At 72.7% G+C, this 56,920-nt stretch carries 48 protein-coding genes, 2 tRNA genes and 1 pseudogene (1 of these 51 cut by a window edge); 34 read left to right on the top strand and 17 right to left on the bottom strand.

The features are described 5' to 3' along the window. The 4 genes from ACZ58N_RS13335 to ACZ58N_RS13320 form a co-directional block, all read left to right on the top strand. Positions 1–515, top strand: the 3' portion of a protein-coding gene (locus ACZ58N_RS13335) for a MogA/MoaB family molybdenum cofactor biosynthesis protein (protein WP_471158509.1). It extends 85 nt beyond the left edge of the window; only the last 515 of its 600 coding nucleotides appear in the window; the start codon falls outside the window, past its left edge; the stop codon is at positions 513–515. Between the two features lie 17 nt (positions 516–532). Beyond that, positions 533–1,153 (top strand): GNAT family N-acetyltransferase, encoded by a 621-nt coding sequence (locus tag ACZ58N_RS13330; protein WP_471158507.1) that lies wholly within the window; start codon positions 533–535, stop codon positions 1,151–1,153. A gap of 155 nt (positions 1,154–1,308) precedes the next feature. Then, positions 1,309–2,406 (top strand): divisome protein SepX/GlpR, encoded by a 1,098-nt coding sequence (gene sepX / locus ACZ58N_RS13325; RefSeq protein ID WP_471158505.1) that lies wholly within the window; start codon positions 1,309–1,311, stop codon positions 2,404–2,406. An 85-nt stretch (positions 2,407–2,491) separates the two neighbouring features. Further along, positions 2,492–2,565 (top strand) — tRNA-Ala (locus ACZ58N_RS13320). 394 nt (positions 2,566–2,959) lie between these two features. Here ACZ58N_RS13320 and ACZ58N_RS13315 read toward each other — a convergent pair. Beyond that, positions 2,960–3,454: a GNAT family N-acetyltransferase gene (locus tag ACZ58N_RS13315; protein ID WP_471158503.1), complete on the bottom strand. Its 495-nt coding sequence runs from the start codon at positions 3,452–3,454 to the stop codon at positions 2,960–2,962. A gap of 38 nt (positions 3,455–3,492) precedes the next feature. Between ACZ58N_RS13315 and ACZ58N_RS13310 the strand changes: the two genes are divergently transcribed. Then, a complete protein-coding gene (locus tag ACZ58N_RS13310; RefSeq protein WP_471158501.1) occupies positions 3,493–4,296 on the top strand; it encodes an exodeoxyribonuclease III in 804 nt (267 codons plus the stop codon). Here ACZ58N_RS13310 and ACZ58N_RS13305 read toward each other — a convergent pair. Further along, positions 4,278–4,982: a MerR family transcriptional regulator gene (locus ACZ58N_RS13305; RefSeq protein WP_471159211.1), complete on the bottom strand. Its 705-nt coding sequence runs from the start codon at positions 4,980–4,982 to the stop codon at positions 4,278–4,280. The two genes, ACZ58N_RS13310 and ACZ58N_RS13305, sit on opposite strands and share 19 nt — an antisense overlap. Before the next feature lie 367 nt (positions 4,983–5,349). Between ACZ58N_RS13305 and ACZ58N_RS13300 the strand changes: the two genes are divergently transcribed. The 4 genes from ACZ58N_RS13300 to ACZ58N_RS13285 all read left to right on the top strand — a co-directional run bounded on the left by ACZ58N_RS13300 (position 5,350) and on the right by ACZ58N_RS13285 (position 9,078). Beyond that, positions 5,350–6,984 (top strand): flavin-containing monooxygenase, encoded by a 1,635-nt coding sequence (locus ACZ58N_RS13300; RefSeq protein WP_471158499.1) that lies wholly within the window; start codon positions 5,350–5,352, stop codon positions 6,982–6,984. Beyond that, complete coding sequence (locus ACZ58N_RS13295) at positions 6,981–7,949, top strand: alpha/beta fold hydrolase (RefSeq protein ID WP_471158497.1); 969 nt, start codon at positions 6,981–6,983, stop codon at positions 7,947–7,949. Before ACZ58N_RS13300 ends, ACZ58N_RS13295 begins: the two co-directional genes overlap by 4 nt. Then, positions 7,946–8,827, top strand: coding sequence for an SDR family oxidoreductase (locus ACZ58N_RS13290; protein WP_471158495.1), 882 nt, complete (start codon positions 7,946–7,948; stop codon positions 8,825–8,827). The genes ACZ58N_RS13295 and ACZ58N_RS13290 overlap by 4 nt, the downstream gene beginning before the upstream one ends. Before the next feature lie 74 nt (positions 8,828–8,901). After that, positions 8,902–9,078, top strand: a complete 177-nt coding sequence (locus ACZ58N_RS13285) for a hypothetical protein (protein WP_471158493.1) — start codon at positions 8,902–8,904, stop codon at positions 9,076–9,078. 73 nt (positions 9,079–9,151) lie between these two features. Here the strand turns inward: ACZ58N_RS13285 and ACZ58N_RS13280 are convergent, their stop codons facing one another. Next, positions 9,152–12,433 carry a S41 family peptidase gene (locus ACZ58N_RS13280; protein ID WP_471158491.1) on the bottom strand — a complete coding sequence of 1,094 codons (3,282 nt, stop codon included), beginning with the start codon at positions 12,431–12,433 and terminating at the stop codon, positions 9,152–9,154. 190 nt (positions 12,434–12,623) lie between these two features. Here ACZ58N_RS13280 and ACZ58N_RS13275 point away from each other — a divergent pair, with 190 nt between their 5' ends. Then, positions 12,624–13,223: a TetR/AcrR family transcriptional regulator gene (locus ACZ58N_RS13275; RefSeq protein WP_471158489.1), complete on the top strand. Its 600-nt coding sequence runs from the start codon at positions 12,624–12,626 to the stop codon at positions 13,221–13,223. Positions 13,224–13,347: 124 nt separating this feature from the next. Next, positions 13,348–15,561: an MMPL family transporter gene (locus tag ACZ58N_RS13270; RefSeq protein WP_471158487.1), complete on the top strand. Its 2,214-nt coding sequence runs from the start codon at positions 13,348–13,350 to the stop codon at positions 15,559–15,561. Between the two features lie 81 nt (positions 15,562–15,642). On the opposite strand, the gene ACZ58N_RS13265 is transcribed toward ACZ58N_RS13270, so the two are convergent. After that, positions 15,643–16,041: an SsgA family sporulation/cell division regulator gene (locus ACZ58N_RS13265; RefSeq protein WP_471158485.1), complete on the bottom strand. Its 399-nt coding sequence runs from the start codon at positions 16,039–16,041 to the stop codon at positions 15,643–15,645. A gap of 178 nt (positions 16,042–16,219) precedes the next feature. Between ACZ58N_RS13265 and ACZ58N_RS13260 the strand changes: the two genes are divergently transcribed. From ACZ58N_RS13260 to ACZ58N_RS13245, 4 genes are all read left to right on the top strand, one after another. Next, positions 16,220–17,278, top strand: coding sequence for an energy-coupling factor ABC transporter permease (locus tag ACZ58N_RS13260; protein WP_471158483.1), 1,059 nt, complete (start codon positions 16,220–16,222; stop codon positions 17,276–17,278). Between the two features lies 1 nt (position 17,279). After that, positions 17,280–18,041, top strand: a complete 762-nt coding sequence (cbiQ, locus tag ACZ58N_RS13255; protein WP_471158481.1) for a cobalt ECF transporter T component CbiQ — start codon at positions 17,280–17,282, stop codon at positions 18,039–18,041. Positions 18,042–18,107: 66 nt separating this feature from the next. After that, positions 18,108–18,920 (top strand): energy-coupling factor ABC transporter ATP-binding protein, encoded by an 813-nt coding sequence (locus ACZ58N_RS13250; RefSeq protein WP_471158479.1) that lies wholly within the window; start codon positions 18,108–18,110, stop codon positions 18,918–18,920. 120 nt (positions 18,921–19,040) lie between these two features. Then, positions 19,041–20,231: a serine hydrolase domain-containing protein gene (locus tag ACZ58N_RS13245; RefSeq protein WP_471158477.1), complete on the top strand. Its 1,191-nt coding sequence runs from the start codon at positions 19,041–19,043 to the stop codon at positions 20,229–20,231. 72 nt (positions 20,232–20,303) lie between these two features. On the opposite strand, the gene ACZ58N_RS13240 is transcribed toward ACZ58N_RS13245, so the two are convergent. The 3 genes from ACZ58N_RS13240 to ACZ58N_RS13230 form a co-directional block, all read right to left on the bottom strand. Beyond that, complete coding sequence (locus ACZ58N_RS13240) at positions 20,304–20,783, bottom strand: YbaK/EbsC family protein (RefSeq protein ID WP_471158475.1); 480 nt, start codon at positions 20,781–20,783, stop codon at positions 20,304–20,306. Between the two features lie 152 nt (positions 20,784–20,935). After that, positions 20,936–22,576 (bottom strand): penicillin-binding transpeptidase domain-containing protein, encoded by a 1,641-nt coding sequence (locus tag ACZ58N_RS13235; protein WP_471158473.1) that lies wholly within the window; start codon positions 22,574–22,576, stop codon positions 20,936–20,938. A 211-nt stretch (positions 22,577–22,787) separates the two neighbouring features. After that, positions 22,788–24,566, bottom strand: a complete 1,779-nt coding sequence (locus ACZ58N_RS13230) for a dolichyl-phosphate-mannose--protein mannosyltransferase (protein WP_471158471.1) — start codon at positions 24,564–24,566, stop codon at positions 22,788–22,790. Positions 24,567–24,734: 168 nt separating this feature from the next. On the opposite strand from ACZ58N_RS13230, the gene rsmI reads away from it, so the two are divergent. From rsmI to ACZ58N_RS13165, 13 genes are all read left to right on the top strand, one after another. Then, on the top strand, positions 24,735–25,628 hold the full coding sequence (gene rsmI / locus ACZ58N_RS13225) for a 16S rRNA (cytidine(1402)-2'-O)-methyltransferase (protein WP_471158469.1): 894 nt from the start codon (positions 24,735–24,737) through the stop codon (positions 25,626–25,628). A gap of 161 nt (positions 25,629–25,789) precedes the next feature. Continuing rightward, positions 25,790–26,296 (top strand): hypothetical protein, encoded by a 507-nt coding sequence (locus ACZ58N_RS13220; RefSeq protein ID WP_471158467.1) that lies wholly within the window; start codon positions 25,790–25,792, stop codon positions 26,294–26,296. 10 nt (positions 26,297–26,306) lie between these two features. Next, positions 26,307–27,206, top strand: a complete 900-nt coding sequence (locus ACZ58N_RS13215) for a TatD family hydrolase (RefSeq protein WP_471158465.1) — start codon at positions 26,307–26,309, stop codon at positions 27,204–27,206. A gap of 785 nt (positions 27,207–27,991) precedes the next feature. Beyond that, positions 27,992–29,224: a ubiquitin-like domain-containing protein gene (locus ACZ58N_RS13210; RefSeq protein WP_471159209.1), complete on the top strand. Its 1,233-nt coding sequence runs from the start codon at positions 27,992–27,994 to the stop codon at positions 29,222–29,224. Further along, positions 29,221–30,123 (top strand): 16S rRNA (adenine(1518)-N(6)/adenine(1519)-N(6))-dimethyltransferase RsmA, encoded by a 903-nt coding sequence (gene rsmA / locus ACZ58N_RS13205; RefSeq protein ID WP_471158463.1) that lies wholly within the window; start codon positions 29,221–29,223, stop codon positions 30,121–30,123. The genes ACZ58N_RS13210 and rsmA overlap by 4 nt, the downstream gene beginning before the upstream one ends. Beyond that, positions 30,120–31,016, top strand: coding sequence for a 4-(cytidine 5'-diphospho)-2-C-methyl-D-erythritol kinase (locus tag ACZ58N_RS13200; RefSeq protein ID WP_471158462.1), 897 nt, complete (start codon positions 30,120–30,122; stop codon positions 31,014–31,016). The genes rsmA and ACZ58N_RS13200 overlap by 4 nt, the downstream gene beginning before the upstream one ends. Positions 31,017–31,108: 92 nt before the next feature. Beyond that, a complete protein-coding gene (locus tag ACZ58N_RS13195) occupies positions 31,109–32,428 on the top strand; it encodes an acyltransferase family protein (protein ID WP_471158460.1) in 1,320 nt (439 codons plus the stop codon). 28 nt (positions 32,429–32,456) lie between these two features. Then, positions 32,457–34,253, top strand: a complete 1,797-nt coding sequence (locus tag ACZ58N_RS13190) for an ABC-F family ATP-binding cassette domain-containing protein (RefSeq protein ID WP_471158458.1) — start codon at positions 32,457–32,459, stop codon at positions 34,251–34,253. Between the two features lie 163 nt (positions 34,254–34,416). Continuing rightward, the gene (locus tag ACZ58N_RS13185) at positions 34,417–36,039 is read left to right on the top strand and encodes an outer membrane protein assembly factor BamB family protein (protein WP_471158456.1); all 1,623 of its coding nucleotides are present in this window, start codon (positions 34,417–34,419) and stop codon (positions 36,037–36,039) included. A gap of 41 nt (positions 36,040–36,080) precedes the next feature. Then, positions 36,081–37,760, top strand: coding sequence for an outer membrane protein assembly factor BamB family protein (locus ACZ58N_RS13180; RefSeq protein WP_471158454.1), 1,680 nt, complete (start codon positions 36,081–36,083; stop codon positions 37,758–37,760). A gap of 160 nt (positions 37,761–37,920) precedes the next feature. Further along, the gene (locus ACZ58N_RS13175; RefSeq protein ID WP_471159207.1) at positions 37,921–38,613 is read left to right on the top strand and encodes a response regulator transcription factor; all 693 of its coding nucleotides are present in this window, start codon (positions 37,921–37,923) and stop codon (positions 38,611–38,613) included. A 99-nt stretch (positions 38,614–38,712) separates the two neighbouring features. Next, positions 38,713–39,672: a UDP-glucose 4-epimerase GalE gene (gene galE, locus ACZ58N_RS13170; RefSeq protein WP_471158452.1), complete on the top strand. Its 960-nt coding sequence runs from the start codon at positions 38,713–38,715 to the stop codon at positions 39,670–39,672. A 477-nt stretch (positions 39,673–40,149) separates the two neighbouring features. Then, positions 40,150–40,923: a LuxR C-terminal-related transcriptional regulator gene (locus ACZ58N_RS13165; protein WP_471158450.1), complete on the top strand. Its 774-nt coding sequence runs from the start codon at positions 40,150–40,152 to the stop codon at positions 40,921–40,923. Here the strand turns inward: ACZ58N_RS13165 and ACZ58N_RS13160 are convergent. After that, positions 40,882–41,379 carry a MarR family winged helix-turn-helix transcriptional regulator gene (locus ACZ58N_RS13160; RefSeq protein WP_281208799.1) on the bottom strand — a complete coding sequence of 166 codons (498 nt, stop codon included), beginning with the start codon at positions 41,377–41,379 and terminating at the stop codon, positions 40,882–40,884. The genes ACZ58N_RS13165 and ACZ58N_RS13160 overlap by 42 nt on opposite strands. Positions 41,380–41,526: 147 nt before the next feature. Here ACZ58N_RS13160 and ACZ58N_RS13155 point away from each other — a divergent pair, with 147 nt between their 5' ends. Together ACZ58N_RS13155 and ACZ58N_RS13150 are read left to right on the top strand one after the other, a co-directional pair. Beyond that, positions 41,527–42,417, top strand: a complete 891-nt coding sequence (locus ACZ58N_RS13155; protein WP_471158447.1) for a trans-aconitate 2-methyltransferase — start codon at positions 41,527–41,529, stop codon at positions 42,415–42,417. A gap of 2 nt (positions 42,418–42,419) precedes the next feature. After that, entirely contained in the window at positions 42,420–42,815 is a 396-nt protein-coding gene (locus ACZ58N_RS13150; RefSeq protein ID WP_471158445.1) for a VOC family protein, read from the top strand. A gap of 68 nt (positions 42,816–42,883) precedes the next feature. Here the strand turns inward: ACZ58N_RS13150 and ACZ58N_RS13145 are convergent, their stop codons facing one another. Further along, a complete protein-coding gene (locus ACZ58N_RS13145; protein ID WP_385580919.1) occupies positions 42,884–43,558 on the bottom strand; it encodes a TetR family transcriptional regulator in 675 nt (224 codons plus the stop codon). Further along, positions 43,555–44,550, bottom strand: coding sequence for an acyl-CoA desaturase (locus ACZ58N_RS13140; RefSeq protein ID WP_471158443.1), 996 nt, complete (start codon positions 44,548–44,550; stop codon positions 43,555–43,557). Before ACZ58N_RS13140 ends, ACZ58N_RS13145 begins: the two co-directional genes overlap by 4 nt. 327 nt (positions 44,551–44,877) lie before the next feature. Here ACZ58N_RS13140 and ppc point away from each other — a divergent pair, with 327 nt between their 5' ends. Then, on the top strand, positions 44,878–47,640 hold the full coding sequence (gene ppc / locus ACZ58N_RS13135) for a phosphoenolpyruvate carboxylase (protein WP_471158441.1): 2,763 nt from the start codon (positions 44,878–44,880) through the stop codon (positions 47,638–47,640). 70 nt (positions 47,641–47,710) lie between these two features. On the opposite strand, the gene pth is transcribed toward ppc, so the two are convergent. The 5 genes from pth to ACZ58N_RS13110 form a co-directional block, all read right to left on the bottom strand. Next, complete coding sequence (gene pth / locus ACZ58N_RS13130; RefSeq protein ID WP_471158439.1) at positions 47,711–48,301, bottom strand: aminoacyl-tRNA hydrolase; 591 nt, start codon at positions 48,299–48,301, stop codon at positions 47,711–47,713. Positions 48,302–48,407: 106 nt separating this feature from the next. Further along, positions 48,408–48,989, bottom strand: a complete 582-nt coding sequence (locus ACZ58N_RS13125; protein WP_471158437.1) for a 50S ribosomal protein L25/general stress protein Ctc — start codon at positions 48,987–48,989, stop codon at positions 48,408–48,410. 182 nt (positions 48,990–49,171) lie between these two features. Next, the gene (locus ACZ58N_RS13120; RefSeq protein ID WP_031138975.1) at positions 49,172–50,149 is read right to left on the bottom strand and encodes a ribose-phosphate diphosphokinase; all 978 of its coding nucleotides are present in this window, start codon (positions 50,147–50,149) and stop codon (positions 49,172–49,174) included. 133 nt (positions 50,150–50,282) lie between these two features. Further along, a complete protein-coding gene (gene glmU / locus ACZ58N_RS13115; protein WP_471158435.1) occupies positions 50,283–51,731 on the bottom strand; it encodes a bifunctional UDP-N-acetylglucosamine diphosphorylase/glucosamine-1-phosphate N-acetyltransferase GlmU in 1,449 nt (482 codons plus the stop codon). A 110-nt stretch (positions 51,732–51,841) separates the two neighbouring features. Continuing rightward, positions 51,842–51,913: transfer RNA gene (locus tag ACZ58N_RS13110), tRNA-Gln, on the bottom strand. Between the two features lie 177 nt (positions 51,914–52,090). On the opposite strand from ACZ58N_RS13110, the gene ACZ58N_RS13105 reads away from it, so the two are divergent. Then, positions 52,091–53,359 (top strand): sensor histidine kinase, encoded by a 1,269-nt coding sequence (locus ACZ58N_RS13105; protein ID WP_471158433.1) that lies wholly within the window; start codon positions 52,091–52,093, stop codon positions 53,357–53,359. 81 nt (positions 53,360–53,440) lie between these two features. Here ACZ58N_RS13105 and ACZ58N_RS13100 read toward each other — a convergent pair whose 3' ends face one another. Together ACZ58N_RS13100 and ACZ58N_RS13095 are read right to left on the bottom strand one after the other, a co-directional pair. Further along, positions 53,441–53,953, bottom strand: coding sequence for an SUKH-3 domain-containing protein (locus ACZ58N_RS13100; RefSeq protein WP_471158431.1), 513 nt, complete (start codon positions 53,951–53,953; stop codon positions 53,441–53,443). Between the two features lie 5 nt (positions 53,954–53,958). Then, positions 53,959–54,504, bottom strand: coding sequence for a YwqJ-related putative deaminase (locus tag ACZ58N_RS13095; RefSeq protein WP_471159205.1), 546 nt, complete (start codon positions 54,502–54,504; stop codon positions 53,959–53,961). Positions 54,505–54,734: 230 nt separating this feature from the next. Between ACZ58N_RS13095 and ACZ58N_RS13090 the strand changes: the two genes are divergently transcribed. Both ACZ58N_RS13090 and ACZ58N_RS13085 read left to right on the top strand, forming a co-directional pair. After that, complete coding sequence (locus ACZ58N_RS13090; protein WP_471158429.1) at positions 54,735–55,727, top strand: SMI1/KNR4 family protein; 993 nt, start codon at positions 54,735–54,737, stop codon at positions 55,725–55,727. 7 nt (positions 55,728–55,734) lie between these two features. Beyond that, a pseudogene (locus ACZ58N_RS13085) lies at positions 55,735–56,920 on the top strand (SUKH-4 family immunity protein); the annotation flags it as partial.

Genomic DNA, 56,920 nt, shown 5'->3' with positions numbered 1-56,920 from the left:
CCGCGGCCCCCGCGCCGCGGGCCCTGGTGGTCACCGCCTCCAACCGCGCGTCGCGCGGCGTCTACGCAGACAAGGGCGGCCCCCTGCTCGCCGAGGCGCTGGTGGAGCTCGGCTTCGAGGTGGACGGCCCGCGCGTGGTCCCCGACGGCGACCCCGTCGAGGCGGCGCTGCGCGAGGCCGTGGCCGCCGGGTACGACGTCGTCCTCACCACCGGGGGCACCGGCATCTCGCCGACCGACCGGACCCCGGACGCGACCGCCCGGGTACTGGACTACGAGATTCCCGGCATCCCGCAGGCCATCCGCGCCGAGGGCCTCGCCAAGGTGCCGACGGCGGCCCTGTCCCGGGGCCTGGCGGGCGTCGCGGGGCACACCCTCATCGTGAACCTGCCCGGCTCGACGGGCGGGGTGAGGGACGGCCTCGCCGTTCTGGCCCGGATCCTGCCGCACGCCGTCGACCAGATCCGGGGCGGCGACCACCCCAGACCCCCGGCGGACCCCGGGAGCCAGAGCTGAACGGCCCGTCATGGCCGGTGGCGTTGACGGACGGCGACGTCACGCTCCGGCCGATAAAGGTGCGGGACCAGCGTGCCTGGCGCGAGGTGAACCGGCGCAACCGCGAATGGCTGCGACCGTGGGAGGCGACCATTCCGCCGCCCGCGCCCTGGGGCCCCGTCATCCAACGGCCGACGTACCGGCAGATGGTCCGCCACCTGCGGGCGGAGGCGAACGCGGGCCGCATGCTGCCCTTCGTCATCGAGTACCAGGGGCGTCTCGTCGGCCAGTTGACGGTCGCCGGGATCACCTGGGGCTCGATGTGCGCCGCCCACGTGGGCTATTGGGTGGACCGGGACGTCGCGGGCCGCGGTGTGATGCCGACGGCCGTCGCGCTCGCCGTGGACCACTGCTTCGCCAAGGTCGGGCTGCACCGCATCGAGGTGTGCATCCGCCCGGAGAACGGTCCCAGCCGTCGGGTCGTGGAGAAGCTCGGATTCCGCTCGGAGGGGGTCCGTCCGAGGTACCTGCACATCGACGGCGCCTGGCGGGACCACCTCGTCTTCGCGCTGACGGTGGAGGAGGTCCCGGAGGGACTGCTGCGCCGGTGGCACCGCACCCGACCGCAGCCGCAGGAAAGGCCGCCGACGACGGCCTGAAAGCCGGTTATCGCAAATGCGTTCGAATTCTTGACCGGGTCGCCCATAACCTGATCCGAAGAATCACAAAAAAAGTCCGTGATATCAGCCTGATCGTGCGACACACCGACTCAATTGGCTGATCCCCCCGCCCGCGCCCCTTTACGGTGTGGGGTGTGAGCAGCAGCGGCCTCATCTACGCAGTCATCGTCGGGGCCTGGGCCGCCTACTTGGTGCCCATGTGGCTCCGGAGGCAGGACGAGCTGAACGAAGCGCGTCCGACGGAACGCTTCTCCACCGCCATCAGGCTGCTTTCCGGCCGAGCGGGAATGGAGCGCCGTTACGCCAAGGGGCTGCGTGAGCGCGGTGACGAACAGGCGGAGCCCCAGCCCCACGGGGACCCGGACGCCGCGACGGAGACGGTTGATTCCGTCGACGCCGACGCCCGGGCCTTCGACGTGCCCCCGACCAGGGCCGAGCCCAGGTTCGTCGAGGCCGAGCGGGCCCGGCGCCAGCAGCGCCTCCAGGTGCTCGCGCGCCGCCGGCGCACCACCGCGCTCCTCTTCCTGGTCTTCAGCGCCGGAGCGGTCGTCGCCGCGGTCGGCGGGCTCCACTACCTGTGGGCGCCGGCCGTCCCCGCCCTGCTGCTGAGCGCGTACATCGTGCACCTGCGGGTCCACGAGCGGAGGCGCTACGAGTTCACCATGGACCGCCGGCGCGCCGAGGCGGCCGCCCGCAACCTGCGGGAGAACCGGCCCCGCCGGCGGGCCGCCGAGGACCCCGCCGCCACGGGCGCCGAACCGGACCCCGCGCCACCGGTCTCCCCCCAGGAAGCCGGGCGCCGCGCCCTCGTCGAGCAGACCGACCACGCCGAGTGGGTGGACCAGCAGCGCGAGCGCGAGCGCGGTCCGGCGCGCGGCGACAGCTGGGAGCCGGTCCCGGTCCCGCTGCCGACGTACGTGACGGCCCCCGTCGCCCCCCGCGCCACCGGTCCGACCGCCCCCGACGCCTGGAGCGCGACCCGCTCCAGCACCGCCGAGCCGACCGAACCCCGACTGCGGGCGCAGCCCGGGGTGCCGAAGCCGGCGGCGGAGCCGAGGCCGGAGGCGCGGGCCGCGTCCGGTGCGGAGGCCGGTCCGGCCTCCAGGTCCGAGTCCCGGCCGGAGCCGGCGGCCCAGGCGACCACGCCGCGCCCCCGCGGCCGCGACCGGGGGCGCACCCCGCTCTTCGACCAGTACGAGGGCGAGGACCGGCCGCGCGCCGCGAACGAGTGACCGGCTGTCGGTGACCTGCGCGGACGCTCCGGGGAATCGGTTTTGGAGCACCCGCGAGGGGATGCTAATGTTTCACACGTCGCAAGGGCCTGTGGCGCAGTCTGGTAGCGCACCTCGTTCGCATCGAGGGGGTCTGGGGTTCAAATCCCCACAGGTCCACAAACGACAGTTCGCGGGTTGCTCCCGAGAACGTCATGAGATCCCGTCCGGTCGAAAGACCGGGCGGGATCTCGGCGTTTACGGGGTGGCGCCCGATCGGATCCCGAAAGGCCGGCCCGACGGGCCCTGGTCGGCGGGCGGTTCCGTGCCCTGCCCGTGCGTCCAGTCCCCGGGAACGGCCGTGCAGGCCGCGGTGAGGTGGGCCGGGGTCCGTCCCCGGGACGTGCAACCAGCTGCCGGCTCCCGTCCCGTCCTGCCGCAGCAGGAGCCCGGGAGCGGAGAACCGGACCGTGGCCGGCCGGCCACAACGCGGGGGAAGGGGCGGACCGGTGGGGGCGGGTCGGTAGGGTCCGCGCCCCGGCCGTGCGTTCCGACGGAGCCGCTGTCGGACGGGTCAGCGCGTCAGCTGCTTCGTCATGCAGCGGCTGGACTCGTGGAAGCGGTAGTAGCCGAACTTCTCCGACAGGGCGTAGCCCGAGGAGAGGTAGAGGGCGATGGCCTCCGGCTGCTGGTCGCCGGTTTCGAGGACCATGCGGCGGCGGCCCGCAGCGAGGGCGTCGGCCTCCAGCTCGGCCAGGATGCGGCGGGCCAGGCCCAGGCCGCGGGCCTCGGGGACCACGTACATGCGCTTCACCTCGGCGTCGCCGTCGGAGTAGCCCTCGTCGTTGCGGTCCTGGCAGCGCCAGGCCCCGCTGGCCACGGGGGCGTCCGAGGTGTCGTAGGCCAGCAGGTACAGGCCGTTCGGCGGGAGGAACATGCGGGGGTCGAGGAAGGTGGCGTCGCCCTCGCCCTGGTAGCGCCGCTGGTACTCCAGCTGGACCTGGGCGTCGAGCGTGACGGCGTCGGGGTGGTCGTAGGCGGCGGTGCGCAGGCGTATCCCGTGAGACATCAGGACATCGTACGGAAGGCTCCGGCTATGGTGCTGGGATGCTCACTGTGACCTCCGTGAATGTGAATGGGATCCGCGCCGCCGCCAAGAAGGGCTTCGGGGAGTGGCTCGCGGGATCCGACGCCGACGTCGTGTGCCTCCAGGAGGTACGGGCCGAGGAAGGGCAGATTCCGGAGGAGGTGCGCAAGCCCGAGGGGTGGCACACGGTGTTCGCGCCCGCCGCCGCCAAGGGGCGGGCCGGGGTCGCGCTGTACACGCGCCGGGAGCCGGAGCGGGTTCGGGTCGGCTTCGGGAGCGACGAGTTCGACGCCGCCGGCCGGTACCTGGAGATCGACCTGCCGGGCGTGACCGTCGCCAGCCTCTACCTGCCCTCCGGTGAGGCGGGGACCGAGAAGCAGGACGAGAAGTACCGGTTCATGGACGAGTTCCTCACCTACCTGACGGCGCTCCGGGCGCGGGCCGCCGCCGACGGCCGGGAGGTCGTGGTGTGCGGGGACTGGAACATCTGCCACCGGGAGGCCGACCTCAAGAACTGGAAGACCAACCGCAAGAACGCCGGCTTCCTACCGGAGGAGCGGGAGTGGCTGGGGAAGGTGTACGCGGAGGCCGGGTACGTCGACGTCGTGCGCGAGCTGCACCCCGACGCCGAGGGGCCGTACTCCTGGTGGTCCTACCGGGGCCGTGCCTTCGACAACGACGCCGGCTGGCGGATCGACCTCCAGGTGGCGACCCCGGGGCTGGCCGCGAAGGCCGTGAAGGCCTGGGTGGAGCGCGCCGAGACGCACCCGGAGCGCTGGTCGGACCACGCGCCGGTGTCGGTGGCCTACGCGCTCGGTTCCTGACCCGGGTCCGGGTCGACTTCCCGACCGGGGCCCCGGCCGGGCTCCTGGTGCGTGGCCAGCAGTCGGTCCATCGCCATGGTGAGCTCCGCCTCGACCACGCTCTTCGCGAGGGGGCGTAGGCGGGGCAGGGACTCCTCGGACAGGTGCGTGGAGATCAGCTCGGTGAACAGGGCCGCCATCGCGTCCGCGTGCGCGCGGACCCGGCGGCCGGTCTCCAGGACGGCGGCGAGCGGCACGCCCTCGCGGACCAGTGCCGAGGAGACGTCCAGCAGGCGGCGGCTGACGTGCACGATGACCTCGCCGTCGACGGCGAGGTAGCCGAGGTCGAGGGAGGCCGCGAGGTTCTCCGGGGTGACCTCGCCCTCGAAGTGGTCGGCGAGGGCCTCCGGGGTCAGTCGGACCGGGGTCTCCTCGGACCAGCCCATGCCGAGGAGCTCGCCGAGCTGCCCGACGTCGCGGCCGTGCTCGAACGCGGCGGTCAGTTCGGCGATGCCGCCCAGGGTGTGGCCGCGTTCCAGGAGCGCGGCGATGGTGCGCAGGCGGGCGAGGTGGTGGTCGTCGTACCAGGCGATGCGGCCTTCGCGGCGGGGCGGCGGGAGCAGCTTGCGCTCGCGGTAGAAGCGCAGGGTGCGCACCGGTATGCCGGCCGCGTCGGCCAGTTCCGCGGTCCGGTATTCGCGTGCCATCGCGGGCCCGTCCTCCGTCGTCGCTGCTGTCTCTTCGTGCGCCACACGCGCAGCCTAAGGGCTGTCCCGTGATCCCCGGCGGGCGCACGACGCCGGCCACGGCACCTCGCCGCGTTGTCGGAACGCCCGGATACGCCCGGTATGGGGACGCTCCTCCGCCTTGCGGGGCACCGCGTCCGACGCCGTGCGCCGATGCGCGGGGGATCACGGGACAGTCCTTGGGTCGTACCCGCAGTAACTTTCCGGGCGTGACCCCTACCCATGGGTACGGGGCTGCTCTACTCTCCCGATTGTGCCAGTGATTGCTGGCAGTGTTGCGGTGTGGTGGCTGGGACTGCGGAAGCGGAAGGCGGCGGGCATGGGCGGCATGGCAGAACGTGGGCGCGAGCACGTACGAGTGGCGGTGATCGGATCCGGATTCGGTGGGCTGGGGGCGGCCGTACGGCTGCGGCGCGAGGGGATCACCGACTTCGTCGTCCTGGAGCGGGCCGACTCCGTCGGCGGCACCTGGCGCGACAACAGCTATCCCGGATGCGCGTGCGACGTCCCCTCGCACCTGTACTCCTTCTCCTTCGCGCCCAATCCCGACTGGCCGCGGACCTTCTCCGGGCAGCCCGCCATCCGGGAGTACCTGGAACACGTCGCCGACGTCTTCGGACTGCGCCGCCACATCCGACTGAACCACGAGGTCGAGATGATGCGCTGGGACACCGAGGAGCTGCGCTGGGAGATCGAGACCTCCGGGGGAGCGCTCACCGCCGACGTGGTCGTGTCCGCGACCGGGCCGCTCTCGGAACCCAAGCTGCCGGAGATCCCCGGGCTCGCCGGGTTCCCGGGCAAGGTCTTCCACTCCGCCCGCTGGGACCACGACTACGACCTGCGCGGCAAGCGCGTCGCCATGATCGGGACCGGGGCCTCCGCGATCCAGATCGTCCCGGCGATCGCCCCCGAGGTGGAGCGCCTGACGCTCTTCCAGCGCACCCCACCGTGGGTCATGCCGCGCACCGACCGGGCCATCGGTCCGGTCGAGCGCTGGCTGCACCGCCAGCTGCCCTTCACCCGCGCCGCGCGCCGCGGCCTGCTGTGGGGGATCCGCGAGCTCCAGGTCAGTGCCTTCACCAAGCGGCCGAACCAGCTCGGGCTGGTCGAGTCGCTGGCGAAGGCCAACATGGCGCGTTCGATCAAGGACCCGGAGCTGCGGGCCAAGCTGACGCCCTCGTACCGGATCGGCTGCAAGCGGATCCTGCTGTCCAACGAGTACTACCCGGCGCTGGCCCGGCCCGACGTGGACGTCGTGGCCTCCGGGCTGACGGAGGTCCGCGGTTCGGTCCTGGTGGCGGCGGACGGGACCGAGACCGAGGTCGACGCGATCATCTTCGGCACCGGCTTCCACGTCACGGACATGCCGATCGCCGACCGGGTCGTGGGCGTGGAAGGGCGGACCCTCGCCGATACCTGGAAGGACGGGATGCAGTCGCTGCGCGGGGCGACCGCGGCCGGCTTCCCCAACTGGATGACGATCATCGGCCCGAACACGGGCCTCGGGAACAGTTCGATGATCCTGATGATCGAGTCGCAGCTGAACTACATGGCCGACTACATGCGTCAGCTCGGCGTCCTGGGCGGGCGCACCGCGCTGGCCGCCCGCCCCTCCGCGGTCAACCGGTGGAACCGGAACGTGCAGGCGCGGATGGAGCGGACCGTCTGGAACACCGGCGGCTGCACCAGCTGGTACCTGGACGCCCAGGGCCGCAACACGACCGTCTGGCCGGGCACGACCGGCGAGTTCCGCAAGGAGACGCGGACGGTCGACCTCTCCGAGTACGAGGTCATCCGCGTCCGGGACCGCGAGCGGGCCCCGGCCGTCGCCGTGGCCGTCACCGCGCCCGAGCCGGGCCGGGGCGGCGGGGCACCCGCGAAACCCGCCGCCGCGGGCCGCGCGGCGGCATCGGCCCCGACGACGGGACCCGCGCCGGCCGCGGCCGAGGAGGGGGCGGCGTGAACCGGCCCGCGCACGTCACCACCGGGCGCTGGGCGCCCCCCACCCCGGCCCGGGTGCCGGCCGTCACCTCCGCCGACGGGGCCCGCCTGCACGTGGAGGTGCACGGGCGGGAGGGCGCCCCGGCCGTGGTCCTGGCCCACGGCTGGACCTGCTCCACCGCCTTCTGGGCGGCGCAGGTGCGGGACCTGGCGAAGGACCACCGCGTCATCGTCTACGACCAGCGCGGCCACGGCCGCAGCCCCGCGTCCCGCGCCTACGGCACCGACCGCCTCGCCGACGATCTCGTCGCGGTACTGAAGGCCACCCTCGCCCCCGGCGAGCGGGCCGTCGTCGCCGGGCACTCCATGGGCGGCATGACCGTCATGGCCGCCGCCGGCCGGCCCGAGTTCGTGGAGCACGCCGCGGCCGCCCTGCTGTGCAGCACGGGCAGTTCCGGGCTGGTGGCGGGCTCGACCGTCCTGCCGCTGCGCCCCGGACCGCTGCGGACCCGCGTCACCCGGGCGGTGCTCGGCGCGCGGGCCCCCCTCGGGCCCGTCACGCCCGTCGCCCGCGCCCTGCTCAAGTACGCGACCATGAGCCCCGGATCGGCGCCGGACCGGGTGGAAGCCTGCGCCCGCATCGTGCACGGCTGCCCCGCCGGGGTCCGACACGCCTGGTCGCAGGTGCTGGCCGCCCTCGACCTCGACGCCGAACTGGCCCGGCTGACCGTGCCCACCGCGGTGATCGGCGGCACGGCCGACCGGCTCACCCCGATCGGGCACGCCCGGGCGCTGGCCGCGGCGCTGCCGAACTGCGTCGGCCTGACCGAACTCACCGGAGCGGGCCACATGACGCCCGTCGAGGCGCCGGAGGCCGTTTCGGCCGCCCTGCGCGATCTCACCGCCCGCCACCTGCCCGCACGACAGGCCGACCCGGCCGCGGGTGCCGCCCCGGCCGCAGAGGCCGAGAAGGAGAAGACGCCGTGAGCCGCAGCAGTCTGGAAGGACAGGTCGCCGTCGTCACCGGAGCCGCCCGCGGGGTGGGCGAACTGCTCGCCCGCAAGCTGTCCGCGCGCGGCGCCAAGGTGGCCCTGGTGGGGTTGGAACCCGAGGCGCTCAAGGAGGTCTCCGAGCGTCTGCACACCGACAGCGCCCACTGGCACGCCGACGTCACCGACCACGAGGCGATGGCGCGGGTCGCCCGGGAGGTCAAGGAACGCTTCGGCAAGGTGGACCTCGTCGTCGCCAACGCGGGGGTCGCCGCCGGCGGGCCGTTCGTCGACTCCGACCCGGTGGCCTGGCGGCGCGTGATCGAGGTCAACCTCATCGGCGGCGCCGTCACCGCCCGCGCCTTCCTGCCCGTCCTCACCGAGAGCCGCGGCTACTTCCTCCAGATCGCCTCGCTCGCCGCGATCACCCCGGCCCCGATGATGACGGCCTACTGCGCCTCCAAGTCGGGCGTCGAGGCCTTCGCGCACTGCCTGCGTGCAGAGGTCGGCCACAAGGGCGTCAAGGTCGGCGTCGGTTACCTGTCCTGGACCGACACCGACATGGTGCGCGGGGCCGACCAGGACGAGGTCATGCGCGACCTGCGGCGCAGCCTGCCGTGGCCCGCGAACCGCACCTACCCGCTCGGCCCGGCCGTCGACCGGATCGTGGCGGGCATCGAACGGCGCTCGGCGCACGTCTACGCGCAGTGGTGGCTGCGCGGCATGCAGGGCACGCGCGGCTACCTGCCGGGGATCATCGCGACGGTCGGGCAGCGGGAGATGCGACGGTTCGAGCCGCGCCTGTCCGGCGTCTCCACGGGGCTCGTCGGGGCCGGCGGTGCGGCCGACGAGAAGGAACGCACCCACCACGCATAGACCGTAATGCGAGGAACGTCCCTCCGTGCCAGGCTGGTCGGCATCACGCCCCACCCTTTCCAGGAGGGAACAGCATGGGTCTGAGGGACCAGTTCCAGGACAAGGCGAGACGGCTCGCGGAGCAGGCCGAGGCCAGGGCCGCGGCCCAGGGCACCGAGGCGGAGGCCGGCCGCGCCCCGGCCCCGGTGCAGGAGGTGGGCCCACGGACCGCCCAGGTCCGTGACGCCCTGGACGACGCGCTCGACAAGTAGCGCGTCACGACGCCGAGGGGCGCGGCCCGCACCACGCGGGCCGCGCCCCTTCCGCATGCGGGCTCCCGCGCGCCTACTCCCGCGGCGGCAGCTTCGGACGGCGCCGGTCCGGGACGTCCGTGTAGCCGGGCGGCACGGCCGCCGGGTCCTGCTCCAGCAGCTCCAGCGCCAGGTGCACGGCGTCGTCGAGCTGGGCGTGCCGGCCCTCCGCCCAGTCCAGCGGGGTGCGCAGGATCGAGAGGTCGGGCTCGACGCCGTGGTTCTCCACCGACCAGCCGTACTCCGGGAACCAGGCGGCGTTCATCGGCACCGTGATCACCGTCCCGTCGCCCAGGGTGTGCCGACCGGTCATGCCGACGACCCCGCCCCAGGTGCGCTGGCCCACCACCGGTCCCAGGCCGAGCAGTTTGAACGCGGCGGTGATCATGTCCCCGTCGGAGGAGGTCGCCTCGTCGGCCAGGGCGACGATCGGGCCGCGCGGCGCGTTCGAGGCGTACGAGACCGGTTGGGCGTCCCGGGTCAGGTCCCAGCCGAGGATCGAGCGGGTCAGCTTCTCCACGACCAGCTCGCTGATGTGGCCGCCCGCGTTGCCGCGCACGTCGACGATCAGGGCGGGCCTGGACATCTCCATCCGCAGGTCGCGGTTGAACTGCGCCCAGCCCGAGCCGCCCATGTCGGGGATGTGCAGGTAGCCGCAGCGGCCGCCGCTGACCTCGCGGACCACGGCCCGCCGCTTGGACACCCAGTCCTGGTAGCGCAGCGGCCGGTCGTCGACGAGCGGGACGACCGCCACCCGCCGGGCCCGACCGGACCCCTCGGCGGGCTCGAAGGTGAGCTCGACGGTGGTGCCGCCGGCCGCCGCGAGCAGCGGGTAGGGGCCGGTCACCGGGTCGACGGCGCGGCCGTCGACGTGGGTGAGCACGGCGCCCTCGCGGATTCCGGTGCCCGCGAGGGGGGAACGGGCCTTGGAGTCGGAGGACTCGCCGGGCAGGATCCGGGAGAGCATCCAGGCGCCGTCGCGGGGGACGAAGTTGGCGCCGAGCAGCCCGATGGCCCGCTGGTAGTGCGGCGGGCCCTCGTTGCGGCGGGCGGGGGAGACGTAGGCGTGCGAGGTGCCGAGTTCGCCGAGCACCTCGCGCATCAGGTCGGCGAACTCGTCGGGGGAGGCGACCCGTTCGACCAGCGGGCGGTACTGGCGCAGCACCGCGTCCCAGTCGATCCCGCACATGCCGGGATCCCAGAAGTAGGCGCGGATCAGCCGGCCCGCCTCCTCGAAGGCCTGACGCCACTCGGCCGCCGGGTCCACCTCGTGCAGGATGCGCCGCAGGTCCAGGTAGACCGTCGAGTCCCCGTCGCCCGGTTCGGTCGAGGGCACCGCGCGCAGGTCCCCGTCGTCGTTGACGACGAGCCGGGTGCCGTCGCCGCTGACCGCGAACCAGTCCAGTCCCGTGGCCAGTTCGGCCTTGCGGGCCTTGGTCATGTCGAAGTGTTCCAGCGTCGGCTTGCCGCTGGTGTCGGCCGGGTTCGCGAAGGTCTCGCCGAGCGCGCCCGAGATCGGCCAGCGCAGCCACACCAGTCCGCCGCCGCTCACCGGGTACAGGGCCGAGTACTTCGAGGCGGACACCGGGAAGGGGGTGACCCGGCTCTCCAGCCCCTCGACCTCCACGGTCACCGCGCCGTCGCCGGATTCGGAGTCCCCCTCGGCCGGATCGAACCCGCCCGCCGCCGGGCGTCCGTCGGGGGAGAACGCGAAGGGGGAGTTCGTCGCCGAGGACAGCGGCACCAGGTACGGGCGGCAGCCCAGCGGGAAGGACAGGTCGCCGGTGTGCACGTCGTAGACGGGGTCGAAGCCGCGCCAGGACAGGAAGGCGAGGTAGCGGCCGTCGCGGGTGAAGACCGGGTTCTCGTCCTCGAAGCGGCCGTTGGTGACGTCGACGACGGTGTGCGGGCCGGGTCCGGAGATCTTCGCCATCCGGATCTGTCGCAACGACCGCCCGATGCCGGGGTGGGACCAGGTCAGCCAGCAGCCGTCGGGGGAGAAGGCCAGGTCGGTGACGGGCCCGTTGATCGACCGGACCAGCTCGGTGACCTCGCCGTTGGACTCCTCCGTCGCGTCGAGGAGCAGGAGCCGTCCGTCGTTGGAGGCGATGGCGAGGCGTTCCCCGTCGGGATCGGACAGCAGCTCCAGTACGCGGCCCAGCGCGCCCGAGGCCAGCCGCCGGGGCTCGCGTTCCCCGGAGGCGCGGGGGAGGTAGGCGATCTCGATCGCGTCCTCGCCCTCGGCGTCGGTGACGTAGGCGACCTGCCCGCCGCTGCCGAGCATCTCGGGCAGCCGGACCCGGACGCCCGGGGTGTCGGCGATGGTGCGGGCGGGTCCGTCGCGGTGGGTCAGCCAGTAGAGGCTGCCCCGCACCACGACGGCGCTGGCCCGTCCGGTGGTGTCGACGGAGAGGGAGTCGACGTGGCTGGCGGCCGGCACCTGGTAGGTGCGGCGCCCCGCGCGCGGCCCGCCCAGGCGTACGTGGAGCTTGCGCGGGGAGGCGTCGGGGTCGAGGGAATCGACGAGCCAGATGTCGCCGCCGCACTGGTAGACGACCCGTGAGCCGTCGCTGGAGGCGTGGCGGGCGTAGAACTCGTCGTGGTCGGTGTGCCGGCGCAGGTCGGTGCCGTCGGGCAGGCAGGAGTAGAGGTTGCCGATGCCCTCGTGGTCGGAGAGGAAGGCGATCCGGCCGCCGACGAACACGGGGGAGTCGAGGTGCCCTTCGATGTCCTCCAGCAGCCGCTTCCCGTGCAGCCACAGTCGGCCGGTGGCCCCGCCCCGGTAGCGCTTCCAGGCGGCGGGCTCGTGCGGCGGCTTGCCGGTCAGCAGCAGGCTGCGCCGCTCACCGTCCGGCCCCTCCTGGACCTGGAGGTCGGAGACGGGTCCCCAGGGGAGGCGGCCGCCGGGGCTGCCGTCGGTGGGCAGGCTGTAGGCCCAGGCGAAGTACGAGAAGGGCTGGCCGTGCGAGGACACGGCCAGGATGTCGCTGCGTCCGTCCTCGTCGGGCGGTGTCCAGCCGCAGACGCGGGTGTCGGTGGCGCCCCAGTGGCTGAGTTGGCGGGCGGGACCGCCGTCCACGGGGACGAGGTGGATCTCGGGGTCGAGACTGCGCCAGGTGGTGAAGGCGATCTGTCGGCCGTCGGGGGAGAAGCGGGGGTGGCTGACCCGGGTCCGGTCGACGGTGATCCGCCAGGCCCGGCCGGGCCTGGCTCCTTCGGGGACGAGTGGGGCGACCCAGAGGTCGTCCTCGGAGGCGAAGCACAGCAGGTCGTCGTGCAGGTGCGGGAACCGGAGGTACGCGACGTCGTGACTCACCCCCCAATGCTTTCCGCGCCGGAGGGCCGCGGCAACTCGTACAAGTGATCCCCTTCGAGGGATTCGGGGCGTGCGGCGACCGGGTGACCGACGCCACTCCCTCAGCGAAACGGAACGGTTTCGTTCCCTTCGGGGGCGGGGTATCGTATTAACGGTACGGAACAGTTTCGCTCGGGCAGGGGGCACGGAGATGACCGAAGAGGCGTCGGAGACGTCGGCGCGGCGCAGCCGGATCACCCCCGAGCGACAGGCCGAACTCCATGAGGCGGTCCTCGACCTCCTCCGCGAGGTCGGCTACGAGGCGCTGACCATGGACGCGGTCGCCGCCCGTACGAAGTCCAGCAAGGCCACCCTCTACCGCCAGTGGGGGAGCAAGCCGGAGCTGGTCGCCAAGGCCCTGCGATGTACCCAGCCGGTCTCCCTGGGGGAGATCGACACGGGGACGCTGCGGGGGGACTTCGCGCTGATGGTGGCGCACTCCGATGACGCGCAGATGGCCAAGGACACCGCGCTGATGCGGGGTCTGGCCCATGCGGTCCACACGAGCCCGGAGCTCCACAAGGCGCTGCGGGACCTGCTGGTCGACCCGGAGATCAACGGCCTGCAGCGGATGTTGCAGCGCTCCGTCGACCGGGGCGAGATCCGTCGGGACTGTCCGGCCCTGGATTTCGTGCCGCACATGCTCATCGGAGCGTTCATCGCGCTCCCGCTGATCGAGGACCGGTCCGTCGACCAGGTCTTCCTCGGCGAATTCATCGACGCCGTGGTCTTCCCCGCCCTCGGCGTCTGACCCTCCCCACCAGCGTTCCGCACCGCCCGCTGCTCCTGACACGCCGCTCTCGTCGTCGGGCCGGCCTTCCACGCCCTGATCCGTCCCGGATCCATCCCACGACCTGAACGGGAGAACCACCCTCGTGGCCACCTTCCTCTACCGGCTCGGCCGCGGTGCCTTCCGGCACCGCCGGTTCGTCGCGCTCGCCTGGGTGGCGCTGCTGTTCGTCGCCGTCTTCGGCGCCGCGACGGCCTCCGCGCCCACCTCCGGCTCGTTCTCGATACCCGGCACCGAGGCCCAGCGGGCCTTCGACCTGCTGGACAAGAAGTTCCCGGGCATGTCCGCCGACGGCGCCACCGCCCGCATCGTCATCAAGGCCCCGGAGGGCGCCAAGGTCACCGACCCGGGCGTCAGGACCGAGGTCGAGAAGGTCATCTCCGGCCTGAAGACCGGCCCCGGCGCCGCCGAGGTCGCCACCGTCGACGACCCGTACAAGACGCAGGCAGTGAGCCAGGACGGCTCCACCACCTACATCAGCGTCAAGTACAAGGTCAGCGGCATGGAGCTGAAGGACGCCACCCGCGACGCGCTCAAGGAGTCCGGCAAGGACGCCCAGGCGCAGGGGCTCGGCGTCGAGATCGGCGGCGACGCCCTGATGGTGGCGCCCGAGACGGGCTCCGGCGAGATCATCGGCATCCTGGTCGCCGCGATCGTCCTCGTCATCACCTTCGGCTCGCTGATCGCGGCCGGCCTGCCGCTGCTGACCGCCCTGATCGGCGTGGGCATCGGCGTCTCCTCCATCACCGCGCTCGCGAACGTGCTGGACCTCGGCTCCACCACCTCCACCCTCGCGATGATGATCGGCCTCGCGGTCGGCATCGACTACGCCCTCTTCATCGTCTCCCGCTACCGCGCGGAGCTCGCCGACGGCCGTGCGCGGGACGAGGCTGCGGGCCGGGCCGCCGGAACGGCCGGCTCCGCCGTCGTCTTCGCCGGTCTGACCGTGGTCATCGCCCTGGTGGGCCTGGCCGTCGTCAACATCCCGATGCTGACCAAGATGGGCGTCGCGGCCGCGGGCACGGTGGTCATCGCGGTGCTCGTCGCCCTGACGCTGGTTCCGGCGATCCTCGGCTTCGCGGGCAAGAAGGTCCTGCCCGCCGGCGAGAAGAGCAAGCTGTTCGGCAAGGGCAAGGGGAAGAGCCCCGACGCGGACGCCAAGCCCAAGCCCAACGGCGGCACCCGCTGGGCCCGCTTCGTGCTCCGTCGCCCCGTGATGGTGCTGCTCGCCGGAGTCATCGGCCTCGGCATCATCGCCATCCCGGCGAGCAAGCTGGAGATGGGCCTGCCGGACGACGGCGCCCAGCCGGTGTCCACCACGCAGCGCAAGGCGTACGACCTGCTGTCCGACGGATTCGGCCCCGGCTTCAACGGCCCCCTGATGGTCGTCGTCGACGGCGACAAGGCGCTCGCCGACAGCACCGCCGAGCGGATCAAGGGCCTGCCCGGCGTGGCCATGGTGGCCCCGCCGATGCAGAACGAGGCCAAGGACGCGGCGATCGTCAGCGTCATCCCCAAGGACCGGCCCTCCTCGCACGCCACCGAGGAACTGGTCCGCGAGATCCGCGACGGCAGCGGGGACGACGTGCTCGTCAGCGGCCAGACCGCGATGAACATCGACTTCTCGCAGAAGATGAACGACGCGCTGCTGCCCTACCTGGCGCTCGTCGTCGGTCTCGCCTTCCTGCTGCTGATGCTCGTCTTCCGCTCGATCCTGGTTCCGCTGAAGGCCGCCCTCGGCTTCCTGCTGTCGGTCGTCGCGGCCCTCGGCGCGGTCGTCGCGGTGTTCCAGTGGGGCTGGCTCGGCTCGGTCTTCGGGGTGGAGCAGACCGGTCCGATCATGTCGATGATGCCGATCTTCATGGTGGGCGTCGTCTTCGGCCTGGCCATGGACTACGAGGTCTTCCTGGTCACCCGCATGCGGGAGGCGTACGTCCACGGCGAGCGCCCGGGCCAGGCCGTCGTCACCGGATTCCAGTACAGCGCCCGGGTGGTCGTGGCCGCCGCCGTCATCATGATCGCGGTGTTCGCCGGCTTCCTCGGAGCCAGCGACCAGATGGTCAAGATGATCGGCTTCGGCCTCGCCATCGCCGTCCTCTTCGACGCCTTCGTGGTCCGCATGGCCATCGTCCCGGCGGTGCTCGCGCTCCTCGGGCACAAGGCCTGGTGGCTGCCGAAGTGGCTCGACCGGATCCTGCCGAACGTCGATGTCGAGGGCGAGAGCCTGCGCAAGCACCTCGGCGAGGACTCCGGCCCCGCGGAGGGTCCGGACAAGGACCGCGAGCTGGTCAACGCCTGACCGGCGCACACGCGACGGCCCCGGCCCCGCACCCCTCCGGGGGTGCGGGGCCGGGGCCGTTCCGGTGCCCGGCCGCTGCGCCTAACGGGTGGCGGGGGCGGCCGGCGCGTACGTCCGACGCAGGAAGCGGCGCAGTGCGGCGATGTCGAACTGGACGACCGCGACCCCGTCGGGGGAGTGGAACTCGACGACCGCCTGCACGCGGCCGCACGGCCAGACGCGCACGTCCCCGGTTCCCGTCGGCGACGACAGGCCCGCCTCCAACAGGGCGCGGGGGAAGACCCACTCGTTGTCCGTGCCCTCGGGGGACAGCTCGGCGGGGAAGACGATCCGTACGGCCAGCGGTTCGTCGGGGGCGAAGCGCAGGGCCACCGGGATCGTCCGGTAGAGGGGGTCGTCGGTGATCACGCGGGCGCGCACCCGCTCCTCGACGGCGGTCGTGTCTGCGGTCGCTGCTGGATTGTCCGCGGTGGCTGACATCGACAGGGCTCCTCGAAATCGGAACATTTGCGTCCGTTTGTCCGTCCAGACTCGCACATTCCGACGAAAACGCGCGCCACTATTTGTGATGCGACCGCTCTTGCCAATGGTTTGCAACTGGGCACTATTCTTGAACGGTTAAAGATTTTGTGAGGTAAACAGGAAGCGGAGCCACTCCATGCATGTGCCCGACGGATTCATCAACGCACCCGTCTCGGTGGCCGCCGGAGTGGTGGCCGCGGCCGCCGTCGCCGTCAGCCTCCGCGGTGCCCGCCGCGAGCTCGACGAACGCACCGCGCCCCTCGCGGGCCTCGTCGCCGCCTTCATCTTCGCCGTGCAGATGCTGAACTTCCCGGTCGCCGCCGGCACCAGCGGCCACCTCCTCGGCGGCGCGCTCGCCGCCATACTCGTCGGCCCCTACACCGGCGTGCTGTGCGTGTCCGTCGTCCTGCTGATGCAGGGCATCCTCTTCGCCGACGGCGGCCTGACGGCCCTCGGCGTCAACATCACCGTCATGGGCGGCGTCACCGTCGTCGTCGCGTACGCCGTCTTCCGCGGCCTCCTCAAGGTGCTGCCCGCCACCCGCCGGTCCGTCACCGTCGCCGCCTTCACCGGCGCCCTGCTCTCCGTACCCGCCTCGGCGGCCGTCTTCACCGCCATCTACGCCATCGGCGGGACCACCGACGTCCCGATCGGCAAGGTGCTCACCGCGATGGTCGGCGTGCACGTCCTCATCGGCATCGGCGAGGCCCTGATCACCGCCGCGACCGTCGGCGCCGTCCTCGCCGTCCGGCCCGACCTCGTCCACGCCGCCGCCGGCCTGAGCACCCCGCTGAAGCTGCGCGTCGACGGCGAACTCGTCGACGCCCCGACGCCCGCGCCGGCCGCCCCCGCCGCCGGCCGCTCCACCCGCGCGGTGTGGCTGACCGGCCTCGCCACCGCCCTCGTCCTCGCCGGTGTCGTCTCCTTCTACGCCTCGGCCAACCCCGACGGACTGGAGAAGGTCGCCGCCGACAAGGGCATCGACGCCAAGGTGGAGGACCACGCCGCCGCGGACTCGCCGCTCGCCGACTACGGCGTCAAGGACGTCGAGAACGCCCGCCTCTCCGGCGGCCTCGCCGGTGTCATCGGCGTCGGCGTCACCGTCCTCGTCGGCACCGGCATCTTCTGGAGCGTGCGCCGCCGCCGCTCCGAGGACCTGACCGCCACCTCCACGGCCGCCCCCTCGGCCCACTGACATGGGAGCCGGGCACGCGCACAAGCTCTACCGGCACGGGCACTCGCCCGTGCACGCGCTGCCACCGCACTGCAAGATCGCCGCGGTCTTCGCCTTCGTGGTCGTCGTCGTCTCGACGCCGCGCGAGGCCATGTGGGCCTTCGGCGCGTACGCCGTCCTGGTCGCCGCCGTCGCGGCGGCGGCCCGGATCCCGGTCGGATTCCTGCTGCGGCGGCTGCTGATCGAGGTGCCGTTCGTGGCCTTCGCCGTCCTCATGCCGTTCGTGGCCGAGGGCGAGCGCGTGGAGGTGCTCGGCATGTCGCTGAGCGTCTCCGGACTCTGGGGCGCCTGGAACGTCCTGGCCAAGGGCACCCTCGGCGTGGCCGCCTCCGTGGTCCTCGCCTCGACCACCGAACTGCGGTCGCTGCTGCTGGGGCTCCAGCGGTTGAAGCTGCCGCCGCTGCTCGTCCAGATCGCCTCCTTCATGATCCGCTACGGCGACGTCATCAGCGGCGAGCTGCGGCGCATGTCCATCGCCCGCCGCTCCCGAGGCTTCGAGGCCCGCGGCGTCCGGCACTGGGGCGTCCTCGCGAAAACGGCCGGAGCCCTCTTCATCCGTTCCTACGAACGCGGCGAACGGGTCTACCTCGCGATGGTCAGCCGCGGCTACACCGGCTCCATGCCGGTGATCGACGAGGTGTCGGCCACCCGCGCCCAATGGGCGTACGCGGCCGTGCTGCCGGCGGCGGCCCTCGCCGTCTGCCTCATGGGATGGACGCTGTGACCCCGTCCGGCGGGACGGGCACCGCGACCCCGTCCGGTGCGCCGGGCACCCGACCGGTCTGATGGGATGGACACCGTGACCGCTGCCCCCGCTTCCCCCGCCCCGTCCTCCCCCGCGGCCGTGCCCTCCCTGGAGGTGTCCGGCGTCGCCTACGCCTACCCCGACGGCCACCAGGCCCTCTTCGGGGTCGACCTCACCGTCGGACACGGCGAACGGGTCGCGCTGCTCGGGCCCAACGGCGCGGGCAAGACCACCCTGGTCCTGCACCTCAACGGCATCCTGGGCGGTGGCGTCGGCACCGTCACCGTCGCCGGCCTGCCCGTCGAGAAGCGGCACCTCGCGGAGATCCGCCGCCGCGTCGGGATCGTCTTCCAGGACCCCGACGACCAGCTGTTCATGCCGACCGTGCGCGAGGACGTCGCCTTCGGGCCGGCCGCCGCCGGCATGCGCGGCGCCGAACTGGAGGCCCGGGTCCACGAGGCCCTCGACCAGGTCGGCATGACGGCCTTCGCCGACCGGCCGCCCCACCACCTGTCCTTCGGCCAGCGTCGCCGGGTGGCCGTGGCGACCGTCCTGGCGATGCGCCCGGAGATCCTCGTCCTCGACGAACCCTCCTCCAACCTCGACCCGGCCTCCCGCCGCGAGCTCGCCGACATCCTGCGTTCGCTGGACGTCACCGTCCTGATGGTCACCCACGACCTGCCCTACGCGCTGGAACTGTGCCCCCGCGCGGTGATCCTCAGCGAGGGCGTCATCGCGGCCGACGGCCCCACCCGCGACCTGCTCTGCGACGAGGAACTCATGGGCGCGCACCGCCTGGAACTCCCCTTCGGCTTCGACCCGCGCGCCACCGCCGCCCCCGGCCGTCGGACCCGCTGAACCCCGGCGCCCCGAGCCCCGGCGGGCGGGAAGCAGGACCGGCCGGGCGGCGTTGCATCCTGGTGGGCGGCCCCGCACGGGGGTCGTCGGAGCGGGCGAGCAGCACACGAGGAGTCGACGGTGGAGGTCCAGGGGACCGTGGCGGAGGGTTTCGAGGCCGTCCGGGAGGCGTTCGTACGCAACTTCGAGGTCCTCGGGGACCGTGGCGCCGCCGTCGCCGTCTACCGGGACGGCCGCCGGGTCGTCGACCTGTGGGGCGGCACGAAGGACGCCGACATCGACGCCGCGGACACAGGTGGAGCGGAGGCGTGGCTGGCCGGTACCGCCCAGGTGGTCCGCTCCGCGACCAAGGGGGTGGCGGCGGCCGTTCCGCTGCTGCTCCACCAGCGGGGCCTACTGGACCTGGACGCGCCGGTCGGGGCGTACTGGCCGGAGTTCAAGGCGGGCGGCAAGGAACACGTACGCGTACGCGACCTGCTCTCCCACCGGGCGGGCGTACCGGCGCTGGACCGGGGCCTGACCCCGGCGGAAGCGATCGACGGGGTGTCCGGGCCGCGTGCCGTCGCCGCGCAGGCCGCCCTGTGGGAGCCGGGCACCGCGCACGGCTACCACGCCCAGACCTACAGCTGGCTCCTCTCGGAGCTGGTCCTGCGGGTCACCGGCGCCTCCCTCGGGAACTGGCTCGCGGAGCAGGTCACCGGGCCGCTGGGGCTGGACTTCTGGATCGGCCTGCCGGAAGGCGCCGCGGACCGGGTGGGTCGCGTCGCCCCCGTCGACCCGCCCGAGCGTGCGGGCGGGCTGAAGGTCCGCCCCCGCAGAAACGTTTCCGAGGCCTACGCCGACCCGCACTCGCTCACCCGCCGCGCCTTCGCCGCGATCGACCCCCTGCCCGATGAGAACGCCCCCGCCTACCGGGCGGCCGAACTCCCGGCCTCCGCCGGCATCGGGACCGCCCGCGCCCTCGCCGGGTTCTACGCGGCGCTGATCGGCGACACCGAGGACGGCGCCCGCCTCTTCACCCCCGAAACGACCGCGCTCGCCGGTACCGAACTCTCCTCGGGCCCGGACCGGGTCCTCGTCGTCAACACCCGCTTCGGCCCCGGGCACATGCTGCACGGCCCGGCGTCACCGCTGCTGTCCCCGGCGTCCTTCGGCCACCCGGGGCGCGGCGGCTCGCTGGCGTTCGCGGACCCGGAGGCGGGCATCGGCTTCGGCTACGTCACCAACGGCCTCGCCAAGTCCGTCACCGCCGACCCGCGCGCGCAGGCCCTCGTACGGGCGGTGGGGGCGAGCCTGCCGGGCCGCCGGTGACGGAGCGCGGGTGACGGAGGGCGGGTGACGGACGGCGGGTGACGGTGGACCGGCGTGCGCCGGGGGTTCTCGTCAGTCGCGCGCGCGTTCGCGTACGTCGGCCACGGTGGCCCCCGCGTGCTCGATGAGCTCCTTCGGGGGCATCGGGAACACCGAGTGCGGGGTGCCGGCGGCCGCCCACACCACGTCGTGGGCCAGCAGCCCGGGGTCCGCCAGCACCCGGGTCCGGGTGCGGTGGCCGAAGGGCGGGACGCCGCCGATGGCGTAGCCGGTGGTCTCCCGGACCAGGGCCGCGTCCGCCCGCGTCACCTTCCCCGCGCCCAGCTCCCTCCGTACCGCCTCCATGTCGACCCGCGAGGAGCCGTCCATCAGCACCAGCACCGGGACCCCGTCGGCGGCGAAGATCAGCGACTTCACGATCTGGCCGAGGTCGCAGCCGATCGCGGCGGCGGCATCGGCCGCGGTCCGCGTCCCCTCGGGGAAGGTCCGGACGGGAAGGTCGAGGCCCAGCCGGGCCAGGGCCTCGGCGAAGAGGGGATGCGTCGTCGTCATGCGGGGACGCTAGCCCCGTCGAGGGGCCGGGGCGAGCACATTCCACCCCATGGACCGGACGGGTGAGCGGGCCGCGGGCCGTCCGTCCTCCCGGGCCCGCCCCTCCGCCACCGGGATGGGATTGCCGGGGCCCGGCCATCAGGCGGGGGGCCTCAGGAGTTGAGGACCCCGGCGACGATCCGGCCCGCCGCGTTGCCGCCGTGCCCTCCGCCCTCGACCATCGCGGCGGCGGCCAGGTCGCCGCTGAAGCCGGTGAACCAGCTGTCCGGGCTGCTCGCGCCGTCGACCTCCGCCGAGCCGGTCTTCGCGCCCTTGTCGGAGCCCCGGACCGAGGCCATCGCCTCGGCGGCGGTGCCGCCGGGGGAGGCCGTCTGCTTCATCATCCCCACCAGCTGCGCCGAGACGCCCGGCCGGAGCGGCCGCGAGGCCGTCGCCAGGGTGCGGCCGTCCAGGGAGGCCTTGACGACCACCGGCTGGCGGAACACCCCGGTCCGGGCCGTCGCGGTGATGGAGGCGAGGTTCAGCGGGTTCATCTGGATGGCGCCCTGGCCGATGTACTCCGCGGCCGCCGCCGGACCCGAGGTCACCGGGACGGAACCGTCCTGGGTGACGACGCCCGCCTTCCAGTCCAGACCGATGCCGAAGACGTCCTTCGCCTCGCGGGGGAGCGCGCCGTTGTCGTCGACCTGGTCGATCAGGCCGATGAAGGCGGTGTTGCAGGACCGGGCGAAGCTCGTGGAGAACGGCTTGCCCTGGAGGCTGAAGCCGTCCAGGTTGCGGAAGGGCTTCCCCTCCCACGACACGGTCGGCGGACACTCCGCCGGCCTGTCCGCCGCCACCAGGCCCTTCTCCAGCAGCATCGCCGCCGTCACGATCTTCATCGTCGAGCCGGGCGCGCGGCGGCCCTGGAGCGCCGCGTCGAAACCGTCCTTGCGGTGGTTGGCCACGGCCAGGACGTCACCGGTGCTCGGCTGGATCGCGACCACCGAGGCCTCGGCGTACGAGGTCACCGCCTTCTCCGCGGCGGCCTGCACATCGGCGTCCAGCACGGTCCTGATCTCCCCCGGCTTGCCCTCCACCAGCGTCAGCAGGCTCCGCCTGGGCGCCTCGGCGCCGGTCGGCTCGATCCACAGCTCGACGCCGGGGGTGCCGCCCGTCTTCTCCCCGTACGTCTTGCGCAGCTGGTCCAGCACCGTCCGCAGCGAGGGGTACAGCTCGGGCGTCAGCTCCTTGCCGTTGCGGTCGATCGCCTTGACCGGCGGGCTCGCGGGGGTGCCGGCGCGTAGCGCCTCGCCCTTCTGGAGCTGCGGGTGGACCACCGACTCCTGCCAGTCGACGAGCGGCTTCCCGGTGGTCACACCACGTACGACGGTCAGCCGGGAGTCGTAGACGAGGGGCTTGGTCGAGCCCTCGTACGTCACCTCCGCCTCGACCTTGAAGGGCACGGTGGTGCCTTCCGGCGTACCCGGGGTGATCACCGTTTTCGAGACGTACGCCTTGGTCCGGTAGTCCGCCACCGCCGTCCGCGCGGCCTGCGTGTTGTTCGTCAGCTCGGCCGCCGTGTGGTCGTCGCCCGCCGCCCACGCGGCGAGGAAGGCCTTCGCGGTGGCTGCGGCGTCCTTCTCCGTGACCGGTCCGGTCCCCTTGGGCGCGGGGGCGGCCTTGCCGCCCACCTCGGCGGCCTTGGCACCGCCGCTCTCGTCCCCCACCAGCGTGTAGGCGCCGTACCCGGCTCCGCCGACCATCGCGAGGAACACCCCGCCGATGATGGCGCCCTTTGCCGCCCCGTTCATCCTTCGTCCTCCCCCGTGTCCACAGTTCTCTGAACATGTTCAAAGAACCCCTGGTGCGGACCTTACTCTGAGCGAACGGGTGAGGTACGTGTTGTTACCCGACCGGAACATGGGTCGGGCGGGTGCGGGGGCGGGTACGGGCGCCGACCGGAGGCGGCGACGACCACGACGGGCCCGGCACCATCCGGTGCCGGGCCCGTCGTTTGCGCTGCTAGATCCAGGTGTCCAGCCACATCCTGTTGCGCCAGGAGTCCATCGGGAGGGTCTGGCCCGTGTAGATGGGCCAGAAGTAGATGAAGTTCCAGACGATCAGCAGGACGAGGACGCCCGCGCCGATCGCGCCCAGGGTCCGCCGGCGTTCGGACGAGCCCGCCGGGCCCAGGAGGGCCCCGATCATCATGGCCACCGCCAGACACAGGTACGGCACGAAGACGACCGCGTAGAAGTAGAAGATCGTCCGCTCCTGGTAGTTGAACCAGGGCAGCAGACCGGCGGCCAGCGCGCAGGCGATGGCGCCCGCCCGCCAGTCGCGGCGGAAGAACCAGCGCCACAGCACGTACAGCAACGCGAAGCAGCCCGCCCACCACAGCAACGGCGTGCCGAGCGCCAGCACCTCGCGGGCGCACTTGCCCGCCTCGGTCGCCGGGCAGCCGTCGGTGCCGGGGTCGGGGGACTCGTAGAAGAAGGAGACGGGACGGCCCAGGACCAGCCAGCTCCACGGGTTGGACTCGTAGGTGTGGCCGGAGGTCAGGCCGACGTGGAACTTGTAGACCTCCGTCTCGTAGTGCCACAGGCTGCGCAGCCACTCCGGGAGGAAGGACAGCGAGCTGCCCTGGTCGTTCTTGGCGGCCCAGTCACGGAAGTAGCCGCCCTTGCCGTTGTCGGGGCTCAGGATCCAGCCCAGCCAGGAGGTCAGGTAGACCCCGATGGCCACCGGAACCGTCGACACGAAGGCGGGCAGCGCGTCGCGGCGCAGCATCGCCGCGTACGGGGAACCCGCGCCGGCGGTGCGGCGGGCGGCGGCGTCCCACACGACGGTGAGGATCCCGAAGAACGCCAGCACCACGAGGCCGTTCCACTTCGTGCCGAACGCCAGACCGAGGCAGACGCCGGCCAGGATCCGGTACGGGCGCACACCCAGCCGCAAGGTCTCGGCGATCTTGAGGTCGGGCCGGGTGCGGCCCTCCTCGTCCACCGGGAGGGCCGCCGCCAGTCGGGCCCGCGCCCGGTCCCGGTCGATGAGCAGCGCCCCGAAGGCCGCCAGCACGAAGAACATCAGGACCAGGTCGAGGAGCGCGGTGCGGCTCATCACCAGGTGCAGGCCGTCCACGGCGAGCAGGGCGCCCGCCAGGCAGCCGAGGAACGTCGAGCGGAACAGCCGGCGGCCGATCCGGCACAGCATCAGCACCGACAGCGTGCCGAGGACCGCCGTCAGGAAGCGCCAGCCGAACGGGTCGAAGCCGAACATCCACTCGCCGAGGCCGATCACCCATTTGCCGACCGGCGGGTGCACGACGTAGCCCGGATCCGTGGGCAGCGGGACGCCGTCGGGGTTGGCGAGGATCGACTTGTCGATGTCCTTCGGCCAACTCGCCTCGTAGCCCTGCCGGATCGTGGCCCAGGCGTCCTTGGCGTAGTACGTCTCGTCGAATATCACCGCCTTCGGGCTGCCGAGGTGCGTGAACCGCAGCACCCCCGCCACCAGCGTCACCAGCAGCGGTCCGGCCCAGGCCATGACCCGCTGCCAGGTCTCCCTCGCCGACGGCTGCACGCCGAGCGCCGTCCACAACTGCTCGGACGGCCGTGCGTAGGGGGGCACGAGCCGCGTACGGACGTCCGCGCGCGCCCCGCCCGGGGCGCTGCGCGGCGCGTATCCGAAGCCGCGCAGACGGCGCAGCCAGACGGGCTGCCCCTCTTCGGGGTCGCGGTCGCCCGTCGGCTCGGGCGGGGCCCCCGCGGGGCTGGGCGGCGGCGTCGCGGTACTGGTCACCGGGTCATCGTAGGGAACGCCCCTGTGCGCGCCCCAGCCCCCACATGCGCGGCTCCGCCCGAACCCACCCGAAACTCCCGTCCCGTCCGCACCGTCCGCGGCTCCGGGCGCGGTCGCGGTCGCCGTCCGCGCCCCGGGGGAGGAGGGACCCAATGAGAGGATGGTGCGGTGACTGATCAGCCCCGTTCTGCCGATGCCCCCTCCTCCGCAGGCGTTCTCGTCCTCGCCGGTACGCCCATCGGGGACCTCGCCGATGCCCCGCCACGGCTGGGCGCCGAGCTGGAGCGGGCCGATGTGATCGCCGCCGAGGACACCCGGCGGCTGCGCCGGCTGACCCAGGGGCTCGGCGTGCACACCACCGGGCGGGTGCTGTCGTACTTCGAGGGCAACGAGTCCGCCCGCACCCCGGAACTGGTCGAGGCCCTGGAGGCCGGCAAGCGGGTCCTGCTGGTCACGGACGCCGGGATGCCGTCGGTGTCCGACCCCGGCTACCGGCTGGTCGCCGCGGCCGTGGAGAAGGACATCAAGGTGACGGCCGTGCCCGGGCCGTCCGCCGTGCTCACCGCGCTGGCCCTGTCGGGGCTGCCGGTGGACCGGTTCTGCTTCGAGGGCTTCCTGCCGCGCAAGGCCGGTGAGCGGCTGGGCAAGCTCCGCGAGGTGGAGGGCGAGCGGCGCACGCTCGTCTACTTCGAGGCGCCGCACCGGCTGGACGACACCCTGGCGGCCATGGCCGAGGTGTTCGGGGCGGACCGGCGGGCGGCCGTCTGCCGCGAGCTGACGAAGACCTACGAGGAGGTCAAGCGCGGCGGGCTCGGCGCGCTGGCGCTCTGGGCGGCCGAAGGCGTGCGCGGGGAGATCACGATCGTGGTCGAGGGCGCCCCGGCGGCGGTTCCCGGCGACGTGGACGCCGAGGAGCTCGTACGTCGCGTGCGGGTGCGCGAGGAGGCCGGGGAGCGCCGCAAGGAGGCCATCGCGGCGGTCGCGGCGGAGATCGGCCTACCCAAGCGCGAGGTGTTCGACGCGGTGGTGGCGGCAAAGAATGCGGCACAAAAGGTGCCGTAAGTCGGTAAAGAGCTAACCTGAAAGGCAAAGCTCAGACCGCGCACCGGGCGCTTTGGGCATTGACTCGCCCAAGGACCGTCCAACACTCGACAGGGCCTGATGCGCTCCCGCCCGAAGAGGCGTCCACTGGCAGTGGCACCAGTGGAACAAGAGGAGCTGGCATGAGTGAGATCGCAGACACCCCGGCAGCCGCCCCCGCGCACGTCCCGGCCGCACCGACCGTGCCGACCGTGCACGAGGCGTACTCCTTCGCCTGCATGAAGTGCGGGTACGGCTGGGAGCAGGCGTACGAGATAGAACACCACGTCGACGGCAGGGGCGAGGCGTTCATCGTCTACCGGGCGAACGGCGAACGGGTCCCCTCACCGCTGTCCAACCCGACCTGCTTGAACTGCGGCGGTCACATCGTGCGCATCATGCGGGAGGGCCAGGTCTCCTCGGTGACCGGGATGCTCGACAAGCTCTACCACCACCCCGTGGCCCCCGGCATCGCCGGACCGGTTCCGGCGGGTGCCTCCGTGCCGCGCACGCCCCGGCCGCGCAAGGCGAGGCAATCGAAGGGATCCGCCGCGCCGACGCACGACGCACCCGGGCCCGTCGCCGTCGATCCGGCCGAGGAGCGGCGCGGACCGATCGCCCGGCTGATGGGGTTGTTCCGCCGGTCATAGGATCGGACGCATGAGCCCGAGCCCTTCCTCCGCCTCCTCCGCCGTCGCCAAGGACACCCCGCCCCCGCTGCCCGAACCGCTCCGGGTGGCGGTGGCGGATTCGCACACCCACCTCGACATGCAGTCCGGCACCGTCGAGGAGGGCCTCGCGAAGGCCGCCTCGGTGGGCGTGACCACGGTCGTCCAGGTGGGTTGCGACGTGAAGGGCTCCCGCTGGGCCGCCGAGACCGCGGCGGCGTACGCCAACGTCCACGCCGCGGTGGCCCTGCATCCGAACGAAGCCCCCCGGATCGTCCACGGCGACCCGGACGGTTGGTCCCGGCAGGGTGCCCGACCCGGTGGCGGCGACGCGGCCCTGGACGACGCCCTCGCCGAGATCGAGGCGCTGGCCGCGCTGGACCACGTGAAGGCGGTCGGTGAGACCGGCCTCGACTTCTTCCGCACCGGTCCCGAGGGCATGGCCGCGCAGGAGCGTTCCTTCCGCGCCCACATCGAGATCGCCAAGCGGACCGGCAAGGCCCTGGTCATCCACGACCGCGAAGCCCACGCCGACGTGCTGCGCGTGCTGCGCGAGGAGGGCGCGCCCGATCGGACGGTCTTCCACTGCTACTCCGGGGACGCCGACATGGCCCGCGAGTGCGCGGCCGCCGGCTACTACATGTCCTTCGCCGGAACGGTCACCTTCAAGAACGCCGCACCGCTGCGCGAGGCGCTCGCGGTGGCCCCCCTGGAGCTCGTGCTGGTGGAGACGGACGCCCCGTTCCTCACCCCGGCGCCGTACCGCGGCCGGCCCAACGCGCCGTACCTCATTCCGCTGACGGTCCGGGCCATGGCCGCCGTCCGCGGCCTCGACGAGGACGCCATGGCGACGGCCCTGGCGGCGAACACGGCCCGCGCCTTCGGGTACTGAGGCGCCCCCGACACCCTCCGGCCCACGCCCGACACCCTCCGGCGCGCCTCCGCACCGCCCTCGCACGCCCGTTCGTTCGACACGCTGAGTGGTCGAACGACTTTGAAGCGTGACGTCCGCTCCGGCTAGGGTGCCCTGCCCCGACCAGCAGGGGCCGGACCAGTGGAGCGAGCGACGTGAGCGAAACACAGGGCAGTCACCGCCGTGTCTCCTGGCCGGGGACCGAACCGGACGCCGGTACGGCCCCGGCCACCGACCTGGCCCTCGACCCCGAGCTCGACCTCCCCCTCGACCCCGAACTCGACTTCGCCCCGGACCCCCACCCGGACCCCGTCCCGGGATTCGACCCCGCCCCGTACCCCACCGCCGACGCCGATCCCGACGCCGCATTCGACCTCGACCTCGGCGCCGAGGCCGACCTCGACGCGGAGCTCGACCTCGCCACCGCGCTCGGCCTCGTCCCCGATCAGGGCCCCGACGCGGGGGTCCCGGCCCCCCGGGGCGAAGGCCGCAGGGCCTCCCGGCGGCGGGCCGCGCCGGCCGGCCCGGCCCCGGGGATCACCGCGCGCCCCACCGGCCGCCGCCGGGCCGCGGACCCGGTACCGCCGCCCCCGCTGCCGGGCCCGGACGCGGAGGCCCCCTCCGCCGGCCGTGCCGCGGGCCGTCGCCGGGCCGCGGGCCCCGCCCCGGCGTCCGCGTCGCCGTCACCGTCGTCGGGAGGCGACCCCGCCACCCGTCGCCCCACCGGCCGCCGCCGGGCCGCGGATCCCGAGCCGCCGCCCCCGCTGTCGGGTCCGGACGCGCCGCCCGGCGGGCGCAGGCGGGCCGCCGTCCCGGCCCAGGGCGGTGCGCCCGACGGCGGGGGCGGGCACGGCGACGGGACCGGCCGACGCGCCGCCGGCCGGGGCCGCAAGGGCGCGACGGCCCGCGACAGCTGGCGGCTCATCGTCCCGCAGGCCCTCGTCGTGGCGGTCCTGGCGGGCGGCACCACGGCCTTCGTCGCCGCCGACAAATCGGTCCGGCTCACCGTCGACGGCGTGCCCCGCAGCCTCCACACCTTCGCCGGCAGCGTCGACGCCCTGCTCGCGGCCGAAGGCCTCGGCGTCGGCCCGCACGACCTCGTCGTCCCCGCCCGGGGTTCAGCCCTCGGCGACGGCGAGGAGATCGTCGTCCGCTACGGCCGCCCGCTGGAACTGACCCTCGACGGCCGGACCCGCCGACTGTGGACCACCGCCCGCACCGTCGAGGACGCCCTGCGCCGGCTCGGCGTCCGCGTCGAGGGCGCCTTCCTCACACTGCCCCGCACCGCCACCGTCCCCCGCGCCGGCCTGACGCTCGGCGTGCGCACGGAACGCGGCGTCACCTTCATGGCCGACGGCCGCGAACGCACCATCCGCACCAACGCCGCCACCGTCCAGGAGGCCCTGGACCAGGCCGGCATCACCCTGGGAGGCCAGGACACCACCTCCGTCCCGCCCGGCGAGTTCCCCCGCGACGGCCAGGTCGTCACGGTGCTGCGCATCACCGGCACCCGCGAGGTCCGCGAGGAGCGCATCCCCTTCACGACCGAGCGGGTCGAGGACGCCGACCTGTTCGCCGGGACCGAGGTCGTGGAGCGGGCCGGGCGGCCCGGCGCGCGCCGGGTCACGTACAGCCTGCGCACCGTCAACGGGGTCCGGCAGCAGCCCCGGAGGATCGCCGAGGAGGTGGTCCGGGAGCCCGTCGGTCAACTCGTGAAGGTCGGCACGAAGCGGCTCCCGAACTCCGTGGCCGGTGCGGACGGCCTCGACTGGGGCGCGCTGGCCCACTGCGAGTCCGGCGGTCGGGCCTCGGCCACCGACCCCTCGGGGACCTACGGCGGCCTCTACCAGTTCGACGTCCGCACCTGGCAGGGCCTCGGCGGCAGCGGTCGCCCGCAGGACGCGTCGGGCTCCGAGCAGACCTACCGGGCCAAGAAGCTCTACGTGCAGCGGGGGGCGAGTCCGTGGCCGCACTGCGGCCGTAGGCTTTACCGGTGAGCACCGCAGAGCAGCAGCCCCACGAGACCCCTTCCGACGCCCTCCTCGGCCCGGCCGACATCCGGGAACTGGCCGCCGTACTCGGCGTACGGCCGACGAAGCAGAAGGGCCAGAACTTCGTCATCGACGCCAACACGGTCCGCCGCATCGTCCGCACCGCCGAGGTGCGTCCGGACGACGTGGTCGTCGAGGTCGGTCCGGGACTCGGCTCGCTGACGCTCGCACTGCTGGAGGCCGCCGACCGGGTCGTCGCCGTCGAGATCGACGACATCCTGGCCGCCGCCCTGCCCGCCACCATCGAGGCCAGGATGCCCGCGAAGGCCGACCGCTTCGCGCTCGTCCACTCCGACGCCATGCTGGTCAAGGAGCTGCCCGGCCCGCCGCCGACCGCGCTCGTCGCGAACCTCCCGTACAACGTGGCCGTTCCGGTGCTGCTGACCATGCTGGACCGGTTCCCGACCATCGAGCGGACCCTCGTCATGGTCCAGGCCGAGGTCGCCGACCGGCTCGCAGCCGAGCCCGGCAACAAGGTGTACGGGGTCCCCTCCGTCAAGGCGAACTGGTACGCGCACGTCAAGCGCGCCGGGTCCATCGGCCGCAAGGTGTTCTGGCCCGCGCCGAACGTCGACTCGGGACTGGTGTCCCTGGTGCGCCGCACCGAGCCGGTGAAGACGACCGCCTCCAAGGCCGAGGTCTTCGCGGTCGTCGACGCCGCCTTCGCGCAGCGCCGCAAGACCCTGCGCGCCGCCCTGGCCGGCTGGGCCGGTTCGGCGGCGGGCGCCGAGGCGGCGCTCGTCGCCGCCGGCGTCTCCCCGCAGGCGCGCGGCGAGTCCCTCACGGTGGAGGAGTTCGCCGCCATCGCCGAGCACAAGCCCGCCGCGGAGAGGCCCGCCCTGTGAGCGTGACCGTACGGGTCCCCGCGAAGGTCAACGTGCAGCTCGGGGTGGGCGCGGCCCGCCCCGACGGCTTCCACGCCCTCGCGACGGTCTTCCTCGCCGTCTCCCTGTTCGACGAGGTGACGGCCACCCCCGCCGGGGAACCGACCGTCACCTGTGAGGGACCGGACGCCGACCAGGTGCCCCTGGACGGCACCAACCTGGCCGTGCGGGCCGCGCGGGCCCTCGCCGCCCGGGCGGGCATCGAGCCCGCCGTCCACCTCCACATCGCGAAGAACATTCCCGTCGCGGGCGGCATGGCGGGCGGCAGCGCCGACGGCGCTGCCGCGCTCCTCGCCTGCGACACGCTGTGGGGGTTGGACACCCCTCGTGCGGAACTCCTCGCCATCTGCGCCGAACTGGGCAGCGACGTCCCCTTCAGCCTGCTCGGCGGCGCGGCCCTCGGGACGGGCCGGGGCGAGCTGCTCACCCCGGTCGACGCGGGCTCCTTCCACTGGGTGTTCGCGGTGGCCGACGGCGGCCTGTCCACCCCGGCCGTGTTCCGCGAGTTCGACCGGCTGACCGCGGGTACCACCGTCCCGGAACCGGAGCCCTCCCCGGAACTCCTCGCGGCGCTCGCGTCGGGGGATCCCGACCGGCTCGCTCCCGCCCTGTCCAACGGCCTCCAGGCCGCCTCGCTGTCGCTGCGCCCGGCGCTGGCCGACACCTTCGAGGCGGGCATCGGAGCCGGCGCCCTGGCCGCGCTGGTCTCCGGCTCCGGCCCGACGACGGCCTTCCTGGTCCGGGACGCGGAGGGCGCCGCCAAGGTCGCCGCCGCGTTGGAGGCGTCGGGCACCTGCCGCACCACCCGTACCGCCTCGGGACCCGTTCCCGGTGCCACGGTGCTGCCGGCCTGACCGCCCCCGGCGGCAGGGCGGTCGTGGTACTCGGCGCGATCTGAGTATCCGTACCCTGTCGCCGCGGTCGCCCGCCCGCGACCGTGGTGGACATGACAGTCACCGCACGCGACCTGGCCGCCGCGACCCCCGCGACCCGGGACCGCTACGTCGACCTGCTCCGGGTCGCCTCCCTCGGCACGGTCGTGCTCGGCCACTGGCTGATGGCGGCCGTCGCCGGTGACGGCATCGGGAACCTGCTCGCCCTCGTGCCCCCGCTCCAGGTGCTCACCTGGGGACTCCAGATCATGCCGGTGTTCTTCTTCGTCGGCGGGTTCGCGCACGCCCTCTCGTACCGCTCCCTCGCCCGCAGGGCCGACGGGCCCGTCTACGCCGCCTTCCTGAGGGCCCGCCTCCAGCGGTTGCTGCGGCCCACCCTCGTCTTCGTCCTGGTGTGGACCGCCCTCGCGCTGGCCGTCCAACTCGCCGGCCTCGACGGCGGACGGCTGACCGGCGCCGCGCTGCGGCTGGTCACGCAGCCGCTGTGGTTCATCGGGATCTACCTCGCGATGGTCGCCTTCACCCCGCCCCTGCTCAAGCTCCACGAGCGCCACGGCTGGGCCGCCTTCGCCGGGCTCGCCGGGGCGGCCGCCCTGGTGGACGTCCTGCGCTTCGCGTTCGGCGTCCCGTACGTGGAGTTCCTGAACTTCGTCTTCGTCTGGCTGGCCGTGCACCAGCTCGGCTTCCTGCGCGCCGACGGGCGCCTCACCCGCCCGGTCGTCCTGGCCGCCGCCGGCCTCGCCGGGGCCGTCCTGCTCGTCGCCGTGGGACCGTATCCGCTGTCCATGGTCGGGATGCCCGGGGAGAAGGTGTCCAACATGGCCCCGCCCACCCTCGCCCTGCTGTGCCACGGCCTGTGGCTCGTCGGCGCCGTGCAACTGTGCGCGCGGCCCGCCACGGTCTGGCTGGAGCGGCCGCGCGTCTGGCGTCGCGTCGTCGCCGCCAACGGCGTCGCCATGACCGCGTTCCTCTGGCACCTCACCGCCATGCTCGGCGTGTACGCCGCCCAGCTGGCCCTCGGCCTCGCGCTGCCCGAACCGGCCACCGCCGCCTGGTGGGCCCAGGTCCCGCCCCGGATCCTGCTCGCGGGCCTGGCCACGGCCCTGCTCGTCGCCTGCTTCCGCCGCTTCGAGGCCCCCGTGGCGGCCGCGCCGACGCCCGGGAGCGGGCCCGTCGCCGCCCTCGGGATCACCCTCGGGCTGCTCGGGATCCTCGGCCTCTCCATGACCGGCCTCGGCGGAATCCTGGAGGGCCACAGCGCCACCCTGATCGCCCTGCCCCTGACCGCGCCCGCCGCCATCGGCATGGCCCTCGCGGGCGCCCTTCTGGTGGATCGGTCGGGGTCGGCCCGGAGGGTTAGGCTGAGGGGCTGATCCACACCCCTTCCCTGGAGCGCGTCTGATGGCCGTCAATCTGGTCAATGTCGAGGCAGTCAGCAAGGTGTACGGCACCCGTACCCTGCTCGACGGCATCTCCCTCGGCGTGTCCGAGGGGGACCGGATCGGTGTCGTCGGCCGCAACGGCGACGGCAAGACCACCCTCATCCGGATGCTCGCCAAGCTGGAGGAACCCGACACCGGCCGGGTCACCCAGAACAGCGGACTGCGCATGGGCGTCCTCACCCAGCACGATTCGCTCGACCCCTCCGCCACCATTCGACACGAGATCATCCGTGACATGGCCGACCACGAGTGGGCCGGCAACGCGAAGATCCGCGACGTGCTCACCGGCCTGTTCGGCGGGCTCGACCTGCCCGGCTTCGGCCAGGGCCTCGACACCGTCATCGGCCCGCTCTCCGGCGGCGAGCGCCGCCGGATCGCGCTCGCCCAGCTGCTCATCGCCGACCAGGACCTCCTCGTCCTCGACGAGCCCACCAACCACCTCGACGTCGAGGGCATCTCCTGGCTGGCCAAGCACCTCCAGGAACGCCGTTCCGCGCTCGTCTGCGTGACCCACGACCGCTGGTTCCTGGACCAGGTCTGCACCCGGATGTGGGACGTCCAGCGCGGTGACGTCCACGAGTACGAGGGCGGCTACAGCGACTACGTCTTCGCCCGCGCGGAGCGCGACAGGATCGCCGCCACCGAGGAGTCCAAGCGGCAGAACCTGATGCGCAAGGAGCTGGCCTGGCTGCGCCGCGGCGCGCCCGCCCGGACCTCCAAGCCGCGCTACCGCATCGAGGCGGCCAACGAGCTCATCGCCGACGTGCCGCCGCCGCGCGACACCTCCGAGCTGATGAAGTTCGCCAACGCCCGTCTGGGCAAGACGGTCTTCGACCTGGAGGACGTGACGGTCCAGGCCGGCCCCAAGACCCTCCTCAAGCACCTCACCTGGCACCTCGGCCCGGGCGACCGCGTCGGCCTCGTCGGCGTCAACGGCGCCGGCAAGACCTCCCTGCTGCGCGCGCTCGCCGAGGCGGCCCGCACCCAGGGCGACGTCCAGCCCGCCGCGGGCAAGGTCATCGTCGGCAAGACGGTCAAGCTGGCCTACCTGTCGCAGGAGGTCGGCGAGCTCGACCCCTCGCTGCGCGTCCTGGAAGCCGTCCAGCGGGTCCGCGACCGCGTCGACCTGGGCAAGGGCCGGGAGATGACCGCGGGCCAGCTGTGCGAGCAGTTCGGCTTCACCAAGGAGAAGCAGTGGACCCCGGTCGGGGACCTGTCCGGTGGTGAGCGGCGCCGGCTGCAGATCCTGCGGCTGCTGATGGACGAGCCCAACGTCCTGTTCCTCGACGAGCCCACCAACGACCTCGACATCGAGACCCTGACCCAGCTGGAGGACCTCCTCGACGGCTGGCCGGGCTCGATGATCGTGATCTCCCACGACCGGTTCTTCATCGAGCGCACCACCGACACGGTGATGGCGCTGCTGGGCGACGCCTCCCTGCGGATGCTGCCGCGCGGCCTCGACGAGTACCTGGAGCGCCGGCAGCGGATGATCGAGGCGGCCGCCCCGGCGACGCCGGCCCCGGCCGCGAAGTCCACCGCGTCGGGGGACTCGCGCGCCGCGAAGAAGGAGCTCCAGAAGATCGAGCGGCAGCTCAACAAGATGTCCGACCGCGAGTCGAACCTGCACGCGCAGATCGCCGAGAACTCCACGGACTACGACAAGGTCGCCAAGCTCGACGCCGAGCTCAGGGAACTGATTTCCGAGCGCGACGACTTGGAGATGCGCTGGCTGGAACTGGCTGAAGACGCCTGATTCCGGACAGATTTGAGTACGACCCGGTCGGATAACGACCACGTCACGGGCCGGTCCTCCCTTGGGAACAGGGGTCGGACCGGCCCGTCGTATGTCGGCCACGAGTGATAGAAAGGGTCGTTCTACCGACCGACCAACCGCCTGACGCCGAAGGTATGCGCTGATGACCGAGCCGCCCCAGCCGCCGAACCAGCCGCCGTCACCTTCCGGTTACGGCCACCTGCCGGGCCCCCCGCAGCCGGGTTACGGATTCCCGCCGCAGGGGCCGAACCCGTACGCCCAGCAGCCGCCGACCGTCCCGCAGCCGCACGTGCAGAACGGCGGATACGGATTCCCGCCCCCGCCCGGCATGCCCCCCGTGCCGCCGCCGGGCCGGAGGAAGGCCACGGTCCTGATCGCGGCCGCCGTCGCCGGGGTGCTCGTCCTGGGCGCCGGCGGCTGGTTCCTCCTCGCGGGGGACGACGAGAAGGCCGTCAAGGAACCCGTCGCGCAGGGCTCCGCGCCCGTCGACGACAAGCCCTCCCCCTCGGCCTCCGTGGACAAGGGCGACGGCAACGGCACCGGCGGCTCGTTCCCGACCGACCTCAACTCCGGCCGCAAGAGCGGCGAGGACAAGGCCCTCTGGCTCAAGACCGTCAAGATGGAGGGCCCCGGCGCCGGCATCCCGACGAAGGCCCAGTGGGTGGTCGGTGACGCGGTCGTCAAGACCGTCGACAAGTCCGTCGTGGCGTACGCGGTGGCCGACGGCAAGGAGAAGTGGAAGCTCGACCTCCGTACGGAGATCTGCGGATTCACCGGTCAGACCACCCCCGACGGCCGGACCGTCATGGTGGTCAAGAACGACGACGACTCCAACTGCAACCAGATGAAGCTCGTCGACCTCAAGGCCGGCAAGGAAGTCTGGAACAAGGAAATCGTCATGGAGGGTCTCTTCAAGTCCGCCGTCGACACCACCGTCACCTTCACCGGGGACACCGTCGCCATCGGCTGGATGGGCGGCCAGGGCGCCTACCGCCTGAGTACCGGCGACAAGCTCTTCTCCGACGCGGGCCCCGAGGGCTGCAAGCCCACGGACTACGCCGCGGGCAACGGCAGGATGATCGCCGTGGCCACGTGCCTGGACGCCGACAAGACCGTCGAGATCCAGGACGCCGACCCGAACACCGGCAAGAAGACCTGGAGCTACAAGCTCCCCAAGGGCTTCCAGGTCAAGGCCGTCTACTCCGTCAGCCCGACCGTCATCGACGCCCAGAACCGCGACACCAAGCAGCGCGGCATCATCGTCCTCGACGATGATGGACAGAAGCGCAACTCCCTCTCCGGTGACGGAAACTTCGTGATCAACTGCGGCGGCAGCAGCAGTAGCGACGGCCTCCAGAACTGCGGGAGCTCCGTCGTCGACGGCGACACCGTCTACCTGGGCAGCGGTGCGGAGCTGGACACCGCGAGCGCGGAGATCGTCGCCTTCGACCTCAACACCGGCAAGACCAAGTGGCGCACCAAGGCGGGCGACAAGAAGACCTTCGTCCCGCTCAAGGCCGCGGGCGGCCAGCTGATCGCCTACCGCAGGGGCGCCCTCGACGAGCCCGGCGAGATCGTGTCGCTCCCGGCCGGCAGCGGCACGCCCAAGGTGCTCCTGAAGCTGCCCTCGGGCCCCGCCGCGAAGATCGAGGGCTCCTTCTCGTTCTCCCGGGCCGCCTACGAGGACGGCCGCTTCTTCCTGTCCGTCACCAGCCTGGTGGGCGACGGCAAGGACGAGAAGCTCCTGATGGCCTTCGGCAAGTGAACGAGTCCACCGAGCCGCCCACCGAGAGGCAGTAGCACGCCATGAGTACCCCGCCGCCCCCGCAGCAGCCCCCGTCGGGAGGCTTCGGCGCGCCCCAGCCGGTCCCGCCGCCCCCGTCGGCGCCCCCGACCGTCCCGCAGCAGCCCGCCCAGCAGCCCGGGTACGGGTACCCGCAGCAGCAGCCCGGATACGGCTACCCGCAGGCCCAGCCCGGCTACGGCCACCCGCAGCAGCCGGTCACGGTGCAGGCCCCGGCCGCGTCCCCCGCGGGCGGCGGCAACGTGGTCCGCACCCAACTGATGATCGTCGGCGCCGCGCTGGTGGCGATGGCCCTCATCATCGGCGGCGGCTTCTGGTACGTCTCCGGTGACGGAGAGGGCGGCGGCACCACCACCGCCGACGGCGGAACCCCCAGCGGCTCGGCCGACCCGAAGGCCCCCGCGGCCCCGGGCGGCACCGAGAAGGTCCCGTCCAACATCAAGTCGAAGACGCTGCTGAACGTCCCGAGCCCGAAGCCCGAGGACGTCATCTCCGTCGACGGGTCCTGGCTGACCGACTCCACCTACGTCAAGTCCGACGTGGCCAAGGTGGTCGGCTACAACCTGGTCGACGGCGGCAAGAAGTGGGAGCTGCCGCTCCCCGCCCACGTCTGCGGCGCGACCAAGCACGTCAGCGACAACAAGTCGGCCATCCTCTTCCAGGAGGCCATGCCGTCCGCCGAGAAGAAGTACCCGCAGTGCAACCAGGTCGGCGTCATCGACCTGAACACCGGCAAGCTGCTGTGGTCCGGCAACGCCAAGTCCTCCACCGGCGGCGACAAGCCCGTGGCCTTCAGCGAGGTCACCATCAGCGGCCAGACGGTCGCCGCGGGCGGCCTCAGCGGCGGCGCCGCCTGGAACCTCGCCGACGGCAAGTCCCTGTGGACGCCCAAGGTGGACTCCGAGGGCTGCTACGACCTCGGCTACGCGGGCGGCGAGGCCCTCGCGGTCCTGCGCAAGTGCGGCCGGATCCCCAACCAGAGCCTGCTCGCGCAGGTCCTCGACCCGGTCACCGGCGCGCCGAAGTCCTCGTACAAGCTGTCCCCGGGCATCGAGTGGGCGGGCATCATCTCCACGAAGCCGCTCGTCGTCGCCGCGGACGTCGGTGACACGGCCAAGAACGCCACCGGCGTCAGCGACCTCTTCGTCGTCGACGACGCGGGCCAGCTCAAGAGCCGCATCTCGCTCGCCGCCGGCACCTGGGCGCCCGAGTGCCCCGCCACCGAGGTCGAGCAGTGCTCGAAGATGGTCGTCGGCAACGGCAAGGTCTACCTGCCGACCTACGAGCACCAGGGCTCGGGCTCCTCCGTCGGCCGCACCAACGAGCTCGTCTCCTTCGACCTGGAGACCGGCAAGGCCACCTCGGACCGGGCCGACGCGGGCGAGAGCTACACCATCACCCCGCTGCGCATGGACGGGTCCAACGTGCTGGCCTACAAGTCGCCCCCCTACAACAAGGGCGGCCAGATCGTCAGCATCGACAGCAAGACCATGAAGGAGACCGTCCTCATGGAGAACCCGCCGGAGAAGACGGGCCAGCGGGCCGAGGCCCAGTTCTCGGCGGACCACTCCGAGTTCCGGTACGGCAACGGCAAGTTCTTCATCTCGCGCACGACGGTCCGCAAGCCGTACTCGGAGAAGGCCGACCCGGAATACCTCTTCGTGTCCTTCACCGCGAGCTGATCGGGAACCGACCGCGAACGATCGCCGCGGTCCGCCGCGCGCCGCGCGCAGAAGCCCCCGGAAGGGCCGCCCTTCCGGGGGCTTCTGCGCGGTATCGGGCACGCCCCGTCGAACAAGCGTGTAGCTTGCCGGGTCAGAAGGATCTGGGGTGGGAGCCTTGATGGGCGTACGGGTCGTGGTGGTCGACGAGCACCGGCTGCTGGCCGAGGCGCTCGCCTCGGCGCTCAAACTGCGCGGGCACCGGGTGCTCGCGGCCGCCGCGCCGACGGCCGGAGCGGCGGAGCTGGTCATCGGCCGCGCCCCGGAGGTCTGCCTGTTCGGCACCGCCACCCCCGCCGACCCCGGGATCTTCGAACCCGTCGCCCGGATCAAGCGCGAGCGCCCGCAGATCGCCGTGGTCGTCCTGGGCCCGGTACCCAGCCCGCGCGGGATCGCCGCCGCCTTCGCCGCCGGCGCCTCCGGCTACGTACGCCACGACGAGCGCATCGAGGGGGTGGAGCGGGCCCTGGCCAAGGCCCGGTCCGGGGAGGTGGCGATCGCCCCGCAACTGCTCCAGGGGGCCTTCGCCGAGCTCCTGAACCCCGCGGCCCAGCCCGACGACGAGGGCAGCCGACTGCTGCGCCTGCTCACGCCGCGCGAGGTGGAGGTGCTGGTCCGGGTCGCCGAGGGCGAGGACACCCGGCTCATCGCCGCCGGCATGGCCATCGCGCCGAGCACGGCCCGTACGCACGTCCAGCGGGTGCTGATGAAGCTGGGCGTGGGATCGCGGCTGGAGGCGGCCGCGCTGGCCGCGCGCACCGGCCTGCTCGACCGGGCCGCGCTGCTCCCGTCGCCCCGGTCCGCCGCGGAATGAGGCCCGCCGGCCGGCGACGATTTCCCCGGACGCGCGGAATCCGGTAAGCCAGAGACCAGCACGCGCGTACGCGTGCGTCCGCGAGAGGTTGGAGTGCGAGTGAGTAAGTACCTGGTCACCGGTGGCGCCGGATATGTGGGCAGCGTGGTCGCCGCCCGACTCCTGGAAACCGGCCACGAGGTAACGGTCCTCGACAACTTCTCCACCGGCTTCGGCGCGGGGGTTCCCGCCGGCGCCACCCTGATCGACGGCCGGATCCAGGACGCCGCCCAGCACCTGGACGCCTCCTACGACGCGGTCCTGCACTTCGCGGCCTCCTCGCAGGTGGGCGAGTCCGTCGTCAATCCCGGCAAGTACTGGGACAACAACGTCGGCGGCACCCTCGCCCTCCTCGACGCGATGCGCGGGGCCGGCGTCCGCAAGCTCATCTTCTCCTCGACCGCCGCGACCTACGGCGAGCCGGCCGAAGGCGCGTTGACCGAGGACTCGGTGACCGCCCCGACCAACCCGTACGGCGCCTCCAAGCTGGCCGTCGACCACATGATCGCGGGGGAGTGCACGGCGCACGGCCTCGCGGCGGTCTCGCTGCGCTACTTCAACGTGGCCGGCGCCTACCGGGAGTTCGGGGAGCGGCACGACCCCGAGACCCACCTGATCCCGCTGGTGCTCCAGGTCGCCCTGGGCGAGCGCGAGTCCATCTCGGTCTTCGGCGAGGACTACCCGACCCCGGACGGCACCTGCGTGCGCGACTACATCCACGTCGCGGACCTGGCGGAGGCCCACCTGTCGGCGCTGGACGTGGCGGCGGACGGCGAGCACCTGATCTGCAACCTGGGCAACGGCAGCGGATTCTCCGTCCGCGAGGTGATCGAGACCGTCCGCAAGGTCACCGGTCGGGACATTCCCGAGGTCGTCGCGCCCCGCCGCGCCGGCGACCCCGCGGTGCTCGTCGCCTCGGCGCGCGCGGCGCACGAGCGCCTCGGCTGGACCCCGACCCGCTCGGACCTCACCAACATCGTGACGGACGCCTGGAACTTCGCCCGCGAGCAGCGTGCCTGACCCGTACCGCCCCGACGCACCGCGCCCCGCACGCCCCTCGCACCCCACCGGTGCGGGGGGGGCGTGCGCGTGCGCGCCGAGCGCGGTGGACGGGCGCTCTGCGCGGGCGCCCGGCGTGCGTACGCCGGGTGAAAGGCCCCCCGTGCAACTGCCGATGGCACACTCCGGTCGGGAAATCAGCTTCCGTGCCCCCGGGACCGTCGAAAACAAGCCACGGTGAACGCCGTGCGGGACCGCCCCGCCGGAAAATCGCTCGAAAAACTTCTGCTATTCGGCCAACCGCGAGACGGCCCCGGGCCTACGCTGATGCGTGACACCGGTGGGGGCCGGTGTTGATTCAGGGGTCGAGACACGCCGGGTACGGCGTCCGGTCCGGGGTAGTGCACAGAAGTCACGGCGGCGGCTGCGACGGCCTGTGGACCTCCTGGTCCGGGCGTCGTACCCGCAGTCGTCCGTTCCCCGACCCTTGGGGGTTTTGTGGTTCGCATCCGGGTTCTGGTGGTCGACGACCACCGCATCTTCGCCGAGTCCCTCGCCGCCGCGCTCGCGGCCGAGCCGGACGTGGACGTGTCCGCGGCCGGCAGCGGTCCCGCGGCCGCGCGCTGCCTCGAACGCGCGGTGGCGGAAGGCCGCCGCTTCGACGTCATGCTCGTCGACGCCGACCTCGGCGCCGCCGCCGGGACCCTGCCCGTCCAGCGGGAACAGGGCTCCGGACCACCGTCCGGACCGGACGGGATCGCGCTGGTCGCCGGGGTGCGCGTCACCCATCCCGGGGTCCGCACCGTGGTCCTCGCCGAACGGGACGATCCCCGCAGGGCCGCGCTGGCCCTCCAGGCGGGCGCTTCCGGGTGGGTGGCGAAGGACTGCTCGCTGTCCCGGCTGCTCGCCGTCATCCGGGGGGTGCTGCGCGAGGAGACCCACCTGCCGCCCGCGCTGCTCACCGGAGTGTTGCGGGAGCTCACCGCCGCCCGCAAGCACCGCACGGACAGCGAACGGCTCGTCGAGTCGCTCACCCCGAGGGAGCACGAGGTGCTCCGCTGCATGGTGGCGGGGCTGGGCCGCAAGGACGTGGCGGCCAGGCTGTTCCTGTCCCCGCACACCGTCCGCACCCACATGCAGAACGTGCTGGGCAAGCTGGGCGTGCACTCCACGCTGGCGGCCGTGGCCCTGGCCAGGCGGGCGGGCGTACGGCCCGCCGAACTGGCCGGTCTACCCGGGGACGTTGTCGAACGGAGCGGTCAACTGGCGTAGCAGCCCGGCGAGGTCGCCGCGCTGCGCCGTCGAGAGCTGGGCCAGGATCGCCCGTTCCTGGGCCAGCAGACCCGCGAGGGACTGGTCGGCGCGGTCGCGCCCCTCCGGCGTCAGCCGCACCAGTACGCCCCGACGGTCGTTGGGGTCGGGGAGCCGTTCGACGAGGCCCTTCTTGGCGAGCCGGTCGATGCGGTTGGTCATGGTGCCCGAGGTGACGAGCGTCTGCGTCAGGAGTTGCCCGGGGGACAGCTGGTAGGGCGCGCCCGCGCGCCGCAGCGATGTCAGCACGTCGAACTCCCACGGCTCCAGCCCGTGCTCGGCGAAGGCCAGCCTGCGGGCGCGGTCGAGGTGGCGCGCGAGCCGGCTGACCCGACTGAGCACCTCAAGTGGTTCCACGTCGAGGTCAGGGCGCTCTCGCCGCCATGCCGCGACCAGTCGGTCGACCTCGTCCTCCATGCGGATCAGTGTAAGGGGTCTGTCGATATGAAGTCTCTTGAAATCAAGAATCTTGACTTCGAGATATATTCTGGCCGACCATGGGGCATGGAGGTGGCCGGAACGGCTTCCGCTTCCACTCGCCCCACCAGTAGGGAGGCTTCGAACATGCATTCCGACATCGCGCCGGCCGTGCGCCCCCCGGCCCTGGACGGTTCCACCCCGTCCGCACCCACCTGGGACCCCCAGCAATACCTCCGGCACGCGGGACACCGAACCCGCCCCTTCCTCGACCTGCTGACGCGCATATCCGAGCTGCCCACGCCTCCCGCGAAGTCCGACGAGAGCCCCGGCCTGCGCATCGCCGACCTCGGCTGCGGCCCCGGCAACGTCACCGCCCTCCTCGCCGAACGCTGGCCCGAGGCCCGGATCACCGGCTTCGACCTGTCGCCCGAGATGCTCGCCCGCGCCACGGCGGAGTACGCCGGTCCCACCGCGGGCGGCGGCCGGCTCGACTTCCGGCACGGCGACATCGCCGACTGGATGCCCGAGGAGACCTACGACCTGATCGTTTCCAACGCGGCCCTGCAATGGGTGCCCAGCCACCCCGGGTCCTTCGCGGCCTGGATCCACGGGCTGCGGCCCGGCGGCACCTTCGCCTTCCAGATCCCCGGCAACTTCGGCGCCCCCAGCCACCGGCTGCTGGCCGAACTGTGCGACACCCCGCGCTGGCACTCGCGCCTCGCCGGGCACGGCGCCCGCTACGTCCACCTCCTCGAACCCGCCGAGTACCTCGCCCGATTCACCGAGCTCGGGTGCGCCGTCGACGTGTGGGAGACCACCTACCACCAGCTGCTGCAAGGACCCGACCCGGTGCTCGACTGGGTCAAGGGCACCGCCCTGAGGCCCGTCCTGACCGCCCTGGGCGACGACCGGGAGGCCGTCGAGACCTTCCTCGCCGAATACCGCGAGGCGCTGCGCCAGGCCTACCCGCCCGGCCCCCGCGGCACCGTCTTCCCCTTCCGCCGCATCTTCGCCATCGCCCGCAAGGAGGCCTGACCGTGCTGACCGCCGTCGACCACGTGCAACTCGCGGCGCCCCCCGACTCCGAGGACGCGCTGCGCGCCTACTACGCGGGCGTCCTCGGCATGACGGAGCTGACCAAACCACCCGTCCTCGCCGCCCGGGGCGGCTGCTGGTTCGCCGTCGGCGCCGTCCAGCTGCACCTCGGGGTGGAGGAGGACTTCCGTCCCGCCCGCAAGGCGCACCCGGGCCTGCGGGTGACCGGCATCGAGGAGTACGCGCGCCGGCTCCGCGAGCGCGGGGCGCGGGTGGTGTGGGACGACGACCTGCCGGGCCACAAGCGCTTCTACTCCGAGGACCCGGTGGGCAACCGGCTGGAGTTCCTTGAGGCGCACGACCCGGCCGAGCGGGGACCGTCCGGACCCCGCTCGTAGCAACCCGACGCGACGGCGCCCCGCCACCGGATCTTCCGGTGACGGGGCGCCGTCGCCGGTTCCGCCGCTCAGTTCTTGCGGTGTCCCACGAGCCTGGGTCTGGCCTCCAGGTTCTCCAGCCCGTGCCAGGACAGGTTCACCAGGTGCGCGGCGACCTCGGCCTTCTTCGGCTGCCGGGTCTCCAGCCACCACTGGCCCGTCAGCGCCACCATCCCGACGAGCGCCTGCGCGTACAGCGGCGCCAGCTTCGGATCGAACCCGCGGGCCTTGAACTCCAACCCCAGGATGTCCTCGACCTGCGTGGCGATGTCGCTGATCAGCGAGGCGAAGGTGCCCGTCGACTGGGCCACGGGCGAATCCCGGACCAGGATCCGGAAGCCGTCCGTATAGCTCTCGATGTAGTCGAGCAGGGCGAACGCGGCCTGTTCCAGGAGCTCCCGCGGATGCCCGGCGGTCAGGGCCCCCGTCACCCCGTCCAGCAGTTGGCGCATCTCGCGGTCGACCACCACCGCGTACAGGCCCTCCTTGCCGCCGAAGTGCTCGTACACCACCGGCTTGGACACCCCGGCCTTGGCCGCGATCTCCTCCACCGACGTGCCCTCGAAGCCCTTCTCCGCGAACAGGGTGCGGCCGATGTCCAGCAGTTGCTGACGCCTCTCGGCGCCCGTCATCCGGACCCGACGGCCTCGCCGGGGCTTGTCGCTGCTGGAACTGCTGCCGTCGATCGCCACGTCCCCCATCATGCCGGGTTCGTCATCTTTTCCTGGCGTCGGGCGGCGATCCGGTCGGCCGAGGGCCACCGCACGTCCGACGCCCATCCCAGCTGCTCGAACCAGCGGATCAGCCGCGCGCTCGAATCGACCTGCCCGCGCAGCACGCCGTGCCGCGCCGACGTCGGGTCGGCGTGGTGCAGGTTGTGCCAGGACTCCCCGCAGGACAGCACCGCCAGCCACCACACGTTGCCGCTGCGGTCCCGGGACCTGAACGGCCGCTTGCCCACGGCGTGACAGATCGAGTTGATCGACCAGGTCACGTGGTGGAGCAGCGCCACGCGCACCAGCGAACCCCAGAAGAACGCCGTGAACGCGCCCCACCAGGACATCGTCACCAGACCGCCCACCAGCGGCGGGATCGCCAGCGAGAACATCGTCCAGTAGATGAAGTCGCGCGAGATCCGTCGGATCGCCGGGTCCTTGATCAGGTCCGGGGCGTACTTCTGCTGGTCCGTCTGCTCCTCGTCGAAGAGCCATCCGATGTGCGCCCACCACAGGCCCTTCATCAGGGCCGGCAGCGTCTCGCCGAACCGCCACGGCGAATGCGGGTCGCCCTCGTGGTCGGAGTACTTGTGGTGCTTGCGGTGGTCCGCGACCCAGCGCACCAGCGGACCCTCCACCGCCATCGACCCCATGATCGCCAGGGCGATCCGCAGGGGCCGCTTCGCCTTGAAGGAACCGTGCGTGAAGTACCGGTGGAAGCCGATGGTGATGCCGTGGCAGGCGAGGAAGTACATGAACACCATCAGGCCGACGTCCAGCCAGCTCACCCCCCAGCCCCAGGCCAGCGGGATCGCCGCCAGCAGCGCGAGGAAGGGGACGGTGATGAACAGCAGCAGGGCGATCTGCTCGATGGACCGCTTGTTCTCCCCGCCGAGCGTGGCGGACGGTTCGGACGGGGTACCGCTTCCGCGCGCGGAGGACGAGGGCGCGTCCTCGATCAGGTCCGGACTGGTGGTCATGGGGGTTCCCCCGGGGGGTGAGGAGTCGGCAGGCGCCGGGCGCGGACCTACGGGTCCGTAACCTACGGCGTCGTAAGTATGGCAAAGGTCCCGCATCCGGCAAGAGGAGCACGCCCGCGACCTCCCCCGGGCGCCGCGTCGCGGCGCCGCGCCCGTCCACTGGACGGGCACCCTGACCGGGCAGCGGCACGGGCCACCTATCCTGTTCTCGTCGGACAGCGCGGTCCGCACGGGCAGCCCGAGCTGCGCATCAGGACGCGGCACCGCCGCGCGCACCCGGGCAGCCCCCCGCCCAGTAGCGCTCGAACACTGCAAGGAGCCGCACCTGTGAGCAGTGCTGACCAGGCCCCCGCCACCCCCGTATCCGCCAACGCCGCGGACACGGCCAACGCCGAGCTGCGCGCGGACATCCGCCGCCTCGGCGACCTCCTCGGGGAGACCCTCGTACGCCAGGAGGGCCAGGACCTCCTCGACCTCGTCGAACGCGTCCGCGCGCTGACGCGCACCGACGGCGAAGCCGCGGCCACCCTCCTCGGCGACACCGACCTGGAGACCGCCGCCAAGCTGGTGCGCGCCTTCTCCACCTACTTCCACCTCGCCAACGTCACCGAGCAGGTCCACCGCGGCAAGGAGCTCCGGGCCCACCGCGCCGCCGAGGGCGGGCTCCTCGCCCGCACCGCCGACATGCTCAAGGACGCGGACCCCGAGCACCTGCGGCAGACGGTCAAGAACCTCAACGTCCGGCCCGTCTTCACCGCGCACCCCACCGAGGCGGCCCGCCGCAGCGTCCTGAACAAGCTGCGCCGCATCGCCGCGCTCCTGGAGGAGCCCGTCTCGGGCGCCGGCGAGCGCCGCCGCCACGACCTGCGGCTCGCCGAGAACATCGACCTCGTCTGGCAGACCGACGAACTGCGCGTGGTCCGTCCCGAGCCCGCGGACGAGGCCCGCAACGCCATCTACTACCTCGACGAGCTGCACGCGGGCGCCGTCGGCGACGTCCTGGAGGACCTCGCCGCCGAGCTCCAGCGCGTCGGCGTCGAGATCCCCGCGGGCACCCGCCCGCTCACCTTCGGCACCTGGATCGGTGGCGACCGCGACGGCAACCCCAACGTCACGCCCGACGTCACCCGCGACGTCCTGATCCTCCAGCACGAGCACGGCATCTCCGACGCCCTGGAGCTGATCGACTTCCTGCGCGGTCTGCTGTCCAACTCCATCCGCTACACCGGCGCCACCGAGGAACTCCTCACCTCCCTCCAGGCCGACCTGGAACGCCTCCCCGAGATCAGCCCCCGCTACAAGCGGCTGAACGCCGAGGAGCCGTACCGCCTGAAGGCCACCTGCATCCGGCAGAAGCTGGTCAACACCCGCGACCGCCTCGCCAAGGGCACCGCGCACGAGGAGGGTCGCGACTACCTCGGCACCGCCGAGCTGCTCACCGACCTCACCCTCATCCAGACCTCGCTGCGCGAGCACCGGGGCGCGCTCTTCGCCGACGGCCGGATGGACCGCACCATCCGCACGCTGGCCGCCTTCGGCCTCCAGCTGGCGACCATGGACGTGCGCGAACACGCCGACGCCCACCACCACGCCCTCGGCCAGCTCTTCGACCGGCTCGGCGAGGAGTCCTGGCGCTACGCCGACATGCCGCGCGACTACCGGCAGAAGCTCCTCGCCAAGGAGCTGCGCTCGCGACGGCCGCTGGCCCCCACCCCGGCACCGCTCGACGCGGCCGGGCAGAAGACCCTCGGCGTCTTCGGCGCGATCAAGGACGCCTTCGAGAAGTTCGGCCCCGAGGTCATCGAGTCCTACATCATCTCGATGTGCCAGGGCGCCGACGACGTCTTCGCCGCGGCCGTCCTCGCCCGCGAGGCCGGCCTCCTCGACCTCCACGGCGGCTGGGCCAAGATCGGCATCGTCCCGCTCCTGGAGACCACCGACGAGCTCCGCGCCGCCGACGTCATCCTCGACGAGATGCTCGCCGACCCCTCCTACCGGCGCCTCGTCTCCCTGCGCGGCGACGTCCAGGAGGTCATGCTCGGCTACTCCGACTCCTCCAAGTTCGGCGGCATCACCACCTCCCAGTGGGAGATCCACCGCGCCCAGCGCCGGCTCCGCGACGTCGCGCACCGCTACGGCGTGCGCCTGCGCCTCTTCCACGGCCGCGGCGGCACCGTCGGCCGCGGTGGCGGCCCCTCGCACGACGCGATCCTCGCGCAGCCCTGGGGCACCCTCGAAGGCGAGATCAAGGTCACCGAGCAGGGCGAGGTCATCTCCGACAAGTACCTCGTCCCCTCGCTGGCCCGCGAGAACCTGGAACTGACCGTCGCGGCCACCCTGCAGGCCTCCGCCCTGCACACCGCGCCCCGCCAGTCCGACGAGGCCCTCGCCCGCTGGGACGCGGCCATGGACATCGTGTCCGACGCCGCGCACGGCGCCTACCGGGCGCTCGTCGAGGACCCGGACCTGCCCTCGTACTTCTTCGCGGCCACCCCCGTGGACCAGCTCGCCGACCTGCACCTGGGGTCCCGTCCCTCCCGCCGCCCCGACTCCGGCGCCGGCCTCGACGGACTGCGCGCCATCCCGTGGGTGTTCGGCTGGACCCAGTCCCGCCAGATCGTCCCCGGTTGGTACGGCGTCGGCTCCGGCCTCAAGGCGCTGCGCGAGGCCGGCCAGGACGCGGCCCTCGGCGAGATGGGGGAGCGCTGGCACTTCTTCCGCAACTTCCTCTCCAACGTCGAGATGACCCTCGCCAAGACCGACCTGCGCATCGCGCGGCACTACGTCGACACGCTCGTCCCGGAGAACCTCAAGCACGTGTTCGCCCGCATCGAGGCCGAGCACGAGCTGACCGTCCGCGAGGTGCTGCGCATCACCGGCGGCAAGGAGCTCCTGGACTCCAACCCGGTCCTCCAGCAGACCTTCGCCGTCCGCGACGCCTACCTGGACCCGATCTCCTACCTCCAGGTCTCCCTGCTGGCCCGCCAGCGCGCGGCCGTCGCACGCGGCGAGGAGGCGGACCCGCTGCTGGCCCGCGCCCTGCTGCTCACCGTCAACGGCGTCGCCGCCGGCCTGCGCAACACCGGCTGACCCGCGCCCGCACGCGGGAAGGGCCCCCGTCACCGGATTCCTCCGGTGACGGGGGCCCTTCCCGTACGCCCTACGAGTTGTACGTGGACTGGGCCCGCTCCAGGCCCTCCTGGATCAGGCTCTCCACGGCGTCGGCGGACCGGTCCACGAACCAGTCCAGTTCCTTGCGCTCCGTCGAGGAGAAGTCCTTCAGCACGAAGTCGGCGACCTGCATCCGACCGGGCGGCCTGCCGATGCCGCAGCGGACCCGGTGGTAGTCCGGGCCCATCGCCTTCGTCATCGATTTCAGGCCGTTGTGCCCGTTGTCGCCGCCGCCCAGTTTCAGGCGCAGCGTCGGATAGTCGATGTCCAACTCGTCGTGGATCGCGATGATCCGCTCGGTCGGGACCTTGTAGAAGTCGCGCAGGGCCGTCACCGGGCCGCCCGACAGGTTCATGAACGACATCGGCTTCGCCAGCACCACCCGGCGGTTCGCCGGGCCCGGCGGGCCGATGCGGCCCTCGACCACCTGGGCCCGGGCCTTGTGCGCCTTGAACCTGCCGCCGATCCGCTCGGCCAGCAGGTCGGCCACCATGAACCCGATGTTGTGGCGGTTGCCCGCGTACTCCGGCCCGGGGTTGCCCAGGCCGACGACCAGCCAGGGCGCCGCGTCGTCCGACATCAAAAGCTCCTTACGCGTTGAGCCCGTACACGAGAACGACCGCCGTCCCGCTCCAGTGGAGCCGGACGGCGGTCGGTCAGCAACTGCTGAGGGGGTGGGGCGAGGCTCAGGCCTCGGTGCCCTCGGCCTCGGCGGCCGGCTCCTCGGCCTGCGGGGCCACGACCTGGAGGACGGCGATGTCGCCGTCGACGGCCAGGGTGGTGCCCTTCGGGAGGACCAGGTCCTTGGCGTGGATGGTGTCGCCGGCCTCAAGGCCCGCGATGGAGACGGTGACCTCGGTCGGGATGTGGGTGGCCTCGGCCTCGACGGAGATGGTGTTCTGGAGGGTCTCCAGCATGTTGCCGCCGGCGGCCAGCTCGCCCTCGGTGACGATCGCGACGTCGACGGTGACCTTCTCGCCCTTCTTGACGATCAGGAAGTCGACGTGCGAGATCGAGCGCTTCAGCGGGTGCTTCTGCACGGCCTTCGGGATGACCAGCTCGGTGCCGGCGTCGCCCAGGTCCAGGGAGAGCAGGACGTTCGGGGTGCGCAGCGCCAGCTGGAGGGCGTGGGCGTCGACGTTGACGTGCTTCGGCTCGGTGCCGTGGCCGTAGATGACACCGGGGGTCAGGGCGTCGCGACGGGCCTGGCGGGCGGAGCCCTTGCCGAAGGTGTCACGGATCTTGGCGGAAAGCTTGACCTCGGACATGCTCACTCCTCGTGGGGTGACGGAAATGGACGACAGTCACCCGGCCGGAACGGCCTGCTACGAAGAGCGCGTCGATAACGGAGCGTCCGAACCCGAAACGGGTGCGGCCTCCCTCGCCGAGCAACTCGTGGAGTGTACCCGGGCGGGGGAGGCCGCACCAAAAGGATCTAACCGAGGAACGGTTACTGCTGCTCCTCGAAGAGGCTCGTCACCGAACCGTCCTCGAAGACCTCGCGCACCGCGCGGGCGATCATCGGGGCGATCGACAGCACGGTGATCTTGTCGAGCTCCAGGTCGGACGGGTCCGGCAGGGTGTTCGTGAACACGAACTCGCTGACCTTGGAGTTCTTCAGCCGGTCGGCGGCCGGGCCCGACAGGATGCCGTGCGTGGCCGTCACGATGACGTCCTCGGCGCCGTGCGCGAACAGCGCGTCGGCGGCGGCGCAGATGGTGCCACCGGTGTCGATCATGTCGTCGACCAGGACGCAGACGCGGCCCCGGACCTCACCGACGACCTCGTGGACGGTCACCTGGTTGGCGACGTCCTTGTCGCGGCGCTTGTGCACGATCGCCAGCGGCGCGTCCAGGCGGTCGCACCAGCGGTCGGCGACGCGCACGCGGCCGGCGTCCGGGGAGACGATCGTCAGCTTGGTGCGGTCCACCTTGGCGCCGACGTAGTCCGCGAGGACCGAGAGGGCCGACAGGTGGTCGACCGGGCCGTCGAAGAAGCCCTGGATCTGGTCGGTGTGCAGGTCGACCGTGAGGATGCGGTCCGCACCCGCGGTCTTCAGCAGGTCCGCGACCAGACGGGCCGAGATCGGCTCGCGACCCTTGTGCTTCTTGTCCTGACGGGCGTAGCCGTAGGACGGGACGATCACGGTGATGGAGCGGGCCGACGCGCGCTTGAGCGCGTCGATCATGATCAGCTGCTCCATGATCCACTTGTTGATCGGAGCCGTGTGGCTCTGGATCAGGAAGCAGTCCGCGCCGCGCGCCGACTCCTGGAAGCGGACGTAGATCTCACCGTTCGCGAAGTCGAAAGCCTTGGTCGGCACGAGGCCGACTCCCAGCTGGTGTGCGACCTCCTCGGCCAGCTCGGGGTGGGCGCGGCCGGAGAAGAGCATCAGCTTCTTCTCGCCGGTCGTCTTGATCCCGGTCACAGCACAGTCTCCTCAGACGTCTGAAAGCTGCTCGCCCCCGTGCGCGTCCGTCCCGCACACGGTGAGCCAGCCGAATTGCGTGCACCTATCACGGTACGCCGTCGCGGGCGCACCTGTTTCCGGCCAGTTCACCTCACGGGCGGCCGGGGTCCTTGTCCGCGGTCGACTGCGCGGCCGTCGCCGCCGCGCTGCCGGGACGCTTGCGGGCCACCCAGCCCTCGATATTCCGCTGCTGGCCGCGGGCCACGGCCAGGGCGCCGGGCGGCACGTCCTTGGTGATCACCGAGCCGGCGGCCGTGTAGGCGCCGTCCCCGATGGTGATGGGAGCCACAAACATGTTGTCGGATCCCGTCTTGCAGTGTGAGCCGACGGTCGTGTGGTGCTTGTGCTCGCCGTCGTAGTTCACGAACACGCTGGCCGCGCCGATGTTCGTGTGGTCGCCGATCGTCGCGTCGCCGACGTACGACAGGTGCGGCACCTTGGTGCCCTCGCCGATCGTCGCGTTCTTCATCTCGACGTACGTGCCGGCCTTGGCCCTGGGGCCGAGGTTCGTGCCCGGTCGCAGGTATGCGAACGGGCCGACGCTCGCCGATTCCCCGATCACGGCCGTGTCCGCGACCGTGTTGTCCACGCGCGCCCGCGGACCCACCCGGGTGTCCTTCAGGCGGGTGTTGGGGCCGACCTCGGCACCCTCGGCCACGTGCGTGTTCCCGAGCAGCTGGGTGCCCGGGTGGATCAGGGCGTCCTGCCCGAAGGTCACCGACACGTCGATGAAGGTGCTCGCCGGGTCCACGACCGTCACGCCGGCGAGCATGGCCCGCTCCAGCAGGCGCGCGTTCAGCAGCGCACGGGCCTCGGCCAGCTGGACCCGGTTGTTGATCCCGAGGATCTGCCGGTGGTCCGCGCCGACGGCCGCGCCGACGCGGTGTCCGGCCTCGCGCAGGATGCCGAGGACGTCGGTGAGGTACTCCTCGCCCTGGCTGTTGTCCGTGCGGACCTTGCCGAGGGCGTCGGACAGCAGGGCCCCGTCGAAGGCGAAGACGCCGGAGTTGATCTCACGGATCGCGCGCTGGGCGTCGGTGGCGTCCTTGTGCTCGACGATCGCGGTGACGGCGCCGGTGCCCGCGTCGCGGACGATGCGCCCGTAGCCGGTGGAGTCCGGCACCTCGGCCGTGAGCACGGTGACGGCGTTGCCGTCCGCCTCGTGCGTGGCGACCAGGGCGCCGAGGGTCCTGCCGGTCAGCAGCGGGGTGTCGCCGCAGACCACGACCACGGTCCCGTCGACCGGTCCGCCGAGCTCCTCCAGCGCCATCCGGACGGCGTGCCCGGTGCCGTTCTGCTCGTACTGGACGGCGGTGCGCACGTCGGCGTCGATCGCGGCGAGGTGCTCGGTGACCTGCTCGCGGGCGTGACCCACGACGACCACGAGGTGGGTGGGGTCCAGTTCGCGGGATGCGGCGACCACGTGACCGACGAGCGAGCGCCCGCTGATCTCGTGCAGAACCTTGGGAGTGGCCGACTTCATGCGGGTGCCTTCACCCGCTGCGAGTACGACGACGGCTGCCGGGCGGGTTGCGCTCACGGGTGTGCCCTTCGGCTTCGGGTGGTGGACCCGTGAAGGATAGCCGGGCCCCAACATCCACAAACGAAGCCGGGTCCCGACCGTGGAGGTCGGGACCCGAACGTGCGAAGCTCCCCCGCCAGGACTCGAACCCGGACATAAGGCACCAAAAGCCTCAGTGCTGCCAATTACACCACAGGGGAATATCCCTATCGAACCGGACGGTAACACCCGCCGGTTGATTCGACGGCACCTACTATGCCGCAACACCACGCCTCGACGCGACGGAATGGATCAGCGCCTCGTCGTACGCGCGCCGTGCCCGCGCCCGCGGAAATCGGCTCGCCCGGGCGCGGGACCCCCTGCGTACGCTGGTCGGCATGACCGGTACGGGGGAAGAACGGGGCGGGGCCGAGCGGGACGGGCCCTGGTGGTGGGAGCGGCGGCGGGGTGCCGTCCTGGACGTGGGGCTGGGGGTGGTGTCCGCCGTCGAGTGCGCCCTGGAAGGGGTGCCGACCGCCCGCGAGGCGGGCGTGCCCGTGGTCGTCGGGGTGCTGTTCGGGCTGGTGGTGGGGTCCACGCTGGTGCTGAGGCGCCGCTGGCCCATCGCGGTGGCCCTGGTGGGCATCGCCGTGACCCCGGCGATGATGGGCTTCCTGCTGGGGGTGGTCGGGCTCTACACGCTCGCCGCGTCCGAGGTGCCGCGGCGGATCGTGGCGACGCTCGCCCCGATGGCACTCGCAGGGACGTTCGTCGTGACATACCTGCGCACCCGGGGCGACGTCGAGGCCGACAGCACGCTCGTGTTCGTGCTGTCCGCGTTCATGGCGGTGGCGCTGACCGTGCCGCCCGTGCTCCTCGGCCTGTACGTGGGCGCCCGACGCCGACTGATGGAGAGCCTCCAGGAGCGCGCCGACTCGCTGGAGCGCGAGCTGTCGCTGCTGGCGGACCGGGCGGAGGAGCGGGCCGAATGGGCCCGTACGGAGGAACGGACGCGGATCGCGCGCGAGATGCACGACGTCGTGGCGCACCGGGTGTCCCTGATGGTCGTGCACGCCGCGGCCCTCCAGGCCGTCGCCGCGAAGGATCCCGCGAAGGCGGCGCGCAACGCCGCGCTGGTCGGGGACATGGGCCGGCAGGCCCTCACGGAACTGCGGGAGATGCTCGGCGTGCTGCGGTCCGGGTCCTCGAAGCCGGTGGCGCCCCCGCCTGCGGCGTGCCCGCCCGCGGGGGGATTCGACGAAGGGCCCTCGCTGGAGGAGTTGGAGGCGCTCATCGGGCAGTCCCGGACGGCCGGGATGGTCGTCGAGCTGCTGGTGCAGGGGGAGGGGCGGGAGGTCACGTACCCGGCGGAGGTGGAGCAGACCGCCTACCGCGTGGTGCAGGAGGCCTTGACCAACTGCCACAAGCACGCGCCGGGCGCGCGGGTCGTCGTACGGCTGGCGCACCGGGACGGGGAGGTCGCCATGCAGGTGGAGAACGGGCCCTGCGCGGCCGACGTGACCCGGCCCGGGCTGCCGAGCGGGGGCAACGGGCTCGTCGGGATGCGCGAGCGGGTCGTGGGCCTCGGCGGCGTGTTCGTGTCGGGGCCGACGGACGCCGGTGGCTTCCGGGTCTCGGCGGTGTTGCCGCGCGTGCGGCCGGCGTAGGGTCCCGCCGGCGGGACGGGGCGGGGGGCCGGGTCACCGGATTCCCCGCCCGCGGCCGTGTCCGGGGTCGGTGGCGGGGGCTCAGGGCTCCGTGCTCAGGCGGACCGGTTGGAGGCCCGTCAGGAGCAGGGTCAGGGCCTCGTCGAGGCCGGCGCCCAGGTACCAGTCGCCCGTGTGGTCGATGCCGTAGACGCGGCCCTCGCGGTCGATCGCCAGGTGGGACGCGCCGTCGGAGTCCACCCCGAGCGGGCAGAGCCGGGTCGACAGGGCCCGGCCGAGGTCGGCGAAGGTGCGGGCCAGGTGCAGGCCGGTGAGCGGGTCGAGACGGATCGGGGTCGGGGCTATCTGGCGGCCGGTCCCGGGTGCGGCCACGATGAGCCCGCCGAACTCCGCCCAGGCCTCGACGGCCGCGGGGAAGACGGTGTGGCGGTGGCCGGCCGGGGTGGTGTGGTCGCGCAGCGCGTCGGCCCAGTACTCGGCCTGCTTGATGTCCCAGCGGCCGGGCTCCCAGCCGGCGGTGCGCAGCGCGGAGTCCACGGGACCCGGGAAACGGGTGGCCGAGGAGCGGTCGTAGGAGGCTGAGGAGGCGGTCATGGTGGCTACTCGGGGTGGGTGAGGTCGACGGGGCGTACGCCGAAGTGGTTGAGGAGCGGGTCGCAGGAGCGGCAGGGCGGTGCGTAGCTGCCGTGCAGCGGGTCGCCGTCCTCCCGGATGCGGCGGGCGGTGATCCGGGAGTGCTTGAGGGACCGGCGGGCCTCGCCGGCGGTCAGGGGCTTGCGGGAGGCGCGCCTGCTGCGGGCGCCTTCCACGGCGGCGAGGTGGCGGGAGATCAGGATCGCCTCCGGGCACCGGCCGGTGAAGCGTTCGCGCTGGCCGCTGGTGAGGGTGTCGAGGAAGTCCTGGACGAGCGGGTGGAGCACGGGAGGCTGGTCGGCCTTGCCGGCGGTGCCCGTCAGGGTCTCGCCGCGCACGGAGAGCGCGGCGGCGACGGTGGGCAGGATTCCGTCCCGGCGGAAGCGCAGGACGGGCGGTGCGGCGCCGTCGGTGCTGCTCCAGCGCAGGCGGGGATCGCCGGTGGCGCCGGCGTCCGTCGGTTCCGCGTGGTCGGTGCGGGTTGCCGTGTTTCCTGGTGTCGCGGTCTGCATGGTCGCGCCTTCCCTCCCGTGGCGGCGGTGGTGGCCGCTGTCGCGCACGCCCCCGTGCTGCGGGGACAGCCTGTCAAATGTCACCTGCCGTGTGGAAGCGGGGTCGAATATTCGTATCAATTCGGATGTTCCTGCCTGGTGCGCGTGCGCACTGGGTAGGGACGGGTGCCGGTCTTGCCCGAACGCTTAGGCTGTGGCGAACCAGCCAGATCCAGCAGGGGGCTACCGCCATGACGACAGGTCGGCTCGGGCAGCAGGCCGCGCCACCCAACGCCGCTTACTCGGGGCAGGTCGTGCACTTCCCGGACCCGGTCCGGGCCGCCCGCCATCCCCATGGAGTGCGGATGGACGGGGACGGTCATCCCGATTTCTCGCGCTACGCGCGTGCCGCGGTGGAGATCGCCGAGCCCCCGGAGGGCTTCGGCGTCGACGAGCTGCGCCTGACGGACTGCGTCTCCGCGAACGCGGCGATGCGCGCGGCGGGCCACGAGCTGTGGGACACCGTCGGACCCGTGGCGACCCCGCACGGCTGGACCTGGCACCACGTCGCCGGGACGCGCCGGATGGAGCTGGTCCCCGTCGAGGTCAAGGCGCTGCTGCGGCACCACGCCGGTCTCGCGACGGCCCCGGTCGACCACGACAAGCGCGGTACGCGTCCCCTCCAGGAAGTGCGCCCGGCGCACCTGGAACTGCCCAAGACGCTGGTGTCGGTGTCCGAGCAGCAGGTGCAGGGCGTCGAGGAGGACCTCGGCTACCGGCTGCCCGAGGCGTACCGGTCCTTCCTCAAGGCGGCGGGCGGCTGCGCCCCCGTGGGAGCCGGCCTGTTCGTGGAACTGGGCCTGCTCGTCGACCAGCCGTTCTTCACGGTGCGCGACGAGGCGGCGATCAACGACCTCGTCTACGTCAACAAGTGCCTGCGCGACCACCTGACGAAGGACTACCTGAGCGTGGCCTTCGTACAGGGCGGATTGATCGCGGTGAAGGTGAAGGGCCAGGCGATCGGTTCCGTCTGGTTCTCCCCGTTCGACGACGCGCGCGACCGGGACGGTTGGTCGGTGCAGGAACGGGTGGATCAGTTGCTGCTGCCGTGCGGTGCCGATTTCGATGCCTTCCTGGAGCGCCTGGCGGGCAACCCGCCGGAGCTGGAGACGGTGGCCGGTCTGATGGTGGACGGCGGATTCGCACGTTCGGTTCCGGTGCTGAGTCCGGGCATGGAGGGTTGATCGCACTGTGGTGACGTTTGCGCAGGCGCAGGAACGCGCCGAGGAGTGGATCAACGGGGACGTCCCCGCCTACCAGCACCGGGAGGTGCGCGTACGCGAGTTCGGTCTCGGGTTCGTCGTGTGGGCCGAGGACCGGCCCACCGGTCCGGTGTCCGGCGGCGGCCGGCAGCGGCTGGTCATCGCGCGGGACAGCGGCGAGGTGACGCTGTGGCCGGGGCTGCCGGTCGGCGAGGTCATCAGGCGGTACGAGGAGGAATACGGCGCCGCGGCCGCGACGGCCCCCGCCGAACCCTCGGTGCCGCAACCGCGGATCGACTCCGAGATGACCTCGTTCATGCTGAGCCCGCCGGAGTGGCTCCAGGAGGCGGCCGACCGGGCGGGGATCCCGCGGAGCGGGGGCTCCTCCTCGGCACCGGCCTCTCCGTCGCCGGTGTCGCCCGCCCCGCCCGCTCCGGTCGTCCCGGCCCCCGAGCCCGCGCCGGCTCCCGGCGCCGCCGGCGAGCCGGTCCCGCTGCGGCGCGGGGGCGAGGTCCCGTACGAGCCGACCGCGAACGACGGGGTACCGACCGGGGCCACGCCCTGGGCCGGGACCGACGTGAACTCAGGCGCCGACGAGGCCTCCGTGCCCCTCCCCGCGACGGTGTTCGCGCCGCCGCTCTCCGGATCGGACCTGGAGGAAGCGCCCTCGTCCACCGGTGTGGCTCCGGAGGCGCGGACCACGCTGATGCCCGGTGGCAGCCAACTGCCGAGGACGGCCGTCGTACCCGCGGTGGGGCCGCGCCCGGAGGCGGCGGACATCGCCGACGCCCCGACCAGCAAGGCCCAGGTCTCCCGGCCGGGTGGCCCCGCGGGCGGCTCCGCCGGTGGGGCGGCCGGCGTGGCGGGTGCGGCCGGCGCGGCCGGTGGGCCCCCGCAGCCGCCCGGTGCTCCCGGCGCTCCCGGTGCGGGGCAGCCGCCTGCGCCTCCCGGTGCTCCCGGTGGGTCCGTCGGGGGCGGGCTCGATCATGCCGCGACGATGTTGGCGGGTCCGGCGGTGGGTCGGCCTCCGACGCCGCCCGGTCCGCCCGGCGCTCCCGGCGCTCCCGGCGCTCCTGGCGCGGGGCAGCCGCCTGCGCCTCCCGGTGCTCCCGGTGGGTCCGTCGGGGGCGGGCTCGATCATGCCGCGACGATGTTGGCGGGTCCGGCGGTGGGTA

The sequence above is a fragment of the Streptomyces sp. NPDC040432 genome, from assembly GCF_055595445.1.
This window is presented reverse-complemented; position numbering and strand designations above follow the sequence as displayed.

Bases quoted from the DNA above. Each gene is read 5' to 3' on its own strand.
- ACZ58N_RS13315 (WP_471158503.1), bottom strand. From the start codon at position 3,454: ATGTCTCACGGGATACGCCTGCGCACCGCCGCCTACGACCACCCCGAC.
- ACZ58N_RS13310 (WP_471158501.1), top strand. From the start codon at position 3,493: ATGCTCACTGTGACCTCCGTGAATGTGAATGGGATCCGCGCCGCCGCC.
- ACZ58N_RS13305 (WP_471159211.1), bottom strand. From the start codon at position 4,982: ATGGCACGCGAATACCGGACCGCGGAACTGGCCGACGCGGCCGGCATA.
- ACZ58N_RS13300 (WP_471158499.1), top strand. From the start codon at position 5,350: ATGGCAGAACGTGGGCGCGAGCACGTACGAGTGGCGGTGATCGGATCC.
- ACZ58N_RS13285 (WP_471158493.1), top strand. From the start codon at position 8,902: ATGGGTCTGAGGGACCAGTTCCAGGACAAGGCGAGACGGCTCGCGGAG.
- ACZ58N_RS13275 (WP_471158489.1), top strand. From the start codon at position 12,624: ATGACCGAAGAGGCGTCGGAGACGTCGGCGCGGCGCAGCCGGATCACC.
- ACZ58N_RS13265 (WP_471158485.1), bottom strand. From the start codon at position 16,041: ATGTCAGCCACCGCGGACAATCCAGCAGCGACCGCAGACACGACCGCC.
- ACZ58N_RS13260 (WP_471158483.1), top strand. From the start codon at position 16,220: ATGCATGTGCCCGACGGATTCATCAACGCACCCGTCTCGGTGGCCGCC.
- cbiQ (WP_471158481.1), top strand. From the start codon at position 17,280: ATGGGAGCCGGGCACGCGCACAAGCTCTACCGGCACGGGCACTCGCCC.
- ACZ58N_RS13250 (WP_471158479.1), top strand. From the start codon at position 18,108: ATGGACACCGTGACCGCTGCCCCCGCTTCCCCCGCCCCGTCCTCCCCC.
- ACZ58N_RS13240 (WP_471158475.1), bottom strand. From the start codon at position 20,783: ATGACGACGACGCATCCCCTCTTCGCCGAGGCCCTGGCCCGGCTGGGC.
- ACZ58N_RS13235 (WP_471158473.1), bottom strand. From the start codon at position 22,576: ATGAACGGGGCGGCAAAGGGCGCCATCATCGGCGGGGTGTTCCTCGCG.
- ACZ58N_RS13220 (WP_471158467.1), top strand. From the start codon at position 25,790: ATGAGTGAGATCGCAGACACCCCGGCAGCCGCCCCCGCGCACGTCCCG.
- ACZ58N_RS13215 (WP_471158465.1), top strand. From the start codon at position 26,307: ATGAGCCCGAGCCCTTCCTCCGCCTCCTCCGCCGTCGCCAAGGACACC.
- ACZ58N_RS13195 (WP_471158460.1), top strand. From the start codon at position 31,109: ATGACAGTCACCGCACGCGACCTGGCCGCCGCGACCCCCGCGACCCGG.
- ACZ58N_RS13190 (WP_471158458.1), top strand. From the start codon at position 32,457: ATGGCCGTCAATCTGGTCAATGTCGAGGCAGTCAGCAAGGTGTACGGC.
- ACZ58N_RS13185 (WP_471158456.1), top strand. From the start codon at position 34,417: ATGACCGAGCCGCCCCAGCCGCCGAACCAGCCGCCGTCACCTTCCGGT.
- ACZ58N_RS13180 (WP_471158454.1), top strand. From the start codon at position 36,081: ATGAGTACCCCGCCGCCCCCGCAGCAGCCCCCGTCGGGAGGCTTCGGC.
- ACZ58N_RS13175 (WP_471159207.1), top strand. From the start codon at position 37,921: ATGGGCGTACGGGTCGTGGTGGTCGACGAGCACCGGCTGCTGGCCGAG.
- ACZ58N_RS13160 (WP_281208799.1), bottom strand. From the start codon at position 41,379: ATGGAGGACGAGGTCGACCGACTGGTCGCGGCATGGCGGCGAGAGCGC.
- ACZ58N_RS13155 (WP_471158447.1), top strand. From the start codon at position 41,527: ATGCATTCCGACATCGCGCCGGCCGTGCGCCCCCCGGCCCTGGACGGT.
- ACZ58N_RS13145 (WP_385580919.1), bottom strand. From the start codon at position 43,558: ATGATGGGGGACGTGGCGATCGACGGCAGCAGTTCCAGCAGCGACAAG.
- ACZ58N_RS13140 (WP_471158443.1), bottom strand. From the start codon at position 44,550: ATGACCACCAGTCCGGACCTGATCGAGGACGCGCCCTCGTCCTCCGCG.
- pth (WP_471158439.1), bottom strand. From the start codon at position 48,301: ATGTCGGACGACGCGGCGCCCTGGCTGGTCGTCGGCCTGGGCAACCCC.
- ACZ58N_RS13125 (WP_471158437.1), bottom strand. From the start codon at position 48,989: ATGTCCGAGGTCAAGCTTTCCGCCAAGATCCGTGACACCTTCGGCAAG.
- ACZ58N_RS13105 (WP_471158433.1), top strand. From the start codon at position 52,091: ATGACCGGTACGGGGGAAGAACGGGGCGGGGCCGAGCGGGACGGGCCC.
- ACZ58N_RS13100 (WP_471158431.1), bottom strand. From the start codon at position 53,953: ATGACCGCCTCCTCAGCCTCCTACGACCGCTCCTCGGCCACCCGTTTC.
- ACZ58N_RS13095 (WP_471159205.1), bottom strand. From the start codon at position 54,504: ATGCAGACCGCGACACCAGGAAACACGGCAACCCGCACCGACCACGCG.
- ACZ58N_RS13090 (WP_471158429.1), top strand. From the start codon at position 54,735: ATGACGACAGGTCGGCTCGGGCAGCAGGCCGCGCCACCCAACGCCGCT.